At 66.0% G+C, this 57,671-nt stretch carries 48 protein-coding genes (1 of these 48 running past the window's edge); 28 read left to right on the top strand and 20 right to left on the bottom strand.

Going from position 1 to position 57,671, the window contains the following annotated elements:
* Window positions 1-1,776, bottom strand: partial view of a caspase family protein gene (locus GA0061099_RS33380; RefSeq protein WP_036030273.1) — the 5' portion only. 48 nt of this gene lie to the left of the window's left edge; 1,776 of the gene's 1,824 nt are visible here — the first part of the coding sequence; it begins with the start codon at window positions 1,774-1,776; its stop codon lies beyond the left edge, outside the window.
* 165 nt (window positions 1,777-1,941) lie between these two features.
* Here GA0061099_RS33380 and GA0061099_RS33375 point away from each other — a divergent pair, with 165 nt between their 5' ends.
* The 3 genes from GA0061099_RS33375 to GA0061099_RS33365 all read left to right on the top strand — a co-directional run bounded on the left by GA0061099_RS33375 (window position 1,942) and on the right by GA0061099_RS33365 (window position 3,353).
* Entirely contained in the window at window positions 1,942-2,385 is a 444-nt protein-coding gene (locus GA0061099_RS33375) for an RbsD/FucU family protein (protein WP_036030270.1), read from the top strand.
* Window positions 2,386-2,416: 31 nt separating this feature from the next.
* On the top strand, window positions 2,417-2,908 hold the full coding sequence (locus GA0061099_RS33370) for a P-loop nucleotide/nucleoside kinase family protein (RefSeq protein WP_244621004.1): 492 nt from the start codon (window positions 2,417-2,419) through the stop codon (window positions 2,906-2,908).
* An 85-nt stretch (window positions 2,909-2,993) separates the two neighbouring features.
* Window positions 2,994-3,353, top strand: a complete 360-nt coding sequence (locus GA0061099_RS33365; RefSeq protein ID WP_036015565.1) for a hypothetical protein — start codon at window positions 2,994-2,996, stop codon at window positions 3,351-3,353.
* A 120-nt stretch (window positions 3,354-3,473) separates the two neighbouring features.
* Here GA0061099_RS33365 and GA0061099_RS33360 read toward each other — a convergent pair whose 3' ends face one another.
* Complete coding sequence (locus GA0061099_RS33360) at window positions 3,474-4,910, bottom strand: hypothetical protein (protein ID WP_074448261.1); 1,437 nt, start codon at window positions 4,908-4,910, stop codon at window positions 3,474-3,476.
* 75 nt (window positions 4,911-4,985) lie between these two features.
* Between GA0061099_RS33360 and GA0061099_RS33355 the strand changes: the two genes are divergently transcribed.
* Entirely contained in the window at window positions 4,986-6,182 is a 1,197-nt protein-coding gene (locus GA0061099_RS33355; protein WP_074448256.1) for an MFS transporter, read from the top strand.
* On the opposite strand, the gene dgcA is transcribed toward GA0061099_RS33355, so the two are convergent.
* Entirely contained in the window at window positions 6,152-7,147 is a 996-nt protein-coding gene (dgcA, locus tag GA0061099_RS33350; protein WP_074448255.1) for an N-acetyl-D-Glu racemase DgcA, read from the bottom strand. The genes GA0061099_RS33355 and dgcA overlap by 31 nt on opposite strands.
* Window positions 7,148-7,278: 131 nt before the next feature.
* Here dgcA and GA0061099_RS33345 point away from each other — a divergent pair, with 131 nt between their 5' ends.
* From GA0061099_RS33345 to GA0061099_RS33335, 3 genes are read left to right on the top strand one after another with little or no spacing between them, the layout of a single operon-like run.
* A complete protein-coding gene (locus GA0061099_RS33345; RefSeq protein ID WP_036030239.1) occupies window positions 7,279-8,412 on the top strand; it encodes an MlaE family ABC transporter permease in 1,134 nt (377 codons plus the stop codon).
* A 2-nt stretch (window positions 8,413-8,414) separates the two neighbouring features.
* On the top strand, window positions 8,415-9,197 hold the full coding sequence (locus tag GA0061099_RS33340; RefSeq protein WP_036030235.1) for an ABC transporter ATP-binding protein: 783 nt from the start codon (window positions 8,415-8,417) through the stop codon (window positions 9,195-9,197).
* Between the two features lie 28 nt (window positions 9,198-9,225).
* Window positions 9,226-10,092, top strand: coding sequence for an MlaD family protein (locus GA0061099_RS33335; RefSeq protein ID WP_036015558.1), 867 nt, complete (start codon window positions 9,226-9,228; stop codon window positions 10,090-10,092).
* 143 nt (window positions 10,093-10,235) lie between these two features.
* On the opposite strand, the gene GA0061099_RS33330 is transcribed toward GA0061099_RS33335, so the two are convergent.
* A complete protein-coding gene (locus GA0061099_RS33330) occupies window positions 10,236-16,004 on the bottom strand; it encodes an apolipoprotein A-IV repeat region-like domain-containing protein (RefSeq protein WP_036030232.1) in 5,769 nt (1,922 codons plus the stop codon).
* Between the two features lie 396 nt (window positions 16,005-16,400).
* Here GA0061099_RS33330 and GA0061099_RS33325 point away from each other — a divergent pair, with 396 nt between their 5' ends.
* Complete coding sequence (locus GA0061099_RS33325) at window positions 16,401-16,775, top strand: Hpt domain-containing protein (RefSeq protein ID WP_085969292.1); 375 nt, start codon at window positions 16,401-16,403, stop codon at window positions 16,773-16,775.
* Between the two features lie 165 nt (window positions 16,776-16,940).
* Window positions 16,941-17,261 carry a 2Fe-2S iron-sulfur cluster-binding protein gene (locus GA0061099_RS33320; RefSeq protein WP_008143731.1) on the top strand — a complete coding sequence of 107 codons (321 nt, stop codon included), beginning with the start codon at window positions 16,941-16,943 and terminating at the stop codon, window positions 17,259-17,261.
* Window positions 17,262-17,391: 130 nt separating this feature from the next.
* On the opposite strand, the gene GA0061099_RS33315 is transcribed toward GA0061099_RS33320, so the two are convergent.
* Entirely contained in the window at window positions 17,392-17,859 is a 468-nt protein-coding gene (locus GA0061099_RS33315; protein WP_036030229.1) for an acyl-CoA thioesterase, read from the bottom strand.
* Window positions 17,860-18,041: 182 nt separating this feature from the next.
* Between GA0061099_RS33315 and GA0061099_RS33310 the strand changes: the two genes are divergently transcribed.
* The 3 genes from GA0061099_RS33310 (at window position 18,042) to GA0061099_RS33295 (ending at window position 20,448) form a co-directional block, all read left to right on the top strand.
* Window positions 18,042-19,070 (top strand): NAD(P)/FAD-dependent oxidoreductase, encoded by a 1,029-nt coding sequence (locus GA0061099_RS33310; protein WP_036030226.1) that lies wholly within the window; start codon window positions 18,042-18,044, stop codon window positions 19,068-19,070.
* Between the two features lie 173 nt (window positions 19,071-19,243).
* Window positions 19,244-19,837: a DUF2147 domain-containing protein gene (locus tag GA0061099_RS33305; protein ID WP_036030223.1), complete on the top strand. Its 594-nt coding sequence runs from the start codon at window positions 19,244-19,246 to the stop codon at window positions 19,835-19,837.
* 257 nt (window positions 19,838-20,094) lie between these two features.
* On the top strand, window positions 20,095-20,448 hold the full coding sequence (locus GA0061099_RS33295) for a hypothetical protein (RefSeq protein ID WP_036015590.1): 354 nt from the start codon (window positions 20,095-20,097) through the stop codon (window positions 20,446-20,448).
* A gap of 57 nt (window positions 20,449-20,505) precedes the next feature.
* On the opposite strand, the gene GA0061099_RS33290 is transcribed toward GA0061099_RS33295, so the two are convergent.
* The 3 genes from GA0061099_RS33290 to GA0061099_RS33280 all read right to left on the bottom strand — a co-directional run bounded on the left by GA0061099_RS33290 (window position 20,506) and on the right by GA0061099_RS33280 (window position 23,010).
* Window positions 20,506-20,775, bottom strand: coding sequence for a hypothetical protein (locus GA0061099_RS33290; protein WP_036030219.1), 270 nt, complete (start codon window positions 20,773-20,775; stop codon window positions 20,506-20,508).
* 193 nt (window positions 20,776-20,968) lie between these two features.
* Window positions 20,969-22,333 carry a sensor histidine kinase gene (locus GA0061099_RS33285; RefSeq protein ID WP_036030218.1) on the bottom strand — a complete coding sequence of 455 codons (1,365 nt, stop codon included), beginning with the start codon at window positions 22,331-22,333 and terminating at the stop codon, window positions 20,969-20,971.
* Window positions 22,330-23,010 (bottom strand): response regulator transcription factor, encoded by a 681-nt coding sequence (locus tag GA0061099_RS33280; protein WP_036015597.1) that lies wholly within the window; start codon window positions 23,008-23,010, stop codon window positions 22,330-22,332. Before GA0061099_RS33280 ends, GA0061099_RS33285 begins: the two co-directional genes overlap by 4 nt.
* A 355-nt stretch (window positions 23,011-23,365) precedes the next feature.
* On the opposite strand from GA0061099_RS33280, the gene GA0061099_RS33275 reads away from it, so the two are divergent.
* On the top strand, window positions 23,366-24,253 hold the full coding sequence (locus GA0061099_RS33275; RefSeq protein ID WP_036030215.1) for a MipA/OmpV family protein: 888 nt from the start codon (window positions 23,366-23,368) through the stop codon (window positions 24,251-24,253).
* A 3-nt stretch (window positions 24,254-24,256) separates the two neighbouring features.
* Complete coding sequence (locus GA0061099_RS33270; RefSeq protein ID WP_036030212.1) at window positions 24,257-24,997, top strand: hypothetical protein; 741 nt, start codon at window positions 24,257-24,259, stop codon at window positions 24,995-24,997.
* Between the two features lie 60 nt (window positions 24,998-25,057).
* Here GA0061099_RS33270 and garD read toward each other — a convergent pair whose 3' ends face one another.
* From garD to GA0061099_RS33235, 7 genes are all read right to left on the bottom strand, one after another.
* Window positions 25,058-26,599: a galactarate dehydratase gene (gene garD / locus GA0061099_RS33265; RefSeq protein WP_036030208.1), complete on the bottom strand. Its 1,542-nt coding sequence runs from the start codon at window positions 26,597-26,599 to the stop codon at window positions 25,058-25,060.
* Between the two features lie 161 nt (window positions 26,600-26,760).
* Window positions 26,761-28,209, bottom strand: coding sequence for an aldehyde dehydrogenase family protein (locus GA0061099_RS33260; protein WP_036030203.1), 1,449 nt, complete (start codon window positions 28,207-28,209; stop codon window positions 26,761-26,763).
* Between the two features lie 23 nt (window positions 28,210-28,232).
* Complete coding sequence (gene gudD / locus GA0061099_RS33255) at window positions 28,233-29,576, bottom strand: glucarate dehydratase (protein WP_036030201.1); 1,344 nt, start codon at window positions 29,574-29,576, stop codon at window positions 28,233-28,235.
* 24 nt (window positions 29,577-29,600) lie between these two features.
* Window positions 29,601-30,545 (bottom strand): 5-dehydro-4-deoxyglucarate dehydratase, encoded by a 945-nt coding sequence (kdgD, locus tag GA0061099_RS33250; protein WP_036030198.1) that lies wholly within the window; start codon window positions 30,543-30,545, stop codon window positions 29,601-29,603.
* A gap of 123 nt (window positions 30,546-30,668) precedes the next feature.
* Window positions 30,669-31,574 (bottom strand): LysR family transcriptional regulator, encoded by a 906-nt coding sequence (locus tag GA0061099_RS33245; RefSeq protein WP_036015611.1) that lies wholly within the window; start codon window positions 31,572-31,574, stop codon window positions 30,669-30,671.
* Window positions 31,575-32,048: 474 nt separating this feature from the next.
* Window positions 32,049-33,995, bottom strand: coding sequence for an SGNH/GDSL hydrolase family protein (locus GA0061099_RS33240; RefSeq protein ID WP_036030196.1), 1,947 nt, complete (start codon window positions 33,993-33,995; stop codon window positions 32,049-32,051).
* A gap of 134 nt (window positions 33,996-34,129) precedes the next feature.
* Window positions 34,130-35,212 (bottom strand): lysylphosphatidylglycerol synthase transmembrane domain-containing protein, encoded by a 1,083-nt coding sequence (locus tag GA0061099_RS33235; RefSeq protein ID WP_036030193.1) that lies wholly within the window; start codon window positions 35,210-35,212, stop codon window positions 34,130-34,132.
* A gap of 429 nt (window positions 35,213-35,641) precedes the next feature.
* Between GA0061099_RS33235 and GA0061099_RS33230 the strand changes: the two genes are divergently transcribed.
* Window positions 35,642-36,148: a YciE/YciF ferroxidase family protein gene (locus GA0061099_RS33230; protein WP_036015620.1), complete on the top strand. Its 507-nt coding sequence runs from the start codon at window positions 35,642-35,644 to the stop codon at window positions 36,146-36,148.
* A 213-nt stretch (window positions 36,149-36,361) separates the two neighbouring features.
* Window positions 36,362-38,761 (top strand): bifunctional diguanylate cyclase/phosphodiesterase, encoded by a 2,400-nt coding sequence (locus GA0061099_RS33225; RefSeq protein ID WP_036030191.1) that lies wholly within the window; start codon window positions 36,362-36,364, stop codon window positions 38,759-38,761.
* 4 nt (window positions 38,762-38,765) lie between these two features.
* Here GA0061099_RS33225 and GA0061099_RS33220 read toward each other — a convergent pair whose 3' ends face one another.
* Window positions 38,766-39,200, bottom strand: a complete 435-nt coding sequence (locus tag GA0061099_RS33220; RefSeq protein ID WP_036015623.1) for a hypothetical protein — start codon at window positions 39,198-39,200, stop codon at window positions 38,766-38,768.
* A gap of 76 nt (window positions 39,201-39,276) precedes the next feature.
* On the opposite strand from GA0061099_RS33220, the gene GA0061099_RS33215 reads away from it, so the two are divergent.
* Window positions 39,277-39,858, top strand: coding sequence for a hypothetical protein (locus tag GA0061099_RS33215; RefSeq protein ID WP_036015625.1), 582 nt, complete (start codon window positions 39,277-39,279; stop codon window positions 39,856-39,858).
* Window positions 39,859-39,917: 59 nt separating this feature from the next.
* Here GA0061099_RS33215 and GA0061099_RS33210 read toward each other — a convergent pair whose 3' ends face one another.
* Complete coding sequence (locus GA0061099_RS33210) at window positions 39,918-41,261, bottom strand: aminotransferase-like domain-containing protein (RefSeq protein WP_036030188.1); 1,344 nt, start codon at window positions 41,259-41,261, stop codon at window positions 39,918-39,920.
* Window positions 41,262-41,447: 186 nt separating this feature from the next.
* Between GA0061099_RS33210 and GA0061099_RS33205 the strand changes: the two genes are divergently transcribed.
* The gene (locus GA0061099_RS33205) at window positions 41,448-41,684 is read left to right on the top strand and encodes a DUF1127 domain-containing protein (protein ID WP_036015631.1); all 237 of its coding nucleotides are present in this window, start codon (window positions 41,448-41,450) and stop codon (window positions 41,682-41,684) included.
* A gap of 258 nt (window positions 41,685-41,942) precedes the next feature.
* Here the strand turns inward: GA0061099_RS33205 and GA0061099_RS33200 are convergent, their stop codons facing one another.
* Together GA0061099_RS33200 and GA0061099_RS33195 are read right to left on the bottom strand one after the other, a co-directional pair.
* A complete protein-coding gene (locus GA0061099_RS33200; RefSeq protein WP_036030185.1) occupies window positions 41,943-42,368 on the bottom strand; it encodes a universal stress protein in 426 nt (141 codons plus the stop codon).
* Between the two features lie 55 nt (window positions 42,369-42,423).
* Window positions 42,424-42,960 (bottom strand): SixA phosphatase family protein, encoded by a 537-nt coding sequence (locus GA0061099_RS33195; RefSeq protein ID WP_036015636.1) that lies wholly within the window; start codon window positions 42,958-42,960, stop codon window positions 42,424-42,426.
* A 93-nt stretch (window positions 42,961-43,053) separates the two neighbouring features.
* Here GA0061099_RS33195 and GA0061099_RS33190 point away from each other — a divergent pair, with 93 nt between their 5' ends.
* From GA0061099_RS33190 to GA0061099_RS33150, 9 genes are all read left to right on the top strand, one after another.
* Entirely contained in the window at window positions 43,054-44,511 is a 1,458-nt protein-coding gene (locus tag GA0061099_RS33190; protein WP_036030182.1) for an NAD(P)/FAD-dependent oxidoreductase, read from the top strand.
* Window positions 44,512-44,598: 87 nt separating this feature from the next.
* Window positions 44,599-45,111 (top strand): peptide-methionine (R)-S-oxide reductase MsrB, encoded by a 513-nt coding sequence (msrB, locus tag GA0061099_RS33185; protein WP_036015643.1) that lies wholly within the window; start codon window positions 44,599-44,601, stop codon window positions 45,109-45,111.
* 223 nt (window positions 45,112-45,334) lie between these two features.
* Entirely contained in the window at window positions 45,335-47,587 is a 2,253-nt protein-coding gene (locus tag GA0061099_RS33180; protein WP_036030178.1) for a flagellar hook-basal body complex protein, read from the top strand.
* 34 nt (window positions 47,588-47,621) lie between these two features.
* Window positions 47,622-49,505, top strand: a complete 1,884-nt coding sequence (gene flgK / locus GA0061099_RS33175; protein ID WP_036030176.1) for a flagellar hook-associated protein FlgK — start codon at window positions 47,622-47,624, stop codon at window positions 49,503-49,505.
* Window positions 49,506-49,526: 21 nt separating this feature from the next.
* Entirely contained in the window at window positions 49,527-51,410 is a 1,884-nt protein-coding gene (locus GA0061099_RS33170) for a flagellar protein (protein WP_036030173.1), read from the top strand.
* Window positions 51,411-51,483: 73 nt separating this feature from the next.
* Window positions 51,484-52,266: a hypothetical protein gene (locus tag GA0061099_RS33165; protein ID WP_074448254.1), complete on the top strand. Its 783-nt coding sequence runs from the start codon at window positions 51,484-51,486 to the stop codon at window positions 52,264-52,266.
* A gap of 10 nt (window positions 52,267-52,276) precedes the next feature.
* Complete coding sequence (locus tag GA0061099_RS33160; RefSeq protein WP_036030165.1) at window positions 52,277-53,905, top strand: hypothetical protein; 1,629 nt, start codon at window positions 52,277-52,279, stop codon at window positions 53,903-53,905.
* A gap of 1 nt (window position 53,906) precedes the next feature.
* Window positions 53,907-55,160, top strand: a complete 1,254-nt coding sequence (locus GA0061099_RS33155) for an ATP-grasp domain-containing protein (RefSeq protein WP_036030163.1) — start codon at window positions 53,907-53,909, stop codon at window positions 55,158-55,160.
* A complete protein-coding gene (locus tag GA0061099_RS33150; RefSeq protein WP_036030161.1) occupies window positions 55,157-56,653 on the top strand; it encodes a pyridoxal phosphate-dependent decarboxylase family protein in 1,497 nt (498 codons plus the stop codon). The genes GA0061099_RS33155 and GA0061099_RS33150 overlap by 4 nt, the downstream gene beginning before the upstream one ends.
* Before the next feature lie 72 nt (window positions 56,654-56,725).
* On the opposite strand, the gene flbT is transcribed toward GA0061099_RS33150, so the two are convergent.
* Window positions 56,726-57,166 carry a flagellar biosynthesis repressor FlbT gene (gene flbT / locus GA0061099_RS33145; RefSeq protein ID WP_036015664.1) on the bottom strand — a complete coding sequence of 147 codons (441 nt, stop codon included), beginning with the start codon at window positions 57,164-57,166 and terminating at the stop codon, window positions 56,726-56,728.
* Between the two features lie 320 nt (window positions 57,167-57,486).
* Here flbT and GA0061099_RS33140 point away from each other — a divergent pair.
* On the top strand, window positions 57,487-57,671 hold a 185-nt coding region (locus GA0061099_RS33140), incomplete at its 3' end, for a flagellin N-terminal helical domain-containing protein (RefSeq protein ID WP_478209844.1).

Below are 57,671 nucleotides of genomic sequence, written 5' to 3'. Positions count from 1 at the left end.
CGCTTGGTTCATCGACTGCCGGAAGTTGTTGTTGCTGCTGACCATGCGGTTCGGCACCGTGTTGAGCTGCGGACGGCTCGTCTGCACGTTGGTCTGCACCTGCACCTTGTTGACCGGGCTAATGTTGGGCCTCACGATGCCGGTGTTGCCGTTGTTGACGCGGATCGGCTGGTTCTGCGTCTGAACGTTGGCCGGCTTCACGTCGATCTTGGTGCTGCCTTTGCCGACATTCACCGGCATGCTCACGATCTTGGGCGGAGAGCCGTTGCCGGCATTGTTGCCGCCGTTCTGCGGCTTGCTGGTCGCAGGCAGGGTCACGATCTTGCCGATGCCGACCTTGCCGTTGACCGTGTTGGTCGGCGCAGGCAGCGTGACGATCTTGCTCGGGGTCTGCGGCGGCGTGCCGTTCTGCGGGTTCGGCTGGTTGTTGCCCGCAGGCAGGGTGACGATCTGTCCGCCATTGCCGAGCTTGCCGACGACATTGCCGTCGAGCGGCTTCTGCACGACCGGCAGATTGCCGTTCACCTGCGCGCCATTGCCCTGCTGCATCAGCGGCATGTATTTGGGCTGGCCGAGATTGCCGATCTTGATCGTCGGAGCAATGGTCTGCGGCGCCAGGAACTTGGTCGCCTGCATCAGGGGGATCTGCTTCGGCTGCACCTGCAGCTTCAGCGCGACCTGCGCATAGGGACTGTTGCCGTAGCTGTCATAGAAGCTCTTGTAGGCGAGCGGCGAGTTGGCGAGCACCGCCTTGTGCCAGGCCTGCGAGATCAGGATGTTGTTGAGCAGCCAGCGGATGTGGTCGCACAGCGGGTCGTGCGGGTACATCCGGATGAACTCCTGATAGTACTCCGGACGGCCCTCGGACACGACGTAGTCATAGGCCTGGCGGGTGGAGCGGCTCGGCAAATTGGAGGCCATCTGCACGACCGGCGCTTTCACCGGCGCGCGGTTGGCGGCAACGGCGGTGTCACCGAAGAAGGTGAAGTCGCTCGTCAATGACGAGCTCTCCCACGGAATCTGCGCGCCGCTGGTGGTCTGGTTGACCTGCAGGCGCACGCGCTTGAACAGCTGCTCGATCGGCACGTTGGGCTCGCGCGCGACGTTCAGGAACGCCTGTGTGTACGGGCTGTGGCCATTGGTGCCGTCGAGCGCCTCGGCACCTGGCGCGGTCGAGTAGCCGACGATCGAGCCGTTCGGCGCATCGACGATTGCCAAGCCTCGGCCGGCGTCGTTGATTTCAGGGAAAGGGTTGTTGCGGCAGGCATCGAGGATGACGATGCGCATGCGGCTCGGGATCGTCTCCAGCGTCGACATGACGTCGACGAGGCGCAGCGAATTGTTGACCAGCTCGGTCGGGCTGGAAACCTTGGCGTCGACCGGAACGAGATAGTTCTCGCCGGCGAGCTGCACGCCGTGACCGGCGTAATAGACCATCGCCACCGTGTTCGGACCGCGCGAGGCGACCTTGGCGGAGAAGTCCTGGACGACGCGGAGCATGTCGTTCTGGGTCAAGTCGGTCGCGGCGACCACTTCGAACCCGGCGGAGTTCAGGAACTGCGCCATCGACTGGGCGTCATCGTCGGGATTCGCAAGCTGCGGCGCGTTCTGGTAGTTCGCATTGCCGATCACCAGCGCCACCCGCTGCTCCGGGCCTTGCAGGGCGGTGGGGGCAGGCTGAACCGGGGCGACTTGCGCGGAAACGGGCCCGCAGGCGAAGCCGAACAGGCTTCCCAGCAGGCTCGCCGTCATGAAAAAGGGCTTTAGGCGGAACATGGCGTGCTCCTTTGGCACTCATCTCGATGCGAGATTGGTTGCGCGCAAGCTTGGCCGCGTTCGAGCCTTGCGGTCCGTGATCCCTGTCACCATGCTGGCCTCCGTGATCTGAATCACGCTCGGAACCTGCTATGGTTAGCGATCGATTGGGAGGACGTCCGCCACATGCTGAAATCGATCGATCCGATCCTCACCCCCGATTTGCTCTGGCTGCTCGCCGCGATGGGCCATGGCGACGACCTCGTGTTCGTCGACGCCAATCACCCCGCCACCCGGATCGCGCAGAGCACCTCATCGCAGCGCCTGATCCAATTGCCGGGCATGACGATGGAAACTGCCATCCGGGCCATCATGTCGGTCTATCCGCTCGACGATTTCGATCCCGATCCGGTGCGTGTGATGATGCCGGTCGACGATCCCGACCGCGTGCCCGAGGTGCAGCGCGCCGTGCTCGCGGAGATCGCACGTGCGGCTGGCCGGCCGGTCACGCCCGGCAAGCTCGCGCGTCCCGATTTCTATCGCGCGGCAGCGGCAGGCTTTGGCGTCGTGCAGGTCGGTGACAGCAGGGGCTATGGCTGCTTCCTGATCAGGAAGGGCGTGATCAGTTAGGAATATCATGAAGCATCCATCCTCACTGATCGTGTTCGGCGGCCTTCCAGGTACCGGCAAGACGACGATCGCTCGCGAACTCACCGCCAGGCTGGCGGCGACCTATCTTCGTATCGATGCGATCGAGCAGCCATTGCGGGACGCAGGTTTCATCGTCGGCGCAGCAGGCTATGCCGTTGCCAACACGCTTGCCGCCGAAAACCTCAAGCTCGGGCGCATCGTCATCGCGGACTGCGTCAATCCCGTGCTGGCAAGCCGCGCCGGATGGCGGCAGACTGCCTTGCGAACCGGCGCAGGCATCGTCGAGATTGAAGTGATTTGCAGCGAACCGGCGTTACACCGGCAGCGCGTGGAAAACCGGCTGCCCGACATTGACGGTCACAAGGTTCCAACCTGGGATGACGTCGTGAGCCTGACTTACGAGCCGTGGGATCGGGAGCACTTGGTGCTCGATACGGCCGAGAGTTCGCTCGACCATGTCCTGGACCGCGTTGAAGCGCATGTGCGCGACAAGATCGGCTAGTCGTCTTACTGGCGTTTGGTGGGACGAAACGCCTCGCACTCGAATTTGAGTGGCCTTCTCGCATCCGCCTGTCTATCGTCGATTCATGTCTCGCCTTCTGTGTCTCTTCGTTGCTGTCGTTCTGTCGCTGCTGCCCGCCGTCGCGCCCGCCGAGCCCGTGCAAAAGCGCCCCAAGCCGGTCTGGAAGGGCTACGGCTTTCTGCCGGGCTATCGGCAGCCGCTCAGCAACAGCATCCCGCTCTACAAGCAGAAAGACGCCATGCGCCGCCTGTCGCGCGCCGACCGTCGCCATTGGTACATCGACCCGGTTCCGCAATATTATCGCTGGGACGGCGAGTGGCACTATTTCGGCCGCCCCGGATTCAACGGCGGCCGCTACAACGGCGGCAGCTATGGCCCGTGCTGGACGCGCACGCCGATCGGTCCGATCTGGAATTGCGGGTGAGGCGCTGACGTCGCCTACGCGTCATTGCGAGCGCAGCGAAGCAATCCAGAATCCTCCGCGGAGACAGCCTGGATCGCTTCGCTGCGCTCGCAATGACGGTGTGGGGGGAGTGCGCGCCCCTTACGAAAAGAACGCGATCTTCTCGGCCTGGGTCATGCGGCGGATCGGGGCGAGCGGGTCGTTGGCCGGTGCGCGGGGTTTTTGCAAGATGCCGCTGGCGAGGATGGTGGCGCCGAGCGAGGCGTCGGACATGGACGCGGACATGGACGCGGGCAGGGGCGAGGGCATCGGCAGCGTCGCGGTCGGGGCTGCCGCCAATGATGCTGCGGCCGCCACGGCGGGCGCCTGCTGCTCCATCACTTCGGCGGCGGCTTCCGCGATGGCGTCGGTGAGGCGCGCGAGCGAGTCCAGCGCGATCGGCGCGTCCGCGGCGGGCTCTTCGGCGATGGCTGCGAGGACAGGCTCGGCTGCGACCGGCTCCGGCTGTTCGGTAGCAATGGACGCCACGACATCCGAGGGCGCGGGCTCCGGCGTCGCGGCTGCCATCTCCACCGGCTCGATGATCTCGTCAAACTCGGGATCGGGCGCGGCCATCTCCATCGCGATGGCCTCGAGGATGGCTTCGTCCTCGGCCTCGGCTGCGGCGTCGAGCGAGAACTCCTCGCTTGCTTCCGTCAAGGCCTCCGGCTGAGCGGCCGGCTCTTCAAACGCGACGGCTTCGAGCTCGGCATCATCAGGCGCGAGGTTTTCGAGCGCCGCGCTTTCGGCAGGGATTTGGCTTTCGGCCGCGATCCCCTGTGCGGCAGCCGCGTCCATGGCCTGCTCGGCGATGGCGGAGGTTTCAGCGACGGCCGCTGCTTCGACGGCCGCATCGAGTTCCGGAGCTGCCGCGATCTCTTCGCGCGTCTCCGTAAAAGCCACGGATGCATCGCCCGCCATCGCCGCCATCTCGACGGGCGAGGCTTCTGCGACTGATGACGGCGCCTCCTGTGCCGGAGCAGGCGCGGCCTGCGGCGTTGCGTCGCCGTCGAGCTGCTCGACTCGATCCTTCAGCAGATCGAACGCGGCTTTGAGCTCGATGCGGGGATCGAGGGTCGAGATCTGCCCGCAGGCGGCCTCGATCGAGGCGAGCTGCGAATCAATGAGGTCGCAGATTCGCCCGTCGGCGCCGATCTCGCGCCAGCGCCAGGAGATCTCCTTGATGATGCGTACCCCGCGCGGGATCGGCGCGAGACTCGCCTCGATCGCGCCGGCATCGACCGCGGCGAGCGCGATCGTCTCGGCCTCGCGGATGGCGCGGCGGATCTCGACCAGCGCCTCGGGCAAGCGGTCCTCGACGACCGGTTGCCGCTGTGCCGCAAGGGTTTCCTCGATTTTGGCGACCGCATCCAGCACCATGCTTGTGTCGGCATTGCGGTTGCGCTTGGCATATTCGCCGAGGAACCAGCGGCCGCGCGCGGTCTCCATGAAGGCTTCGCGGATCGCGTCGTAATCCTGCTCGTTCGGCGCGGCCGCGCGGGCAGACATGGGCGAGAGGGCGAATGCTTCGTTGGCCATGACAATCTCGTCGCGCAAATCAGTGCGCGTTACTGTAACGATCACCACGATATCGACCGAATCGCAATTGGTTTGATGCAGTCCGAATCACAAATCCCCATCGCGGCAGCGACGAAGCGGCGATTCGCCGTGAGCCTCGCCGTGTTCTATTCGGCCTTTTTTGCGGTCCTGGGCACGCATGTGCCGTTCTTCCCGGTCTGGCTGAAGGCGATCGGCATCGACGCTGTCTGGATCGGCATCATCGCCGCGCTGCCGGCGATCACGCGCTTCACCACGCTGCCGCAAGTGACCGCTTTTGCCGAAAAGCGGCAGGCCGTTCGCGCCGCCATCATGGTGTCGGCGCTGGCCACCGCGATCGGATTTACGATGGTCGGCCTGCAGCAGCAGCCGCTGGCGCTGTTCCTGATCTATGCGCTGACCTGCATGGTGTGGACGCCGACGATGCCGCTGACTGATGCCTATGCGTTGCGCGGTGTCGCTCGCTACGGGCTCGATTACGGACCCCTGCGGCTGTGGGGGTCGGCGGCGTTTGCCGCCGGCTCGCTCGCCTGCGGCTATCTCGTCGACGTCATCGCTCCGCGCGACCTGATCTGGGTCATCGTGGCCTGGGCCGTCGTCGCGGTCGCAGCCAGCCTGCTGCTGCAGCCGCTCGACGATCTCAGGCGGAGGACGCCGGAGCGGCATGCCGGCAAGCCGCTGCTGCGCGATGCAGACTTCTGGGCCGTGATCGCGTCGGCGGCGCTGATCCAGAGCAGCCACATCGCCTTCTACACCTTCTCGGCCATCAACTGGCAGCTGCAAGGCATCAGCGGGCTGACCATCGCGGTGCTGTGGACGCTCGGCATTATGGCAGAGATCGTCGTGTTCGCGCTGTCGCCGCGCTTCTCGCTGCAGCCGTCCACGCTGATGGCGATCGGCGGCGTGGTCGCCGTGCTGCGCTGGATCGTCACCGCGAGCGAGCCGCCGCTCGTGCTGCTCGCGATCGCCCAGCTCGGCCACGGCTTCAGCTTCGGCCTGACCATCGTCGGCACCATGAACCTTTTGGTGCAGCGCGTGCCTTCGCATCAGATCGCGCGCGGGCAGGGCTATTACGCCGCCTGCAACGGGCTCCTGGGGGCGGCGACGTCGATCGCATCAGGCGCGATCTACGCCCGCATCGGCGACAATGTCTATTACGTCATGGCCGCGATGGCCGCTGCCGGCGCCATTCTGATCTGGTCGGCGCGGCATCGCCTCACGGCTCAGCCCCAGAGCGAAACATCCGGCGGGTAGACCAGGCTGCCGTCATAACGCAGGCCGTGGTCGCGGTCGCGCGCCAGCAGCAAGGGGCCGTCGAGATCGACGAAGCGCGCCTGCGGCGTCACCAGCATCGCCGGCGCCATCGACAGCGAGCTCGCGACCATGCAGCCGATCATGATCTCGAAGCCGAGCGCCCGGGCAGCATCGGCCATGGCCAGCGCCTCGGTGAGGCCGCCCGTCTTGTCGAGCTTGATGTTCACGGCGTCGTAGCGTTCGCGCAAGGGCGCAAGCGAAGAGCGGTCATGCACGCTCTCGTCGGCGCAGACGGCGAGGGGGCGCTTGATGCGCGCCAGCGCTTCGTCGGGGCCTGCCGGCAGCGGCTGCTCCACCAGGGTGACGCCCGAAGCGGCGCAGGCGGCGAGATTGGCCTCCAGATCGGCCTCGGTCCATGCCTCGTTGGCATCGACGATCAGCTCGGCCTCAGGGGCGGCCTTGCGCACGGCCGCGATGCGCTCCGGATCGCCGTCGCCGCCGAGCTTGATCTTGAGCAGCGGACGGTGCGCCGCTTTGGCGGTCGCGGCGGCCATGACCTCGGGGGTCGCTAACGAGATCGTGTAAGCCGTGGTGCGCTCTTCCGGGGCCGGGCGGCCCAGCAGGTTCCAGGCGCGCAAGCCCGCCGCCTTGGCCTCGAGGTCGATCAGGGCGCAATCCAAGGCGTTGCGGGCCGCACCTGATGGCATTGCGGCCTGCAGGGTCTCTCGCGTCAGCCCGCCCGCGACGGCCTCCTGCATGGCCTGGATCGCGGCCAGCGTCGCCTCCGGCGTCTCGCCGTAGCGGGGATAGGGCACGCATTCGCCGCGGCCGGTCAGGCCGCCCCGGCTGACCTCCGCCACGACCGTGACGGCCTCGGTTTTGGCGCCCCGACTGATGGTAAAACTGCCGGCGATCGGGAAGCGCTCGATTCGCGCCGCCAAAGCTGCAAATTTCATGGAAGTCATTTTGAACTCTGGCGAAATCTGAACCTGCTAGTTACCTCTAGCAACTAACATTAACCCCTTGGGGATACCTTCTCTGGGTAAGGGCGCGTGCGCAACCATCTGATTTTCTCCGCCCCGGCGCGGGAGCGGACATGAGTGGCGATCCGAAGCTGGAACGGATTGCCAAGGGCAACGCGCTGGCACTGTGCGCCACCGGCACCTGGACCGCGAGCTTTGCGCCGGTCCTGGAGCGCATGGTGGCGGACGCCGAGAAGCTCGCAGGCACCCCGCAAAGCATCTTCATCGACGTCTCCGAGGTCGCCAAGCTCGACACGTTCGGTGCCTGGCTGATCGAGCGGCTGCGCCGCAGCCTGACCCAGGGGGCCGTCGAGGCGCAGATCGCGGGGCTCTCCGCCAATTATTCCAGCCTCGTGGACGAGGTGCGGCGGGTCAGGGGGGCGGCCGTGGTCGACAGCGACCCGATCACCATCTCCGGGATGCTGGAGCAGATCGGCCGGACCGTGGCCGGCGTCGCCGGCACGGTGGCAGGCCTCGTCGACATGCTGGGGGCCGTGCTCGCGGCGTGGTTTCGCGTCCTGATTCATCCGCGCTCGTTCCGCCTGACCTCGACCGTGCATCACATGGAGCAGGTCTGCTGGCGCGCGGTGCCGATCATCGTGCTGATCACCTTCCTGATCGGCTGCATCATCGCGCAGCAGGGCATCTTCCATTTCCGCCGCTTCGGCGCCGACATCTTCGTCGTCGACATGCTCGGCGTGCTGGTGCTGCGCGAGATCGGCGTGCTCCTGGTCGCGATCATGGTCGCGGGCCGTTCGGGCAGCGCCTACACCGCCGAGCTCGGCTCGATGAAGATGCGCGAGGAGATCGACGCGCTGCGCACCATGGGGTTCGATCCGATCGAGGTCCTGGTGCTGCCGCGCATGATGGCGCTGGTGCTGGCGCTGCCGATCCTCGCATTCCTCGGCGCCATGGCCGCGCTCTATGGCGGCGGTCTGGTGGCCTGGCTCTATGGCGGCGTCCAGCCCGAGGCCTTCCTGCTGCGCCTGCGCGACGCCATCTCGATCGACCATTTCATCGTCGGCATCGTCAAGGCGCCGGTGATGGCCGCCGTGATCGGCATCGTCGCCTGCGTCGAAGGGCTCGCCGTGCAGGGCAGCGCGGAATCGCTGGGTCAGCACACCACCGCGTCGGTGGTGAAGGGCATCTTCTTCGTCATCGTCATGGACGGCATCTTCGCCATCTTCTTCGCCTCGATCGGGATGTGACGATGGCAAGAGAAACTCAAAGCGAGATACAGGACCCGATCATCCGCGTCCGCGACATCACCGTGCAGTTTGGCTCAACGCGCGTGCTGGACGGGCTCAACCTCGACGTCAAGCGCGGCGAGATTTTGGGATTTGTCGGCCCCTCGGGCGCGGGCAAGTCGGTGCTGACGCGCACCATCATCGGCCTCGTGCCGAAGGTCGCGGGCTCCATCGAAGTGTTCGGCGTTGACCTCGATTCATCGAGCGCGTCGCAGCGGCGCAATGTCGAGCGGCGCTGGGGCGTCCTGTTCCAGCAGGGCGCGCTGTTCTCCTCGCTGACCGTGCGGCAGAACATCCAGTTTCCGATGCGCGAATATTTGCGCGTCTCGCAGCGGCTGATGGACGAGATCACCATGGCCAAGCTCACGATGGTCGGCCTCAAGCCCGAGGTCGCCGAGCGTTTCCCGTCCGAACTCTCCGGCGGCATGATCAAGCGCGTGGCGCTGGCGCGTGCGTTGTCGCTCGATCCCGACCTCGTCTTCCTGGACGAGCCGACCTCCGGCCTCGATCCGATCGGCGCGGGCGACTTCGACGAGCTGGTTCGGACCCTGCAGCGCACTTTGGGGCTGACGGTTTTCATGGTAACCCACGACCTCGACAGCCTATACACAGCATGTGACCGCATCGCCGTTTTAGGGAACGGTAAGATCATTGCGGCAGGGTCGATCGCCGACATGCAGGCCTCGCAGCATCCCTGGCTGAGGCAGTATTTTCATGGCAAGCGCGCCCGCGCGGTCATGGGTTGAGAGCTGGGTTGAGTAGCCGGAGCACCTGATGGAAACGCGGGCGAACTACATTTTGATCGGCTCGTTCACGCTGGCGGTGATCGCCGCCGCGATCGGCTTCGTGCTGTGGTTTCAGTCGCTGCACACGACCAAGCAGCGCAGCCCCCTGCGCGTCGTGTTCGAGGGCCCGGCGGCGGGCCTGCGCAACGGCGGCAGCGTCAATTTCAACGGTATCAGGGTGGGCGAGGTGGTCTCGGTGAAGCTGGACAACCCGCGGCGGGTTGTCGCACTCGCCATGATCGAGAATAACGCCCCGATCCGCAAGGACACCCTGGTCGGCCTCGAATTCCAGGGTCTCACCGGCGTTGCGGCGATCTCGCTGAAGGGCGGCGAGGAGGCCGCGCCGGCTCCGCCGCTCGACCAGGACGGCATCCCGACGCTCACGGCCGACCCCAACAAGCTCCAGGATGTCACCGAGGCGATCCGCGCCACGCTGCAGAACGTCAACAAGATCGTCGCCGACAATCAGGAATCGGTGAAGAACTCGCTGAAGAACCTCGAGACCTTTACCAACTCGCTGGCGCGCAATTCCGAAAAGATCGACGCCGTGATGGCCAAGGTCGACGGCGTCATGCTCAAGGCCGACAATCTCATGCTCGGCCTCAACACGCTGGCCGGCGGCAAGGACGGCGGCGAGCTGTTCCAGGCGGTGAAGTCGATCCGCGAGCTAGCCGAAGATTTCGACAAGCGCTCGGGCGCTCTGATGGCCGACGGCCGCCGCACCCTCGGCGACATTAGCCGCGCCGTGAACAATTTCGACCGCAACCCGACCCGCGTCCTGTTCGGCGCCAGCAACTCGTCGCAGCCCGCCCCGCCGCCCGAGCCGCCGAAGCCTGCGGCAGCGCCGAGGCGGTAGGCGGTAGGAAAGCGCGAATGGGGAGTGGCGAATAGCGAGTAGCGTATACAGCCTTCCTCACGGATCGATCCCAAACAAAAACGGAGCCCGCGAGGGCTCCGTTTTCATTCGCTATTCGCAATTCGCCATTGGCGAGCTTCCGCTCACCCCAGCCGGCCCGCCGCGTGCGCGAGCAGGGTGTAGACCAGGCCCGTTTCCGAGATCAGGTGGCTGCGCAGCTCCTGCGGGCCGCGGCCGTCGCGGGCGACTTCGTCGAGCAGGCGCTCGAACTCGGCGACGTAGCGGTCGACCGTGCCCTTGAAGTTGCGGTCGGCGCGGTACTTGCGGGCGACCTCGTCGAAGGCCTTCTGGCCGGCGGGCGTGTACAGGCGCTTGGTGAAGGCCTTGTTCTCGCCGCGCTGGTAGCGGTCCCACATCTCGGCGGCGAGGTTGCGGTCCATCAGCCGGCCGATGTCGAGCGACAGCGATTCCAGCGGATTGCTGCTTGCCTGCGGCGCCTGCGGCTGCGGCGCGGGCGCCGCGCGGCCACGCGGAGCCTGACCGGCCGGTGCGCCCTGATTGGCGTCGGTGCGGTTGAGCAGGTCCGACAGCCAGCCGTCACGGCCCTGGTCGTTGCCACCGGGCGCGACCGGCGGCGCTTCGGTGCGGCGCCCGGCCGGCATGCCGAGGTCCGGCGGCGGCAGCGTCGAGGCGCTGCCGATGTCGCGCATGCGGGTCTCGGGAGCCCGGCCGCCGACGGCGGCCAGCACCGGCTCTTCCTGGCGTTGCACGCTGGCGCGGCCCGCCGTGGTGACGTCGAGCCCGCGGCCGTGCTGGGCCACGATGCGGTTGAGCTCGGCGAGCGCCTCGATCTGGTCGACGATCACCTTGCGCATCTGCGCCGTGCTCTCGGCGGCCTCCTGCGGCATCTCGAGTACGCCGCGGCGCAGCTCGTTGCGGGTGGCTTCGAGCTCGTTGTGCATCTCCAAAGCCATCTGCTTCATGCTGGCGACGAGGTTGGTGAACTTCTCGGTCGACTGCTTGAACATCGTATCCGCCTCGTCCGTGGTCTGGCGGTAGATGTCGTGCATGGCCTCGATGGTCTGCCGGTGCTCCTCTTCAGACGCCGCGCGCACCGCCTCGAACTGACGGGTGATCGCGGCCGAGCCGGCGCCGGCGGTCTCGGCGACGACGCGGGCGATGTCGCGGGCGCGCTCTTCGGCCGCGGCAAGCGATTCATCGAGCAGGCCGGTGAAGCGCGACAGCCGCTGGTCGAGATCGGCCGTGCGCAGGTCGATCGTGGTGACGAGCGATTCCAGTGCCTGCTTGCGTTCGGCGAGCGAGGCAGTGGTGTTCTTGTTGCTCTGCTCGACGACCTGCGCGGCCTCGACCAGCGCCTGGCCATGCTTGTCGAACTGGGTCGACAGCTCGCCGAGATCCTGCAGCGCCTTCGTGGTCTTGCTGTTGAAGACGTTGAGCTGCTCTTCCAGGTTCTGCGTCGCCGCGCCGTTGCGCGAGGTGACGTCGTTCATCGCCGAGACGAAGTCGGCGACGCGGGTCACCAGCGCCCGCTCGAGCGAGTTGAGGTTGTCGTGCGCACCGGTCAGCACCTCCTGGAGCAGGATGTTGCCTTCGCGCAGGCGCTCGAACAGGGCGACCGTGTCGGTGCGCAGGATCTTGCTGGTCTCCTGCATCTCCGTCACGGCCGCGATCGAGACCTGGCGCGACTGGTCGATCGCGGAACGCGAGGCCTGCTCGAGGTCCTTGAGCGACTTGCCGACGGCGCTGGTGGCGACCTCGCTCGCCGCGTTGATGGTGCGGGCGACTTCCGAGCCGTTGCCCATCATGGTCTGCGAGAAGGCCTGGCCGCGCGTCTCGATCGACTTCAGCGCGTCGGAGGTGACGCGGTCGATGTCGAGCGTGAGCTGGCTGGTCTTCGAGCCGATCGCGTCGACCAGTGCGCCGCGCTTGGCGTCGATCATGTTCGACAGGCGGTCGGCCTGCTGCTGCACGTAGGTGACGATCTCGTCGGTCTTGCCGGTCATGGCTTGACCGAAGCTGGAGCTGGCGGCGAGCACCGAGCGCTCGACGTCGGCCGAGCTCGACTTGACGCGCGAGCTCGCCTCGTTGGAGGCGGAGATCAGCGCGTTCTGGGCGTTGAGCGCGCTGGTCTGGATATCGTTGGTCGCGTTGGCGGCGGCCGCGCTCAGCGTACGCTCGATCTCGGTCGAGATCGTGCGGATCTGGCTCGCGGCGTCGGCCGAGGTAGAGGTCAGCGAGATCTGGGCTTCACGCGCGCTGTTGAGGATGGTCGAGGCGGTGTCGGCGCCGACCGCGGTCAGCGTGCGCTCGATGTCCGTCGTCAGCGACTTGATCTGGCCCGCCGCATCGGTCGAGGCGGAGATCAGCGTGCCCTGGGCCTCGCGCACGCCGCTGGTGAGCGCCTCGATGGTGGCGCCGCCGGCTGTCGCCAGCGCGCGCTGCATCTCGGCCGCGAGCGAACGGACCTGGCTGGTTTGTTCTGCGGAGACAGCAAGAAGGGTGCTCTGGGCGTCGCGGGCGCTGGTGGTGATCGTCTCGGCGGTGGTCTGGCCGACCTGAGAGAGCGAGCGATGCACTTCGGCCGCGAGCGACTTGACCTGGCTCGCCGCGTCCGAGGACGCCGTCACCAGCGTGCTCTGGGCCTCGCGGGCGCCGCTCATGATGGTCTCGGCCGTCGAGGTGCCCGCCATCGTCAGCGAGCGCTGCACGTCCGAGGACAGCGCCTTGATCTGGTTTGCGGTCTCGGTCGAGGCCGCGATCAGCGTGCTCTGCGCATCGCGGGCGCCGGCGGTGATCGACTCCGCCGTGGCGGTGCCGGCCATCGACAGCGAGCGCTGCACGTCGGCGGTGAGGGTCTTGACCTGGCTCGCCGCATCCGAGGACGCGGTGACAAGGGTGGTCTGCACCTCGCGGGCGCCGGCCAGGATCGAGGCCGCGGTGGCGGAGCCCGCCGCCGACAGCGTGCGCTCGACATCGGCCGCGAGCCCCTTGATCTGGGTGGAGGCTTCGCCCGAGGCCGCAACCAGCGTCGACTGCGCTTCGCGCGCGCTGGTCAGGATCGAGTTCGCCGCACCGGTGCCGACTGCGGTCAGCGCCTGCTCGACCTCGGCGGAGGTCATCTTGAGCTGGGCGTTGACATCGGAGGAGACCGTCAGCAGCGACTGCTGGGCGGTGCGCGCGCCGGTCTGGATGGTCTCGCTGGTGTTGACGACGAGGTTGGTGAGCGAGCGCTCGGCGTCCTCGACATGCGAGCGGATCGCGGTCGAGATCATCTCGGCGCGGGACATCATGTCCTCGCTGGCCTGGCGTCCGCTGCTTTCGATGCGGCCGGCCACGGCCTCGACGCGCGAGCCGAGCAGATCCTCGAACTGAGCCACGCGCACGTCGATGTCGCTGGCGACCGAGCCGACCTTGGTCTCGATGGCCTGCTGGATCTCCTGGAAGCGTGCCGTGACCGTGTCGGTCAGATGCGTGCTGCGGCCGTCGATGATCTCGGTGACGCCGGTGATGCGGCGGTCGACCGCCTCGATCGCCTGCGCGGTGCCGTCGGTGAGCGTCGAGGTCAGCAGCGTCAGGCGCGTGTCGATCGACTGCACGGCCTGCGATGCGCCGTTGGTCACGGCGGTGGTCAGGTAGGTGAGGCGGGAGTCGATGGATTCGAGCGCCTGCGTCGCGCCACCCGTGAGCGTGGTCGTGAGGTGGGTCAGGCGGGTGTCGATCGACTGGATGGTCTGCGATGCGCCGTCGGTCAGCGAGCTCGTGAGGTGGTTGAGGCGCGCATCGATGGTTTCAATGGCCTGCGAGGCACCGTCGGTGAGCGAGCTCGTGAGGTGATTGAGCCGTGCATCGATTGTTTCGATGGCCTGCGACGCCCCGCCGGTCAGCGACGTCGTGAGGTAGGTGAGGCGGGAGTCGATAGACTGGATCGCCTGCGCGGCACCGTCGCTCAGCGACGTCGCCAGCGTGTTGATGCGTCCGTCGATGGTCTCGGTCATCGACTTCGCGCGGCTGTCGAACGACAGCTCGAGCGCGGCGACGCGGCCGACGAGCTGCTCGTCGAAGGTCCTGATGTGGCCTTGGATGGTGCCGTCGAGGCTGGCGATCTTGCCGTTCAGCGAGGCGTCGATATTGCCGACGCGTTCGCCGATCGTGGTCTCGAACTGCACGAGGCGCTGGTCGAGCACCGCCGTGATCTGGCCGCCGTTCGACGTGAAGCGGGTGTCGAAATCGTCGACATAGGTCTTCAGTGTCTCGGCGATGTCCTGCGTGCGCTGGCCCATGCGCTCGACGATCTCGCCGCCGAAGGTCTTAACGGTGCGGTCGAATTCGGAGATGTGGCGGGTGATCAGCGCGCCCAGCGTGCCGGAGTCGCGGGCGAACTTCTCGACCAGCTCGGTGCCCTGGTTCCTCACCAGCTCGTCGAACGCGCTCATCTGCAGCGACAGCGAATCGTGCGCGGTCTCGGTCTGGCTGACGACCTTGGCGACCAGGGCGTTGACGGTGGCGTCGAGCGCCTCGCTGGCCTTGTCACCGCTCGTCATGATCTGGCCGGCGAGGCGGTTGCCGGCGTCGTCGATCTTGGCGGAGATGTCGTTGGACCGCAGCTCGAGCTCGAGCAGCAGCGAGTCCGACGAGTTCTTCAAGGAATCGTGCACCTGCTCGGTGCGCTCGGAGATGCCGTCGACGATCGCGGCGGAACGCTGCTCGAACTCGCCGGTGATGCGGTCGATGCGCTCGTTCAGCATCTCGTGGACGCGGTCGGCGAGGTCGACGAACTCGTCGTGGACGTGGCCGGTCTTGAAGTTGAGGCTGGTGGTCAGCCGCTCGCTGGCGTCGAGCACGGCGCGCGTGGTCTCGTTGCTGGCCTCCTCGAGACGGTCGAGCAGGTCGCCGCCGCGCTCGCCGAGCGCCAGGATCATGTTGTCGCCGGCATTGCTCAGCGCCTGGGTGATGTGGGCGCCGCGCTCTTCCAGAGCGCCGGTGATCGACTTGGCCACCTCGTCGACGCGGGAGGCGATCGCGTCCGAGATCAGCGCGATGTCGTGGCGCAGGTCGATCTGCACGCCGGAAATGGCGCTGCGAACCTGCTCGGCCTGGCCGACCAGGTTGTCGCGCTGATGCGCGATGTCCTGGAGCAAAGCGCGGATGCGCACCTCGTTGTCGGAATAGGCGCGTTCGAGCGCGGCGACCTCATTGGCGACCAGCGTCTCGAGCTCACCGGCGCGCGCGATCGCACGCTCGATGCCGTCGCCCATCGCCGCGACCTCGCGGCGGATGGCCTGGCCGACGGTGACCATGGAATCGGAGGCCGAGCCTTCCGGCTCGGAGAAGCGGATCGCGACCTGCGCCATCGCCTGCGCGATCATGCGCATTTCCTGGCCGCGCCAGACGAGGCTCGCGAGGAAGTAGAACAGCATGACCGGTGCGAAGAACATCGCGACGAGGCCGGCGATCACGAGCACGCCGCCGCTCTGGCCCATGGCGGCCTGGATCGAGGGCAGGAAGCCGAAGGTCAGCGCAGCGCATGCGGCGAGCCAGATGCCGGCGAAGATGGTGGCGAAGGTGTAGACGCTGCGGGCAGGGCGGCCCTTCTGCAGCGCCTGGAGCAGCTGGCCGATGGTCTCGCGATCGTCGTTGGCGGCGCGGCGCGCGGTGCGCGGCTCCTCGACCGGGTCGAACACGGTCGAGCGCTCGTTGGCGGCGGGGCGCGGCTCGAAGCTCGGCTCGTCGAAGACCGGAGGCGCGGCCGGCGGCACCGGGGGCGCCGTTTCGTTGCGCATTGCGGCGTTGCGGCTGGTATCGGCCGCGGTGTCGCTGATGTTCAGAGCTTCCTGGATTGCAGAAAGCGCAACTTCTGTAGGGTCTTTGACCTTTTTCGGAGTGTTCGCCATGTTCAGTCCGAGCCCTCGTTACTTGTACGCGTCCCCCCGCGAGCCCTGCGCGCGACGCAAGCCCACAGACCGGATCATGCCGCTTGCGCGGATCTCCGAGCCGTCCCCACCCGGACGGCTTGTCCGCCAATTTCTGCAACATCCTATTGGCAGAGCGTCGCGAATGAAATGCCCGCGATTAAGACATTCTTAATCATCGTTAACAGGATCGCGCCGTAACGCCTTAGCAATCAACGCAATTCTCAACCGGACTCGGCCAATTGCGGCAACTTTTCGTCAATAAACCGGCGGATCTGCGTCAAATCCCCCAAACATTTCGTTAACCATTTCCATGCTTGGGTGAGGGGAATCTGACCGCCGGACCGGCGGCCGTCGCGCGAAGCCGGGGCCTGCGCCATGACGCCTGAACTGCAAGGGATGGACTGGATGCCTTCGCCCCCGCTTGCGCCCATCGACAGCCCGCTCGACCTCGATCACCTCTCTCGAATGACGCTCGGCGACGCTGAGCTGGAGCAGGAAGTGCTGGCCATGTTCGCAGAGCAGGCGGCCCGTCTGCTCGCGGCGATGACCGCATTGCCGGCCGAGACCGGCACGCTTGCGCACAAGCTCAAGGGTTCGGCGCGCGGGATCGGCGCCTTTGCGGTCGCTGATGCCGCTGCCAGCCTGGAGACTGCGATCCGGACCGGCCATGGCCGGCCCCACGCCTTCGCCGCGCTGAAAGAGGCGGTGGCCGAGGCCCGCGCTGCCATCGCGGCGATGCTGAAGCGTTGAGCCGATACGTCCGGAGCCGGGCTCTAGTCGCTTGTTTTGACGCGTTTTCTTCCCGCAAAGCGGGAATCATTTGACTTCAAAACGCTATGGCGCCGGGCTGACCGACCCGTTATAGGACAGCCGGGACCCTCCTTCATTCAAAGCACCGCGGCAGCACGAGCACACATGGCCAAGATTCACTTTGTCGACCACAAGGGCGAAACCCGCACGGTGGAAATCGAGAACGGCGCAACCGTGATGGAAGCTGCGATCCGCAACAGCATTCCCGGCATCGAGGCCGAATGCGGCGGCGCCTGCGCCTGCGCAACCTGCCATGTCTATGTCGACGAAGCCTGGCGCGAGAAGGTCGGCAGCCCGACGCCGATGGAAGAGGACATGCTCGACTTCGGCTTCGACGTGCGCCCGAATTCGCGCCTGTCTTGCCAGATCAAGGTCTCCGACGAGCTCGACGGCCTCGTCGTGGCGACGCCCGAGCGCCAGGCCTGATCCGTCTCCAAGCAGACTGTCCAAGTCGACTAAAGCGCGATGCGATTAGGATGAATCGTCATCGCGCTTTAGGTTATTGTTTGAGCATGATCTTTTCGGAAAACCGCTACACACATTTCCGGATCATGCTCTAAATGCTCGGCGGCGCGACCTCGATGCCGCGCTTGTGCCAGGGTCTGAGCTTCTCGATCACCTCTGCGGTCAGCGGCGCCGGTCGGCGCGTCGCCTCGTCGAGCAGAACGCCGACCGACGTCGCCGACGCAATGCACGTGCCGTTCGAGAACACGACCTGCTCGAATGTCACCGACGTTCGCCCGAGCTTGACCACGCCGAGGCCGAGCTCGATCGAGCCGGGCCAGTGCAGCTCGGCGCGAAAATGCATGTCGAGCCGCACCATGATCCAGGCGAGCCCCGGCGGGGTCAGCCCGTATTCGGGAAGCTTCATCAGCGTGACACGGCCGGTCTCGAAATATGTGGCATAGACCGCGTTGTTGACGTGCTGGTTCGGGTCTAGGTCGCCGAACCGGACGTTGTCGCTGAGGCGAAACGGAAAGTCCTCAAGGCGCGGGGTCGTGTCGAGGCGGGCTGGTGCGTTCACCGATTGATCTCCGTCATATCCATCCTCGTTACAGCCCAGTTATTTTGGCCCGGCAAGTGGGCGCGGCTGCGGGGCGATCCCGCTTTTATGCCTTTCCTGTTCCATCCCCGTTGGCTAGACAGGCAGGGTCACCTCTGCCCAACGGGCGCCGTCCAACCGATAACGATCGATAAAGAGACGACATGAGCGACGTGATCAAAACCGATGTGCTGATTATTGGGGCCGGGCCGTGTGGTCTGTTCGCCGCCTTCGAGCTCGGCCTTCTCGACATGAAGGCGCATTTCGTCGACATCCTCGACAAGGTCGGCGGCCAGTGTGCCGAGCTCTATCCGGAAAAGCCGATTTACGACATTCCCGGCATTCCCCAGGTTTCGGGGCAGGGGCTGACCGACGCGCTGATGGAGCAGATCAAGCCGTTTCATCCGACCTTCCATCTCGGCGAGATGGTCGAGACCGTGGAGAAGATCGGCGATCCCTTGTTTCGCTGCACCACGGATGCCGGCAAGGTGTTCGAATGCAAGGTGGTGGTGATCGCGGCCGGCGGCGGCTCGTTCCAGCCCAAGCGCCCGCCGGTACCGGGTATCGAGGCCTATGAAGGCACCTCGGTGCATTACGCCGTGCGCAAGATGGAGACGTTCCGCGGCAAGAGCGTGCTAATCGTCGGCGGCGGCGATTCCGCGCTCGACTGGACGCTCAATCTGCATCCGATTGCGAAGCGCATCACGCTGCTGCATCGGCGCGACGAGTTTCGCGCCGCGCCCCATAGTGTCGAGCAGATGCGCGCGCTGGTTGCCGGCGGCAAGATGGATCTGCGGCTCGGCCAGGTCACCGCGCTCTCCGGCGCTGACGGAAAGCTCACCGGCGCGACCGTCAAGGGCAACGACAACAGCGTCACCGAAATCGCCTGCGACACCATGCTGCCGTTCTTCGGGCTGACCATGAAGCTCGGCCCGGTCGCGAATTGGGGCATCGCGCTGGAGAACAATCTGGTGCCTGTCGAGACGTCCGCGTTCGAGACCAATGTGCCGGGCATCTTCGCGATCGGCGACATCAACACCTATCCCGGCAAGATCAAGTTGATCCTGTGCGGCTTCCACGAGGGCGCGCTGATGTCGCAAAAAGCCCATCGCTATGTCTATCCGGAGAAGCGGCTCGTGTTCCAATACACGACCTCGTCCTCCAGCCTGCAAAAGAAGCTCGGTGTCAACTGACGGAAGCGTTCGGGGCGGCGATGCCCCATGTTTCTGGTGCTGGAACCGTTCGTGAAATCGCCGTAGTCTGCGGCCATTCCGGTCATAGGCTTGGCCAGGTTTTTGGCTTAGCACAGTTTGGCTCTGCGAAGTCTTGGCTCAGCAAAGGTGATTGGCTCAGCAAGGTGATCATAATGCGGACTCTCGTTTCCAGCTTTCGGCTGCCCTCCTTCCTGGCGCTCGCATTGTCGCTCGCGATCGTGACGCCGTGCGCGGCGCAGACCGCCGAGCCCACTGCGGCGGGCCTTTGGCAGAAGGTCGAAGACGGCAGGACGGTCGGATGGTTCCTCTTCGTAGATCGCAACGGCGTCTTCGAAGGCGTAATCGCAAAGACCTTCCCGCGGCCAACCGACGACCCGAACGAGGTCTGCTCCAAGTGCACCGACGATCGCAAGAACGCTCGGGTGCTCGGCATCTCCTTCGTCCGCGACATGAAGCGCGAAGGATTGAAGTACGAGGGCGGCAACGTGCTCAATCCGCGCGACGGCCAGATCTGGAAGGCCAACATGCGGGTCAGCCCCGACGGTCAGACCCTGACGTTGCGCGGCTATCTCGGCATCGCGCTGCTCGGCAAGGACGAGACCTGGACGCGCCTGCCCGATGCCAACATCGCGCAGGTCGATCCTGCCATCGTCGCAAAATACTTGCCCGCGCAGGCTGCTGCCGCCAAGCAACCGACGCCCGCGGCGAAGAAGGGCGGCGCGATGATGGCGCCGGCAAAGCAGTAAGGGCGCAAGCCGCGCGCTGCGCGGTCTCAATGGTCCTAGCGCAGCGTCTCCAGCCTGTGCGGCCACCTTCGCCGAAGGGCGAACGTGCCTCGGGCGCCCTCCAGTAGTTCCCCGGAATGCGCGCTGGCGCTGGATTTGCATAGCTGTCGGCAAAGCTGCTGGGGGAGCGAGTCGCCGTCTCCACGCCTGCCGCGCACCATGCGGAAGGCGGACGGCAGCGTTTGCCCCGCGGTGATCACTTCGACCGCGGAGACCACATGAAACGTGCAAGACAGTGTGCCGCCGTGCTGCTGGGGCTGGCGGTTCTGACGCATGCGGCGCTGGCGCGCGACGACGGCCGCTTCGCCAACTCGCCCCTGAAACCCTGGTTCGAGAGTCTGCGTAGCGAGTTCGGGCTATGCTGCTCGGATGCCGACGGCTACGTCATCGCCGACGTCGATTGGGAGTCCGATCGCGGTCGCTACCGCGTGCGCATCGACGACGAGTGGGTCGTGGTGCCTGACGGCGCCGTGATCACCGTCCCGAACAAGATCGGCCGCACCATGGTGTGGAAGCACTATATCGACGGTCATCCGCGCGTGCGCTGCTTCATGCCGGGCAGCATGACGTAGAGGCGCGTGGCCATTCCGGCCGGCGCGGAGCGCCGAGCCGGAACGACAACGCCAAGCTTAGCGCGCCTGGTTGTTCGAACCCGCGCTCGCGAGCTGCTTGATCCGCGGCGACAGCACGGCGACCTGCACGGGCGAGGCCGGCATGCCGGCGACGATCATCGCGGGGCTCGCAGACTGCTCCTGGACGCCGGCGCCGCCGAGCACTTGCACTTGCGTTGTCGTGATCGGAAACGACGTCACTTCGTAGGAGGGAAGCTCGCTGGCGAACGCGGCGGCCGAGCTCGCAATCATGGCGCCGGCAACGGCAATCATCGAGAGAACACGCATTGGAAAATCTCCGTGGAAGATGTCAATCGGAGGTTTGGTCGCCGCGATGGCAGAACAGGTTCGCCCGCGCGCGAACATTCCCGTTGTCTTCGGCGCAGATATTGATTGCGTGATGCGAAGGGACGAAACGCGGAAGACGTTTTCCGCGCCAATGTTTCCGGACGGTTTCGCGAAAAGCGCGCGATGCGCCCGCTCAATGCTCTTGCAGATCGAACTGCGCAGATCTCGCCGGCGCGGCGGCCGCGGCAAAGCGCAGGCGCATCGTCGTGCCGTAGCCGGGCGCGGAAGCGACGACCAGCTCCCCGCCATGCGCCGCCATGATCTCGCGGACGATCGACAGGCCGAGACCGGCGCCTGCACCTGCGGCGTTGCCGGTCTGAAACGGCTCGGTCAGCCTGTGTTCGGCGCCGTCGGGCAGGCCCGCGCCATCATCGTGAATAGCCACGCCATCGCAGCCGATCGTGGCGACGATGCGCCGCGCGCCATGGGCGTGGATGAGCGCGTTGCCGACGAGATTGGCAAGTGCACTTCGGATCGCAGCGTCTACGCCCTGCACCACGAAGGGACCTCTTCCCTCGTGCTCGAGCGCAAGCTCGATGCCGGCGTCCAGCGCCGACGGGCTGAAATCGGCCAGCACGTCCAGCGTGATCTGGGCAAGATCGATCGGCCGCTTCTCGATCGCATGATTTTGCAATCGCGCCAGGTCCAGCATCGCGGAGACCAGCGAGGTCAGCCGGCGGACGTCGCGCACCAGCTCGGCCTTCAGGGCCGGCTCGGGCACGTCCTCGATCTTGGCGCGCAGCAGCGTCAGCGGCGTGCGAAGCTGATGGGCGGCATTGCCGAGGAAGCGGCGCTGCATCCTGATATAGGCGTCGATCTCGCCGAAAGCGCGGTTCAGCGCCTCGACCAGCGGCTTCAACTCGCGAGGGACCTCGGACAGCGATATCAAACCTTGCGGCGCCGAGGGGTCGATCGCGAGCGCGCGACGCGCCACCCGCTCGATGCTGCGAGAGACGAAACGTGCGGCAAGCGCTGAACCGATGGCGACGGTCGCGGCAAAGGCCAGCGCCACCAGGGCGATCGAAAAGACCCTGCGGAGGAGAAAAGTCCTTGCAATCCGGCCAAAGCGAACCTGAGGCTCGCCGACCATCATCGCGAGCCGCAACGGGCCCCGTTGCACGGCGGAAAGACAGAAGGTGCTCTTCTGGTCGAGCGTGCTGAAAACGGACGAGCCGATGGGCCCGTGGTAGGGCAGCACGAAGGGAAGGGGAGGCCGGTGTTCGCTGCCGTACTCGCTGAGCAGGTCGCCCGCGGACACCACGTACCAGAGGTTTGGGCTGTCCAGCTTCAATTCCTCGAGCGCAGGAGTCGAGCGTATTATCAGTCTTTGCCCTTCGATCACCGTCGCGCGATCGAGAACGGCCGCCACGACCTGGCAGGCCCTGAACTCGCGCTCCTCCGTCGGGTAACGCCATATGAAGAGGCCAAGCATGATCAGGAAGATCGTGGTGGCGGCGATACCGAGCGAGAACGCAAAGGTTCGGGCGATTGACTTCATCGCGGCGTTGCCAGCCGCAGGATGTAGCCGATGCCCCGCATGCTGCGGATCTCGACGTCGCCGCCAAGTTCGGCCAGTTTCTTGCGCAAGCGCGAGACCTGCGCCTCAAGCGTGTTGGACTCGATCTCGTCGTCGAAGCCGTAGATCTCCTCGATCAGGGCGGCGCGGGTGATGACGCGGTCGCGCCGCATCAGCAGCGCCCCCAGGATCAGCGCCTCGCGCCGGCGCAGCAGGATCCTGGTGTCGGCGACTACCGCCTCGTTGCTGCCGAGGTGCAACTCGACGTTGCCGAGCGACAGCACCGATGGGGCCAGCAGCCGAGGCCGGCGCAGCACCGCGCGCACGCGCGCAAGCAGCTCCTGCGGCTCGAACGGCTTGCCGAGATAATCGTCGGCCCCGCCATTGAGCCCTTCGACGACATCCTCCTTGGCGTCCTTGGACGTCAGCATGATGATTGCGGGCCGCTCCGCCGATTGGCTCAGCGCCGTGACCACCTGGAGCGCATCTCCGTCGGGTAGCATCCGGTCGACGATCGCCAGATCATACTTGAAATTGTTCAGTGCCTGGCGGGCATCGGCGATCGAGCCGACGAGGTCGACGATGCCGTGCAATTGCCCGAGCAGCCGGCTGACATAGGCGCCGATCTGTGGTTCGTCTTCGATCACGAGGGAGCGCACGCGGGTCGTCCTTGACTCTGCTGGGGCAACAAAACCCTGACCGTGACGCTCCCTGGCCGAATTCTGGCGCTTCGGCTCGTGCGCGAGGGTTCCCTTAAAGGCAGCGAGCTTGGCGAATAAAAGGCAGGACCGGGTGAGCGCGCGGGCACGGCCCGTCACGTTTTTGAGGGCGTGATCGCGGCGGTGCAATGTTGGGGCAATGTTGATCCGGCGGGCGTGCCTGCCAGCGCCGGACATGGCCCTGGGGAGCATCCGATCGCACCTTGCAATCTTCGGGCAATTTAGCCGGACCAGATGCTGTGGCTCCTAACCACAACAATCGACTCGGCCTGCAAGGCCGGTCCGGGGCCCCGCAATGAATGATTTCGAAGAAGCCGCTCTCCGCCTCGCGGCGATTGTGCGGCGGACGACCGCCTGTCTCGCCGCACTCGGTGCGATCATGGCGACTGCGCCATCAGTCTCGGCGCAGACCGCCTTCACGCTGCCAGCGCCGCCATTGGAGCTGCCGATGCTGCCCTCGCCGTCGGGAAACTGGACCGTCATGGTCGGAATCGGCGGCGAATACAGGCCCGAGTTCGTGGGATCGAACAACGGGAAGTTTCTTCCGATCCCGATCTTCTCCATCCGCCGCGCCGGATCGATCGACCAGTTTCGCGGACCGCGCGACAGCGCCAGCATCGCGCTGCTCGACATCGGCCATTTTCGCGCCGGCCCCGCGTTCAAATACGTCGCCTCAAGGAAGGCCGACAAATATGCCGAGCTGACCGGCCTTGGCAATGTCGACGCCGCCTATGAGCTCGGCGGCTTCGTGGAGTATTATCCGGTCGACTGGCTGCGCCTGCGCAGCGAGTTGCGCCAGGGCATGGGCGGCCATACCGGCACCGTCGCGGATGTATCTGCCGACGTCATCGTGCCGCTGATTCAAAGGCTGACGATCTCGGCCGGCCCGCGCTTCACCTGGAAGAGCACCAATGCCACTGCGCCGTATTTCGGCGTCGATGCCGTGCAGGCGCTGGCATCGGGGCTTCCGAGATACGATGCCAGAGGCGGTGCGCACTCGGTCGGTTTCGGCAGCCAGATCTCCTACCGCATCAACCCGCAGTGGGAGGTCCACGCCTATGTCGAGTACCAGAAGCTGCTCGGCGATGTCGCGGACAGCCCGCTGGTGAAGCTGCGGGGATCCTCTAACCAGACCACCGTCGGTCTCGGTGCGTCCTATTCGTTCGATTTCAGGATCCGATAGACCATGCGCGGCAAGATCATCCTAACTCTCGCCTGCGCGATCGCCAGCGTCGCGCTCGGTGCCGCCGCGGCGTTCGAGACGCGTGCGAGCCGGCTCCAGGCGATCAAGACCGTCGGCATCATCTCGGCGATCGGCGAGGAGATCAGCCTGACGCGAGCCGGCCTGACCGGGCTCGACAACGCCGCGCGGACCGCCTCGATCGGCGCATGGGGGCTGGACGAGCTGATCGTCCAGCAGGCGACGAAGCTGCTGAGCGGACGGTTTCATGTGCAGCCGGTGAGCTACCGGCGCGCGGCCTTCGCCGCAATCAGGGATTCGGCGGTCGCGCCGGTCAATCTGCTGCGGAGCGACCCGTTCAAGGAGCTGGTTCGCAGCGATGTCACGCCGCAGGGACTGGACGCATATATCGTCATCACCCGGGCGAGATCGAAGCTTGGAAACGGCCGCAATGTCGAGGGCGTCGGGTTCGCCGAATATCGGACGCTGCTTGCGGATTACGGACTGATCCACGCCTTGTACGAGGTTCGCATCATCGAGGGCAAGTCGTTCGACGTGATCGAGAAGAGGGCGGCCGCGCCGCTCGACAACACTGGAACGGTACGGATCGCCGGCCCGAGCGGACCGATCGAAGCGACGTTCGAGGACGCGGGTTCGAGCGAACGGCTGCGTGCGGCGATCGCGAACCTCATCGTCCGAAGCCTGCCGCTCACGCTGGGCGACATGCACTTGATCGAGGGACAGTGACGGTTCTGTTTTGACGCGTTTTCTTGACGCGAACCGGGACCCACTTCGCTCGGAAACGCTTTAGGTCACCGGCGCGGGATTGAACAGCGTGAGGTCGTTGTGGATGCCCCAGCGGTCCGACCAGGGTTTGGTTCGGCCGCTGGCGACATCGAGGATCAGGCGGAACAGGTCCCAGCCGGTCTCCTCGATGGACTTCTCGCCGGTTGCGATCTTGCCGGCGTCGAGGTCGATCAGGTCTTTCCAGCGCCGCGCGAGCTCGCTGCGCGTCGCGACCTTGATCACCGGTGCTGCCGCGAGGCCATAGGGCGTGCCACGGCCGGTGGTGAAAACTTGCAACGTCATGCCCGAGGCGAGCTGCAGCGTGCCGCAGATGAAGTCGGAGGCGGGTGTCGCGGCGAACAGCATGCCCTTCTGCGTCGCCTTCTCGCCGGGCGAGAGCACGCCGGCAATTGCGCTCGAGCCGGACTTGACGATCGAGCCCAGCGATTTCTCCACGATGTTGGCAAGGCCGCCCTTCTTGTTGCCGGGCGTGGTGTTGGCGCTGCGGTCGGCGCCACCGCGGGCGAGATAGGAATCGTACCAAGCCATCTCGCGCACCAGCGCGCGGCCGACGTCCTCGTTGATGGCGCGGCGGGTGAGCAGCTGGATCGCGTCGCGCACTTCAGTCACTTCCGAGAACATCACGGTGGCGCCGGCGCGCACCAGGAGGTCCGCGGCGAAGCCGACGGCGGGATTGGCAGTGACGCCGGAGAAGGCATCGCTGCCGCCGCATTGCAGGCCGATCACAAGGTCGGACGCCGGGCAGGTCTCGCGCTTGCGGGCGTTGAGCACCTTCAGCCGCGCCTCGGCCTGGGTCATGATCGCCTCGACGATCGCGCCAAAGCCGTCGAAAGCCTCGTCCTGCATTCGCACGATGGCGTCACCGACGCCTTCCGGCACCAGGCGTTCGGGCGCGAGCTTCTCGCAGCCGAGGCCGACAACGAGGATCTCCCCGCCGAAATTCGGGTTGAGCGCGAGGTTCTGCAGGGTGCGGATCGGCACCACCGCGTCGGGCGCGGTGATGGCGACGCCGCAGCCATAGGCGTGCGTCAGCGGCACGACGTCATCCACGTTCGGATATTTCGGCAGCAGCTCGGCGCGGATGCGCTTCACCGCATATTCCATCGTGCCCTTGACGCATTGCACGGAGGAGGAGATGCCGAGGATGTTCTTGGTGCCGACCGAACCATCCGGATTGCGGTAGCCCTCGAAGGTGAAGCCTTCGAGCGGCGGCAGCGGTGCGGGGACGGCGGTCGAGATTTCGAGCTTGTCGAGGGCAGGGGCCTCCGGCATGCGGATGCGCGCCTCGTCCACCCATTCGCCGGCCAGGATCGGCGACAGCGCGTAGCCGATGATCTCGCCATAGCGGACGATCGGTTCGCCTTCCGCGATGTCGACCAGCGCGGTCTTGTGTCCCTGCGGCACGAAGGCGCGCAACGTCAGGCCGCTGGCAAAGCGCGCGCCGGCGGGGAGCCCGAAATCATTGACCACGATCGCGACATTGTCGCGCTCGTTGAGCTTGATGTAGCGGGGCTGCTCTTTCGCTGCGACGTCCTGGTCCATCGAGGACTCCGAAGTGTAGGGTGGGTTAGCCCCGTGATTGCGCGGAAGCGCAATCACTCGGCGTAACCCACCAATGTCTGTATCTGCGGAAAGCAGAAGAGGTGGGTTACGCCAGCGGACTGCGCTACGCGCAGCCGCGGGCTAACCCACCCTACGATATCTCAGCCCGGGAACGTGTAAGCCGTCTTCACCGTGGTGTAGAACTCGCGCGCGTAGGAGCCCTGCTCACGGGCGCCGTAGCTCGAGCCCTTCCGGCCACCGAACGGCACGTGATAGTCGACGCCGGCAGTCGGCAGATTGACCATCACCATGCCGGACTCGCTATTGCGCTTGTAATGCGATGCGTATTTCAGGCTGGTGGTGCAGATGCCGGAGGCGAGGCCGAACTCGGTGTCGTTGGAGATGGCGAGCGCCTCTTCGTAATTCTTCGTACGAATGACGGCGGCGACCGGGCCAAAAATCTCCTCACGCGCGATGCGCATGTTGTTGTTGGCTTCGGTGAACAGCGCCGGCTGGAGATAGTGGCCGGGATTCTCGCGCTTTAGCAGCTCGCCGCCGAAGGCGAGCTTGGCGCCTTCGTCCTGGCCGATCTTGATGTAGCGGAGGTCCTGGTCGAGCTGGTTCTGGTCGACCACCGGGCCGATATGCACGCCGGCCTTGAGCGCATCGTCGACCGACAGGCTGTTCAGGCGCTCGGCCATGGCGGCGACGAAGCGGTCGTGGATGCCCTCGGTGACGATCAGGCGGGACGAGGCGGTGCAGCGCTGGCCGGTCGAGAAATAAGCGCCGTTGACGGCGACCTCGACGGCAGTCTTGAGGTCGGCGTCGTCGAGCACGACCAGCGGGTTCTTGCCGCCCATCTCGAGCTGGAACTTCTTCATGGGGTTCGAGAGCACGCAGGCCTGCGCGATCTTGCGTCCCGTCTGCACCGAGCCGGTGAAGGAGATCGCGGCGACGTCCGGATGCTCGAGCAGGGTCTGGCCGACCACCGAGCCGGAGCCGACGACGAGGTTGAACACGCCAGCGGGAATGCCGGAGCGGGTGATGATCTCAGACAGCGCATGCGCCGAGCCGGGCACCAGCTCGGCCGGCTTGAACACCACGGTGTTGCCGTAGCAGAGCGCCGGCGCGATCTTCCAGGCGGGGATCGCGATCGGGAAATTCCAGGGCGTGATCATGCCGACGACGCCGACCGGCTCACGGGTGAGCTCGACGTCGAGGCCGGGACGCACCGAGGCGCCCTTCTCGCCGATCAGGCGCAGCGCTTCGCCGGCGAAGAACGCGAAGATCTGGCCGGCGCGGGCGACCTCGCCGATGCCTTCGGGGAGGGTCTTGCCTTCCTCGCGCGCGAGCAGGCGGCCGAGCTCTTCCTTACGGGCGAGGATTTCAGTCGAGATCTTGTTGAGCGCGTCGTAGCGCGCCTGCGGGGTCGACTGCGCCCAGGCGGGGAAGGCGGCCTTCGCGGCGGCGATCGCCTTCTCGGTCTGCGCCTTGTCGGCCTTGGCATATTCGCCGACGAGATCATTGGTGTTGGAGGGATTGATGTTCCTGGTGACGCCGGAGCCGTCGACCCATTCGCCGCCGATGAAGTTCTTCAGGATCGCTGTCATCTTTTTCCTCCAGGGGAACGTTTCTAACGCACGAGGCAGGGACGCTTGTCGTCAAACGTCCAGCCGGGGATCAAGTCCTGCATGGCCATAGCGTCATCCCGCCCCCCAAGTCCATGCTTCTTGTAGAGCTCGTGCGCGGCCTCGATGGCGGGGCGGTCGATCTCGATGCCGAGGCCCGGGCGGTCCGGGACGGCGATCTTGCCACCCTTGATCTGGAGCGGCTCCTTCGTCAGCGCTTGACCGTCCTGCCAGATCCAGTGGGTGTCGATCGCGGTGACCTTGCCGGGGGCGGCGGCGCCGACATGGGTGAACATGGCAAGCGAAATGTCGAAATGGTTGTTGGAGTGCGAGCCCCAGGTCAGGCCGTTGTCACGGCAGGTCTGGGCCACGCGCACCGAGCCTTGCATGGTCCAGAAATGGGGATCGGCCAAAGGGATGTCCACGGCCCCGAGCCGCAGCGCATGGGAGAGCTGCCGCCAGTCCGTGGCGATCATGTTGGTGGCGGTCGGCAGGCCGGTGGCGCGGCGGAACTCGGCCATGATCTCGCGGCCGGAGAAGCCGGCCTCGGCGCCGCAGGGGTCCTCGGCATAAGCGAGGATGCCATGCATGCCCTTGCAGAGGCCGATCGCCTCATCGAGCGACCAGGCGCCGTTGGGGTCCAGCGTGACGCGCGCGCTGGGGAAGCGTTTTGCGATTGCGGTAACCGCCTCGATCTCCTGCTCGCCGCGGAGCACGCCGCCCTTGAGCTTGAAGTCGGCGAAGCCGTAATGGTCGTGGGTCGCCTCCGCAAGCCGCACCACGGCCTCTGGCGTCATCGCCTCCTGGTGGCGGAGGTTGAACCAGTCGGGCTTGCCGGTCTCGCCAGTCACGTAGTCGAGCTTCGACTTACGGCGGTCGCCAACGAAGAAGAGATAGCCGAGCGTCTCGACGCTGGTGCGCTGCTGGCCTTCGCCAAGCAGTGCTGCGACGGGCAGTCCGAGATGCTGGCCGAGCAGGTCGAGCAGCGCGGATTCGATCGCGGTGACCGCATGGATCATCACGCGAAGATCAAAGGTCTGCTTGCCGCGTCCGCCGACGTCGCGGTCGGCGAAGGCGGTACGGATATCGGCGAGGATGTTGTTCATCGCGCCGACCGTCTTTCCGATCACGAGGTCGCGCGCGTCCTGGAGCGTCTGCCAGATCTTCTGCCCGCCCGGCACCTCGCCGACGCCGGTGTGGCCGGCATTGTCGGTGAGGATGACGATGTTGCGGGTGAAGAACGGCGCATGCGCGCCGCTCAGGTTGAGGAGCATGCTGTCGCGGCCAGCGACCGGGATCACCTGCATCGCCGTGATAACAGGTGCGCCGGAAATCTCAGTCTGGGCCATCGCAGGCTCCTCCGTGTCGTCTTACTATTCTGCAGCCTGTTGTGACGATCGTGCGGCGGGCAGCTTCTGCACCAGTGCGGTCAGCTCCGCCATCTCCTGCTCGGTGAGATCAGTCAGCGGCGGACGGACCGGGCCGGAATCCCGGCCGATCACCTTCATGCCGGCCTTGATGATCGAGACCGCGTAACCCTTCTTGCGATTGCGGATCGCGATCAGCGGCAGGATGAAATCCTTCAGGCCGGCCTGGATCGTGGCGTGGTCGCGCTTGCGCACCGCGGCGTAGAAGTTGGTGGCGAATTCCGGCACGAAGTTGAACACGGCCGAGGAATAGGTCGTCACGCCCATGTCGAGATAGGGCAGCGCGAAGGTCTCGGCGGTCGGCAGGCCGCCGACATAGGTGAGACGATCGCCGAGCTTGGTGTAGACGCGGGTCATCAGCTCGATGTCGCCGATGCCGTCCTTGTAGCCGACGAGGTTGGGGCAGCGCTCGGCAAGGCGCGCGAGCGTGTCGGGCTGCAGGATCGCGTTGTCACGGTTATAGACGATGACGCCGATCTTCACGGCGGCGCAGACCGCCTCGACGTGGGCGGCAAGGCCTTCCTGCTCGGAATGGGTGAGATAGGGCGGCAGCAGCAGGAGGCCGTCGGCGCCGGCCTTTTCCGCACCGATCGCGATCTCGCGGGCGATCGCGGTGCCGTAGCCGGTGCCGGCGAGCACGGGCACGCGGCCCTTGGTCTCGTCGACGGCGACCTTCACGACCTGCGGAACTTCTGATGGCGTCAGCGAGAAGAACTCGCCGGTGCCGCCCGCGGCGAACAGGCCTGCGACGTCATAACCGCACAGCCAGTCCATGTTGGCGCGATAGGTCGCCTCGTCGAAGGAGTAGTCCGCCCTGAACGGCGTGACGGGGAAGGACAGGAGGCCCGATCCGATCTTCTGGGCCATTTCCTGCGGGGTCATCTTGCTCATGGGCGCTCCCTTCTCGTGTTGCGGAGGACGCAAGCAGAGGCCGCACGTCCATGCGCCGTGGTTTAGGAGACCGTTCGATGCGCGTCCAAGCCAAAGCCTATATCGACCGATGCGGATTGAGCATCAATCCTCCGCCACCTCCGCGGAGGACAATTCGCCGGCGATCTTGACGAGCGCCGACAGCAGCGGGTTCTCGTCCTCGCGCCGCCACACCATGAACAGCTCGACCGGAACGCGCGTGCGCAGCTTCAGCGGACGCAGGCGGACGTCGGAGATCTTCAGGCTCGCCGCTGCCGCCGGTACGATGGCGAGGCCGAGGCCGGCGCGCACCATCGCGAGGATCGAGTGGATCTGGCTGAGATGCTGGACGTAGCGCGGCAGCACGTCGGCGCGGGTGAACAGCGCCACCAGGAGATCGTGGAAGTAGCGGCTCTCATAGGGCGAGTACATCACGAAGGGCTGGTCGTCGAAATCCTTGATGGTGATGCCGTCGGCATTCGCCAGCGGATGCTTCTTCGGGATCGCCGCGAGCAGCGGCTCGGCGACGACGCGGCGGCTGGCAAGCTCGGGCCGCGCGATCGGCGGCCGCAGCAGGCCGGCATCGATCTGGCCAGAAGTCAGAGCCTCGAACTGATCGCCCGATACCATCTCCTTCAGAGAGAAATCGACCTCCGGCAGCTTGGCGCGGCAGGCGGCGATGAGTTCGGGCAGGAAGCCATAGGCCGCGGCCGCGGTGAAGCCGACCTTCAGCGAGCCGGTCTTGCCGAGCGCGATGCGGCGGGCCACCTGCGAAGCGCTTTCGGCAAGCTTGAGGATGCGTCGCGCCTCCGGCAGGAAGCTGCGCCCGGCCGGGGTGAGGCGCACCGAGCGGCTGGTGCGCTCCAAGAGCGGCGCGTCGATGATGTGCTCGAGCACCTGGATCTGCCGGGACAGCGGCGGCTGCGTCATGTTGAGCCGCACGGCGGCGCGGCCGAAGTGCAATTCCTCCGCCACCGTGACGAAACAGCGGAGCTGGTTGAGGTCGAACATCGATACATGCCTTAGATGAATAAGGCGTTTCCCCGGCACTTCTAGCATCGATCACCCCCAAAACAAAGACGGCGGCCTTGTGGGCCGCCGTTGAGTTGCCTGGTCAAGCTCCCATGGGAGCCCTCAGGAGGAACAGGCTGACGCGAGACAGCCTCACGTCCGCTGCGGACGCCACTGCGCTCATCACGCGCCACTCTTAGGCCTCGGCCGTTTGCCCGACACGAGTCCTAGAGGTGCGCGCGGCGAAGTGTCCAAGTTCAAGGCAGTATCGATCGATGCTGTTTTTGGATCGATGGAACGGCGAAGTGGGGGATGATCGGTGTTGGGAAACCCTATCAAACCACCGCTGTCATTCCCCGCGAAGGCGGGGAATCCAGTACGCAGCGGCGTCTCGATTCAATCACTGCTGTCACGGAGTACTGGATCGCCCGGTCAAGCCTGGCGATGACGGTGAGTGTGTGGAGACAGCGCGCGCTATTGCTGCGCGCTGGGCAGCAACTGCGGCAGCAGTCCGCGCGTCACGTTCGGCGGCACGGCGTCGAGGCCGAGCACGGCGCTCGCCGCCGGCAGCGCCGCATCGGCCATCGCGGCATGGCCCTCGGCGCTCGGATGCACCGCGCCGCCATAGACGGCGGAGAGCACGCCCCAGGTCGCATCGTGGATGTCGGTCGGCTGGCTCGCCGCCGGCAGGCCCTGCGGATAGGTCATCGCGGCGAAATAGCTGTCATTGGCGTCGCGGACCCAGCGCGCGCGGGGCAGGTAGGCGCGGTACTCCGAGGCGCCGCGGCCGCACAGCATCGGCTGGCTCGCCGCGCTGACGATGTCGGGATCGAAGCTCTGGCCGTTCGCGGCAAAGCAGCTGCGGTCGAATTCGGGATCGTTGCCGGAACGGGCGCAGAAGCCGTGCTCGGCGAACGCGGCCTGGTGCGCATCGACGAAGGTCATGCGGTCGGCTTCGGGATCGCGGCACAGCGCACCGCGGGTGCAGGTGGCGAGCCCCTTCAGCTGCGGCAGGAATTCGCTGTCGACGAAGGCGGAGACGCGGGAAAGGCGCTGCGGATCGGCATTGAAGGACGGGTGGATGTCGAAGCCGGCCCGGCCGCCGCGGCAGGGCGCGCCGCCGTCGGCGAGCGCAGGGTTGGCATAGGAGACATAGACCACGTGCGAGAGGTCGCCGCCGACCAGCGGCTTCAGCGCCTCGCGCAGCTTGACGAAATTCTGCGGCAGCTCGCGCTGGAGCGCATCGCGGGAATCGTCGACGCTCGCCAACACGCCGGAGCGGCGGAACAGCGCGCGCTCGGTCGCGGTTTCGACGATGACGTCGGCGACGAGGCCGGAGAAATAGACGTCGTTGGCACCGACCGAGAGCAGCACGAGATCGAGCGTGCGATCGGGCTGGCGCTTCTTCGCCGCGGTGACGGCTTCCCGCAGCTCGGCGACCTGCGCATTCACGCTGGTGTTGCAGACGCCGGTCTTGCCGGGCGGGCATTCGCGGGCGCGCTGCGAGCCGAGCAGCCCGTCGCCGATGCTCGCGCCGGTGCAGGCGAGCGGCAGGAAGGTCACGGCGATGTGGGTGTAGCGCACCGCGAGCGCCAGCGCGGTGCGCGCCTGATAGCTGTAGAGCGATCGATGGCACGGCGCATTGAACCAGAGCGCGCTGTAGCGCTGCCAGTTGGCGAGCGTATCCGGCGCCTCGCAGGCGCGGCCGCCCTTGAAGCCGTGGCGGCTCGGCCGGTAGTACTGCGCGCCGGCGGTGCCGAGATAGGAGCGGAAGCAGAAGCCTTCGTCCGACAGCGCCAGCGGCCGGTCCGGATTGCCTTCGCCGGAGGCGATGCTGTCACCGAGACCTGCGATGAAGATGTCGCGGACCTGGATCTCGGTCTGGATCCGCTGGGTCGGATCGGAGCCGGCCGAGACATCGACGGTCGTAACCGTCGGCTTGCCGTAGCGGACACGCAAATTGATCGGCTCGGCGCAGTCGAAGGTCGAGCTCTGCGGGCCATCGCCGTCATCGAACGACCAGGCGCAGGTGGCGCCGACCGGCACCGCGCCGGTCAGGCGCACCGTCACGGGATGGTCGATCGGCGTGATGTAGTTCTCTTTGACGTTGTCGCGGGTGCAGGGCTGGTTGACCCGGCCCTGCAGGTCGATGCAGAGCCGGTTGACCATGTTGCGGGCCCAGCCGCGGCCCTCGCTCTGGAGCTCGAGGGACTGTTCGGCGGCTAGAATGCTGCGGTTACGCGCGTTCTCGACATGGAGCAGGAAGTCGCGCTCCTCGCGGAAGAGCCGGAAGCGGTTACGCACCTCCCAGCTGATCTGCATGGTGCCGGCGTCCTGCGCGGCGGCGCGCTCGGGCAAAGCAAGGATGCCGGCAAGCAGCACGGCGCCGGCCGAGAGGGTGCGAAGGAATACGGAAATCATGGCCCGCGTCTTCAACGGCAAAGTTGAGGCGGAAATAAGAGAGGATTGTGCGCCTGCCCGCAACCTTTGCCTGATGATTCCGAGGGGCCTTGATTGCCGGCGGCGGCTTGATTGCCGGCGGCGCCTTGGGCGGCTCAGCGCTTGCCGGCCTGCCGCAGCAGCCGTTCGCGCTCCATCGGCGTCACCTCCTTGGGCAGGTTGGCCTGCGCGCAGGCTTCCGCCAGCCGCCGCCGCTCCTGCCACGGCGCGACCACATTCGTCCAAAGCTCGCGCGTGCCCATGATGGAGATGGCAAGGCCGAACGGGATCACGAAATAGAGAATACGGAACACCAGCAGCGTGGCCAGAAGCTCCTCGCGGCCGAACTGGGGCAGCGCCACGAGCATGGCGGCATCGAACACGCCGATCGAGCCCGGCGCGTGGCTGGCAAAGCCGATCAGGGTCGCCAGGATGAACACGACCGCGAGCGACATGAAGTCGATCGGCGGGTTGGCCGGCATCAAGAGGTACATTGCCGTGGCGCAGAAGCCGAGATCGACGACGCCGATCAGGATCTGCACCAAGGTCAGCGGCGCCGATGGCAGCACCACCTTCCAGCCCTTCTGGCCGAGCTCACGGCGCTTCTCGCCCATGCAGAGCCAGACCAGATACGCGCCGATCGATGCGAGACCGCCTAGGGCGATCAACCGGTTGAGCGAGGAGGGCAGCTGATCCATCGAGGAGGCCGCGTCCGGATGGATGGCCATGCCGATCGAGAGCACGAAGATGTTACCGAGCCAGAAGGTCAGGCCGGACAGGAAGCAGATCTTCGCGACGTCGATCGCGTTCAGGCCGTAGTCCGAATAGATCCGGAAACGGATCGCGCCGCCGGTGAAGACCGTGGCGCCGATGTTGTGCCCGATCGAATAGGACGTGAAGCTGGACAGCGCCGCGATGCGATAGGGCACGTGCTTCTTGCCGATCGTTCGCAGCGCAAAATAGTCGTAGAAGGTCAGCGTACAGAACGCGAAGAAGACGCAGATCGCCGCCAGCCCGATGTTGCCGCGGGGAATCTCCGTCAACGCGGTCAGGATGACCCCGGTATCGATGCCCTTGAGCGTCCGCACCAGCGTCGTGATCGCAAACGCGATGATGAAGATGCTCGCGGCGACGCCGAGCCGTCGCCAGCCGATCCATCTATTGAAGCCGCGTTTCAACGCGGGCAGCAGTCCGTGCATTCATCCTCCCGGCGGGGGGCAAGACCGACCGGGCCAGACATTGGCCGGTCGGGTGCGATCACGGCCAAAGGCAGGCATCGATCGCTAGGCATGATCCAGCTCATTTAAGGCAAAATCAGCGGCTTGTGCAGCCCTTGACAACAATAGGTTCTGCGTTCGGCGGGCAACTTTGTCATACGCGGTTCATATCGGCGGCGCGTTAAGCATATGAGTCGCGAAACCAGGCTCCATCCGCGCGCTCACCGTGCCGATACGATCTCAGATCCCGGCGCCGTCCGCATTGTTCCAACGCAGAGCCGTATCGGCGTTTTTGGAACGTCGATGCCGCGTGGTCGTTAGCCTCCATCAGCAATCGAACATGGCGGAATACGCGGCTTTTTCGTGCAAGCCGGCGCCTCCGTGTTCCCAAGACCCGAGAGGATCGGAACGATGGGACTGTTCACAAAAGACATCAAGACCATGAACGACCTGTTCGTACATCAGCTCCAGGACATCTATTACGCCGAGCAGCAGCTCACCAAGGCGCTGCCGAAGATGGCGACCAAGGCCACTGATCCGCAGCTGAAACAGGGCTTTTTGACGCACCTCGAGGAAACCAAGCAGCACGTTGCGCGGCTCGAGGAGGTCTTCAAGATGCACGGCGTCCCCGTGAAGGCGGTCGACTGCCCGGCGATCGATGGCATCATCGAGGAAGCCGACGAGACCGCCGGCGAAGTCGCCGACAAGGCGGTGCTCGACGCGGCCCTGATCAATGCGGCGCAGGCCGCGGAGCATTACGAGATCGTCCGCTACGGCAGCCTGATCGCCTGGGCCAAGCAGCTCGGCCGCAACGATTGTGCGGCGGTGCTCGCCAAGACGCTCGAGGAGGAGAAGGCGACCGACCAGAAGCTGACGACACTCGCCGAGAGCAAGGTGAATCTGCGCGCGGCGAGCTGAGTAGAGGAAACTACGAGCGCCGCGCGACGGTCCGCGCGGCGCTTGTGCTTGTTCGCTTCCCGCTGCCGTGGTGCTGCTTCGGTGCGCCGTCGCCAGGATCAGCAATGTCAGCGAACTCGCTCATCTTCCATTCACCACGTCCGGAGCAGGTTTGTAGCCGGTTACCGATCGTCCACCACTGTCGGCTCAAGTGCGGGTCGATAGGGGCCGGCAATGTATCAAGTTCTCTACTGTCTCACCGACGAGCATGACTGGCGACTGGTGGCCCTTGGGGGCGCGGTGTGCCTGCTCGCCAGCGCCGCGGCGATCAGCCTGTTTCAGCGCGCACGCGCGACGCACGGAGCCGGGCGCCTGGCCTGGATCGCCCTGGATGCGGCCGTGAGCGGATGCGGCATCTGGGCGACGCATTTCATCGCGATGCTGGCCTATGGCCCCGGGAGCGCCGGCGCCTACAACATCCCGGTGACAATTCTGTCGCTGATGCTTGCGATCTCCTTGACCTTCGTGGGCCTGAGCATCGCCGTGGCGTCCTCGCGCCCGGTGTGGATCGTCGTCGGCGGCGCCATCGTCGGCCTTGGTGTCGCGGCGATGCATTACACCGGCATGGCGGCGCTGGAGATGCCGGCACGGCTGGATTGGATCGGGAGCACGGTTGCCGCCTCGGTGCTGTTCGGAATCGTCTTCGCAGCGCTCGCGCTGTTCGTCGCCGCGCGAGGTGACGGCATTCGGCATGCGCTGAGCGCGACTGCTCTGTTGACGCTCGCGATCGTTGCCCATCATTTCACCGCGATGGGCGCGGTGCTGCTGACGCCGGACCCGACGATCGCGATCAGCGGGCTCTCGGTCCCGCCGGCCTCGCTGTCGTTCCTGACTGCCGGCGCCGCCGTCGCGATCATCGCGATTGCGCTCGTGGCCGCGCTGCTCGACCGCCGCGCCAAGGGCGAACTGGGCCGCCAGCAGATCGTGCTCGACAGCGCGCTGGAGAACATGTCGCAGGGGCTGTGCATGTTCGACGCGGAAGGCAAGATCATCCTGTTCAACGAGCGCTATGCCGCGATGCTCCGTCGAACCGACGTGCCGCTCGCCGGCCGCTTGCTGGTCGACGTGCTCAGGGAAGAGCAGGCGAAGGGCCAATGGCAGGGCGACGCCGATGAATTCTTCGCCCGCCTCGTCGCCGACGCGCGCGAGGGCCGCACCACGACCGACGTCGTCAACCGGTTCGGCCGCTCCATCCGGGTCGTCAACCAGCCGATGCAGGGCGGCGGCTGGGTCGCGACCTTCGAGGACATCACCGAATGGCTGGAGGCGCAGGCCAAGATCTCGCACATGGCGCGACATGACGCGCTGACCAGCCTGCCGAACCGCGTGCTGTTCCACGAACAGCTCGAGCAGGGACTGCGCCAGACCAAGTCGGGCGACCAGCTCGCGGTGCTTTGCCTCGATCTCGATCACTTCAAGGACATCAACGACTCCCTCGGCCATCCCATTGGCGATGCGCTGCTCAAGGAGGTCGGCCGCAGGCTCGAGGCCACCGTCGGCGAACAGGACACCGTGGCGCGGCTCGGCGGCGACGAGTTCGCGGTGGTCCAGATCGGACGCTCCGAGGAGATCGCCGCGCGATCGCTTGCCGGACGCCTCGTCGAGGTGATCTCGGCGCCTTACCAGATCGACGACCATCAGATCGTGATCGGCGTCTCGATCGGCATCTCGCTGTCGCCGCAGGACGGCAGCAATCCGGACGAGCTGCTCAAGAACGCGGATCTTGCGCTCTATCGCGCCAAGGCGGATGGCCGCGGCACCTACCGCTTCTTCGAGACCGGCATGGATGCGCGTGCGCAGGCGCGGCGCCTTCTGGAAATGGATCTGCGCGCGGCGCTGCAACGCGACGAGTTTGAGGTCTATTACCAGCCGATCCGCGAGGTCGCCAGCGGTCGCGTCGTCGCCTTCGAGGCGCTGCTGCGCTGGAACCATCCGCAACGCGGGCTGATCGCGCCGATCAGCTTCATCCCGCTGGCCGAGGAGACCGGGCTCATCGTTCAGCTTGGTGAGTTCGTGCTGCGCTCCGCCTGTGCCGACGCGTCCACCTGGCCCGACGATGTCGACGTCGCCGTCAATTTGTCGCCGGTGCAGTTCAAGAGCCCGAACCTGATCGCGGCGGTGACAGAGGCGTTGGCCATATCGGGACTCGGTGCGCGCCGTCTCGAGCTCGAGATCACCGAATCCGTCCTGCTCCAGAACAGCGAGGCGACGCTGACGACCTTGCACGAGCTGCGTGCCATGGGCGTGCGGATCTCGCTCGACGATTTCGGCACCGGCTATTCGTCGCTGAGTTATCTGCGCAGCTTCCCGTTCGACAAGATCAAGATCGACCGCTCCTTCGTGTCGGAGCTGGCGACGCGCGAGGATTCCATGGCGATCATTCGCGCCGTGACCGGCCTCGGCCGCAGCCTCGGCATCGTCACCACGGCAGAGGGCGTCGAGAACGACGCGCAGCTCGAGCTGCTCCGGCGCGAGGGCTGCACCCAGGCGCAAGGCTATCTGTTCAGCAAGCCGCGGCCCGCCTCGGATGTCGCGATCATGTTGGAACGGCCGCGGCTGCGCGCGTCGGCTTGAGAGGTCAGCTTCGGCGCAGCGCGAAATGCGCGCCGCAGAACGCCATCACGGCGCCGAGACACAGGGCGGCAAGCCCGGCGAGCACGCCCGAGACGGTCGGGATCGGGCTCGGCGCCGACGCCGCCTGACCCGCTCCCGCAAGCAGCAGCACGCCGACCGCGATCAGGAATTGCCGCATCCGCTGCGGGATCTGTCCGGAGACGGCGCTCTGCATCAGGCTCGCCGTGAAATAGCCGCCGGAGAAGCCGACGGTGGCGATCAGCCACCAGGCGATGGCGGCGCCCGCCGGAATGAACTCATGCGTGTCGGAGCGCCAGAGGCGGCCGAGATCGAGACCGTAGCGCGCGCCCAGCATGTGCACCGCGAGCGCCAGCAACACACCGGAGATCATCGCGGCGCCGAGAATCAGGCGGCGCGGAAAAAAGGTCGTCTCAGCCATGTCTCGCTTGTAGGATGGCCGGGGGCGATCGCGCAAGCCGATCGCCCAAGCGATCGCCCATGGGTTCGTTGACGACATGCCGGGAGCGGAAGCGGGTTCGACCACGAGCTATGCCTACAAGGCCTCGTTGATCGGCTCGGCGCATCGCTTCGAGCTGACGGAGCAGGGGCTGTCCTGGCACATCGCCGGCCGCTCCGGCCTGTGGCGCTATGACGAGATTTCGGCGATCCGGCTGTCGTTCCGCCCGGTGTCGATGCAGCAGCACCGCTTCCGCGCCGATATCAGCCGCACCGGCGGCGGCCGCATCGCGATCCTGTCGACGAGCTGGCAGACCGCGGCGCTGATGGCGCCGCAGGACAACGGTTTTCGCGATTTCCTGATCGAGCTGCATGCGCGGATGGCCAAAGCCGGCAGCCGCGCCGAATTGACCGCGGGCCTCGGCCGCAAAACCTATGCGGCGGTGCTGGCGTTCCTGGCCGTGCTCGCTGTGGCAATGGCGGGGCTGTTGATCCGCGCGCTTCTGACCGGCGAGCTCGCGGGCGTGCTGTTCATCCTCGGCTTCGCCGCGCTGTTCGCCTGGCAGGTCGGCGGCTTCGTGCGGCGCAACCGGCCGCAGAGCTACAGTTTCGATCGCGTGCCGAAGGCCCTGCTGCCCTAAAGCGTTTGCGAGCGAAGTGGGGTCCGGTTCGCGTGAAGAAAACGCGTCAGATGAGAGCTCTACTCGGTCGAGTCGAAATCGTCCTCCTTGGTGCCGAGCAGCGAGACGATGGTGCGCAGGCCGGAATCGAGCTGCTCGGGCGAGGGCGGGGCGAGCGCGAGCCGCACCGCGTTCGGCGCATGACCGTGCGCGATCGCGAAGGTCGAGGACGGCGTCAGCGCGATGCCGCGCCTTGCTGCTGCGGCGACGAAGGTCTGCGAGCGCCAGTGCGGTGGCAGCGTCAGCCAGAGATGATACGAGCGCGGATCGGCGGCGAGCTGGTAGCCGGAAAGCAGCCGTGCGGCGGTCTGCTGTCGGCGCGCGGCATCGATGCGTTTCAGCCGGGTCAGCTCGGCGACGGTGCCGTCGGCCATCAGCCGCTGCCCGGCCGCGAGCGCATGGCCGGAGGCGATCCAGCCGCCGGTCCGCACCGCGCTCATTACATTCTCGCGCAGATGCGGCGGCGCGACGAGGATGCCGAGCGCGAGCCCCGGTGCGACCTTCTTGGACAGGCTGTCGAGCACGATGCAGCGGTGGGGCCCGAGCGCCGCCAGTGGCGTGTCGTCGGCGAGGAAGCCGTAGACGGCGTCCTCGATGATGGTGAGATCGAGCTTCTCGGCGACGCGCATGATGTCGGCGCGCCGCGTCGCGTTCATGGTGACGCCGAGCGGGTTCTGGATGATGGGCTGCAGATACAGCGCCGACAGATGCGCCTCGCGATGGGCCTTCTGGATGGCGTCGGGCCGCGCGCCGAACTCGTCCATGGGGATCGGGACCAGCGTCACACCGAGCCGCGCGGCGATGCTCTTGACGTAGGGATAGGTCAGCGCCTCGACGCCGCAGCGGCCGCCGGTGGGCACCAGCGCGGCAAGCGCGGCCGCGAGCGATTGCTTGCCGTTGGCGGTGAAGAAGATCTGCTCGGGCTGCGGCGAAAAATCCTTGCGTGCGAGATAGGCAGCGGCGGCAACGCGGGCGCTCTTGGTGCCGGTGCTGGTCGAAACGCGCAGCGCGGATTCCAGCGCGTCGATGCGCTCGAGCCCCGCGAGGCTCTTGGCGATCATCGCCCATTGCTGCGGCAATAGCGGGTAATTGACCTCGAGATTGATGCGCGCGTCGGCCGGCTCGCGCATGGTCTCGACTTCACGCCTGACGTCGCCGGAGATGAACGTGCCGCGCCCGACCTCGCCGACCACGAGGCCGCGGCGGAGCAATTCCGTATAAACCCGGCTCGCGGTCGAGACCGCGATGCCGCGGTCATAGGCAAAATTGCGCTGCGGCGGCAGCCGGTCGCCGGGCCTTAACGTGCCGTTAGTGATATCGGCCGCAATGGCATCGGCGAGCTTCACGTACTCGAACTTGGACATATTGCACCGAGAGCAATGTTTTGCTTGCTCCGAGGAGTGTACTGGAGCATTTAAGTTCCATCAAGTTCCGCGATTGCGCCGAGGAGAGCGAGAGCAATCCGACGGCAAATGAGGTGCAGGCGCCCGCAAGCGTCCGCGCCAACGGCACCTGCTTCGCCGCGCGGGACGATAGGCCGGAGAAGAAGAATGACCACGATCTCGCAAACTGCCGGGCGGACCTTACGCCCATCCTCATCGGGCGGATTTTTCAGTGCCCTAGCCCTGCGCCTCACCGCGCTGTTCGACCGCCTGGAGCGCCGCTCCGCCGTCAAGACCCTGAACGAGCTCGACGACCGCGCCCTGCGCGACATCGGCATCACGCGCAGCCAGATCGAGGATGCCGTGTACGGACAGTTCAAGACCGAGCTGTCGCGGTATCTGTGATACTCGCGTGTCCCGGGCCGCGCTGCAGCGGGAAACGCTGCTGCGCAGAGCCGGGACCCAGCGGATCGCACTCGCTGACGCATGGGCCCGGCTCTGCAGCGCATCACTTCGTGCTGCGCAGCGTCCGGGGCACGGAAGCGCGAGTGTGGCACGCAGCTGCCTCTCCGTCATTGCGAGCGCAGCGAAGCAATCCAGGCTGTCGCCGCGGAAAGATGCTGGATGCTTCGCTGCGCTCGCAATGACGAAGTCTGCTGCCCTTCAATGCCTCACCACCAGCACCGAGCACTTGGCGTAGCGCACGACGTGGCCGGCGTTGGAGCCGAGGAAATAGGTGCGCATCGCCGGCCGGTGCGAGGTCATCACGATCAAGTCGGCCTTTATGTGCGCGGCTTCCTCCAGGATCTCGTGATAGATGCCGCCCTGGCGCACCACGCTGGAGATGCGGGAGGGCTCGATGCCGGATTCGCGGGCGACGATGGCGAGGGCCTCTTCCGAGGTCTGGCGCTGCTGCTCGTCGAAATCGGCCGGGACGTACTCGGCCAGCATCACCGGCGTCATCGGCAGCACGTTGAGCAGGCGCACGGTGCCGCTCCAGGTCTGCGACAAAGTCGCCGCGGTCGCGATCGCCGGCTTGGCGAGATCGGTGTCGGCGAGATCGATGGGCACGAGGATGGACTTGAACATCTGCGCCTCCCTGTGAACCAGGCTGAACCAACCGGTCGAGACGGCGCCCGCGCGTCTAGCCCGATCGAAGCAGCTTGGGGCTGACGAACAGCACCAGCTTGCCGCGGCGGTAGGCCACGTCATCCCAATCCTTGACGTCAAAGTCGAAGATCGCAAGCCCCGCTGTGGGCAGGTTGTCGCCGAGGGTCTTGGCGCCATCGGGATCGCCGCCGCCGATCAGCATGAGCGCGACCTCGTGCATGCCGGGATTGTGGCCGATCAGCAGCAGCCGCTTCGGATCGGCCGGGGCGGTTGCGGTGCGAATGGTGTCCAGGATCTGCGCGGGATCGGCGCCATAGAGTTCCGGCAGGACCTCGACCTGCGGCGCCGGGACGCGGTCCTTCATCGCCTCCCAGGCGATGTCCCAGGTCTGACGGGCCCGCACGGCGTGGGAGACCAATACGGTATCGGGGAAGGGCGGATGGGCCGCGATCCAGTCTCCCATCCGCGCGGCATCCTTGTGGCCGCGGTCGTCGAGCCGGCGGTCCTGGTCACGGCCGCTCGGTGCGTCGGTCTCGGTCTTGGCGTGACGCAGCAGCATCAAACGGCGCATGGCATTCTCGAATCGTTCCACGTCCAGGATAATCTACAGGCGCCGGTTGAGGACAAGGTGACAAGGGCCCGCACAGTCCTCTAAGAAAACTGCATGAGCGAGACTTTCACAAGCGTGTCCCAGGAAGAAGCCGGCTTTCGCGACCGCGTGCGGCTGTCGTTCGATCTCGATGCCGACATTTGTGTGATCGGGGCGGGCTTGGCCGGGCTTACCGTGGCGCTGGAGGCGGCCCGGCTCGGGGCCAGTGTCGCGGTGCTCGAGGGCCGGCATATTGGCTGGAACGCCTCCGGAAACCAGCTCGGCACCGTGATGCCGGGCTTTGCGCTGCCGCTCACGGACCTGATCGAGCGCATCGGCTTGGAGGACGCCCGCGAATTGTGGACCCTGTCGAAGCAGGGCGCCGAGTTCGTCCGGGCCAACGCCAGCGAAGAGAGCATGCCGGGGATCGGCCTCAGCGACGGCGTGCTGGAGGTCTCCAATGTCGATGCCGGCGACCGGCTGATCAGCCGGCTGCAGATGCTGAACGAGGATTTCGATACCGAGGTCGAAGGCTGGCAGGTCGACCGCGTGCGCGAGGCGCTCAAGTCCGATCATTACTTCCACGGCGTGTATTATCCGAAAGCGTTCCAGGTCGACGGCCGGAAATACGTGCACGGCCTTGCGGCGCTGGCACGGCGGGCAGGCGCCCGCATCTTCGAGGACACGCCGGTCGTCAGCATCGATCATTCCGGCATCCGCAAGCGCATCGTCACGCCCTCGGCGCGGCTGCGGGCGAGCCACATCGTGCTCGCCGGCAACATTCATCTCGGCGCCCCCTCCAAGCGCCTGTCGGAGACGTTGCTGCCGGTCTGGCGCTATGCCGGCGTGACCGCGCCGCTCGGCGAGCGCCTGCACGAGATCATCGCCTTCAAGGGATCGGTGATGGATTCCGACGGTGTCGATCATTTCCGGCTTGTCGACGGCGACCGGCTGATGTGGGAGAGCCCGGAGACCACCTGGGCCGCGCGTCCGCAGCGCTTCGCCGGCGACATCAAGCGGCGGATCCGGACGATCTTTCCCGAGCTCGGCAATGTCGAGATCACCGACATCTTCGGCGGCGCCACCGGCCAGACCGTGCACGGCATGCCGCAGATCGGCCAGCTGCGCAAAGGCTTGTGGGTGGCGAGCGGGTTCGGTCGCCAGGGCATGAACACCTCCGCCATGGCCGGACAGATGATCGCGCGCAGCATTTTGCGGGGCGATGAGCGCTGGAAGCTGTTCTCGCCGTTCGAACTGGTCTGGGCGGGCGGCGCCACGGGGCGCGTCGCCGGCCAGCTGGTCGGGATCTGGGGCAGGGCGAGCTCCGCCGCCGCAGGTGCGCTCGCCCGCTATCGCGAGCGCGCGAGGGTCAAGGACAGGCAACGCGAGGCCCGCCTCGCCGAAGCCAACCGCGCCGCCGGCACCGGTCCGCGCCGAGCGCCGCCCGGCGTGCGACCCCGACCGGCGCCACCGCCGAAAGCCGCGGTCGGCGCTGCGGAACCGGTCGTGCACGAGGACCGCGTCTCGCAATAAGTTGAGCGAAATTCCGCTCCGACGTGTAACTTCGGCCGGCAGAAGCCCGTATCTCAGGGCGTGGACTTCCCGCGCACGGAGAATGACATGCTTGACCGCCGCATCCTGCTCACGACTGTCGCCGGCCTGTTCGGCCTTTCCGCCTTGCGCTGGCTGAGAGGAACACCTGCCGAGGCCGGCGAGAAGGCCGCGCAAAAGTTCGAGATCACGAAGACGGAAGCCGAATGGCGCGCCCAGCTCACGCCGCAGCAATATGAGATCCTGCGCAATCACGGCACCGAGCGGCCCGGCTCCAGCCCGCTGCTGAAGGAGAAGCGCAAGGGCATCTTCGCCTGCGCCGGCTGCGACCTGCCGCTGTTTACGTCGGAGACCAAGTTCGAGAGCGGCACGGGCTGGCCGAGCTTCTATGCGCCGATCGAAGGCAATGTCGGCAAGACCGAGGACCGCAGCTACGGCATGGTCCGCACCGAGGTGCATTGCCGGCGCTGCGGCGGCCATCTCGGCCATGTCTTCGACGACGGCCCGAAGCCAACCGGATTGCGCTATTGCATCGACGGTTTCGGCTTGGTCTTCCACCCCGCGGCGGCGTCGGCGACGTAGGTTTCGCGGGAGTCATTCCGGTCCTGCGGACCGCTCCGGAACGACAGGATGCCCCGGCAATTGTTGCCGGTCCCGGCAAATGTGCCCCGGTCGTCAGACCGGGGCTTTTTCATTAAGTCATTGATTTCCTGAAGATACCCGCATTGGCATAGGCCTTGCGACGTCTCTTTCCGATTGCGGCCATGGTCGACCGGCCGCCGAGATCGGATTTGGAGACAAAGTTATGGGTATCTTCGATGCAATGAACACCTCGGTGGGTGGCCTGCAGGCGCAGTCCTTCGCGCTGCAGAACATTTCCGGCAACATCGCGAACTCATCCACCACCGGTTACAAGGGCATCGGCACCAGCTTCGTCGACCTCATCCCGGACTCCTCGGTCCCGAGCAAGCAGGTGGCAGGCGGCGTGCAGGCCAACGCCAAGGCCACCATCACGACGCAGGGCACGATCTCGTCCTCCAGCGTCGCCACCAACATGGCGATCACCGGCGACGGCTTCTTCTCGATCCAGAAGGCGAGTGGCGTCGTCGACAACGTGCCTGTCTTCACCGGGGTGACCTACTACACGCGGCGCGGCGACTTCCAACTCAATGCCAACGGCAACCTGGTCAACGGCGCCGGCTATTACTTGATGGGCGTCACCGTCGACCCGAAGACCGGCAACCCGACCGGCAGCGTGGCAAACGTCCTGCAATTCCAGAACAACTTCATTCCGGCGCAGGCGACCACCTCAATCCAGTACGCGGCGAACCTGCCGACCCAGCCGAACACAGTGGCGAAAACCACGGCCTCGACCGGCACATTGCTCGCGGCCGGCGGTCTCAACCCGTCCGATTTCGCCGCCAACCCGCTGCCGGTCGGCACGCCGCCGGCGCCCTATGCCAACGCGACCGTCTCGGGCGCGGCCGCTACCGGCAACATCCGCTCGGCTTATTCGTCAACGACGGCCACCGGCACGGTTGCGCTCCAGAACAATTCCTCTGCGGTCGCCTCGACGACCACGTCGCTCGACAATACCGCCGGCACGCATCTGGCCTCCAGCATCCTCACCGCGCTGAGCGGCCAGACGCTGACAATCAACGGCAACACCATCACCTTCAACGGCGGCACCACGGTCTCGACCGTCGGCAACAACACCACGATCGGTCTCGGTGCGGGTACGACGGCGACTGTGGCCGACATCCTGAACGCGATCCAGACGGCCGGCGGCGCCGGCGTCACCGCTTCGCTCTCGGTCAGCGGCAATATCCAGATCGCGACCGGCACCGGCACCGACGTCGCGATCGGCAGCGGCACGGCCGCCACCGCGCTCGGCATCAGCAGCGTGACGCGTGGCGGCAACGTGCTGTCCTCGCCTGCAATCTCCGGCGCGACGGTGCTGAGCGGCTCGGCCACCGCCGGCGGTGCCCAGGTGCTCACGTCGGGCTTTTCCCCCGGCGACACCATCACCGTCAACGGTCAGACACTGACCTTCATGGCCTCGGGCGCCTCGGGTGCGAACCAGATCAACGTCACCGACAACGTCACGACCCTGCTCGGCAAGATCGATGCGCTCTCCGGCGCCTCGGGATCGTCGGTCAGCAGCGGCGGCGTGATCACGCTGAACACCGGCACCGTCTCCAACCTGACGGTCTCCAGCTCCAACAGCGCGGCCTTCTCCGCGCTCGGCTTCACCTCGACCATCACCAGGAATCGCGAGGGTGGCGGCACGGCCGGCACCGGCGGCGTGATCGGCAACGACATCGCCACCTTCACCAAGGAATCGATCAGCGGCGGCGCGGTGACCGCCTACAACGCCGCCGGTACGCCGGTGAACCTGCAATTGCGCTGGGCCAAGACCGACAGTGCCTCGCTGGGCGCGGGTCATTCCGACAGCTGGAACCTGTTCTACCAGACCGACCCGAACGCGACCGGCACGACGGTCGGATGGGTCAATACCGGCCAGACCTTCACCTTTGCCGCCGACGGCTCGCTGACCTCGCCGAGCGGCTCGGGCATCACCATCAACAATGTCACCGTCAGCGGCCAGTCGCTCGGCTCCGTCGCCTTCAACATCTCCTCCGGAGGGCTGACGCAATATGCCAGCACCAGCGGCGCGGTGACGATCAACACCATCACCCAGAACGGCTACGCCGCCGGTCAGCTCCGATCGGTCGCCGTCAACAACAACGGCGTGGTGGTCGGCACCTTCTCCAACGGCCAGAACCTCAACCTCGCGCAGGTGCAGCTGTCGCATTTCAACGGCACCAATTATCTGAAGGCGATGGACGGCGGCGCCTATGCCGCGACCGAACAATCGGGTGACGCCATCGACGGCGCTTCGGGCACCATCAGCGGCTCGTCGCTGGAGGGATCCAACACCGACATCGCCGACGAATTCACCAAGCTGATCGTGACCCAGCAGGCCTATTCGGCCAACACCAAGGTGATCACGACGGCAAACTCGATGGTGCAGGATCTCCTCAACGTGTTGCGCTGATCGGCGCGTGACGTAACAAAGGCGGGCCAGTGATATGGGTTTGAGTTCAGCCCTCGCCAGCGCGATGAGCGGTCTGCGTGCCAACCAGGCCGCGCTCTCGATCGTCTCCTCGAACGTCGCCAATGCGCAGACGCCGGGTTACGTCGTCCAGACGCCGAACCAGATCGAGGTCACCACCGGCGAGTTCGGCGCGACGGCGATGACGACCGGCGTCAGCCGCCTGCTCGACACCTATGTGCAGAACCAGCTACGGACCGAGACCGGCGGCGGCGGCTACGCCGACCAGATGGCCAACATCCTGAAGCAGCTTCAGAATGTCTACGGCACGCCCGGCAATTCCGGCACGCTCGAAAGCGCGCTGAACAAGTTCACCACGGCGCTGCAGGCGCTGTCGACCAGCTCGGGTGCGTCGTCGGCGCAGACCGTGGCGCTCGGGGCGGCCCAGGCGCTCGCGACGCAGCTCAACGTCACCACCAAGGGCATCCAGTCGCTGCGCTCCAACGTCGAGCAGGATCTCAGCAATTCGGCGCAGGCCGCCAATGCGGCCATGAAGCAGATCGCCGACATCAACACCAGGCTCCAGGGCCTATCGGCCAACGATCCCTCGGCCGCAACGCTGATGGACCAGCGCGACCAAGCCATCAACACGCTGTCGAAATATGTCGACGTCCGTGTCACCACCGACAACTCGAACCAGGCCAACATCTACACCACGACCGGCATCCAGCTGGTCGGCGCCGGGCTCGCGTCCGAATTCTCCTTTGCCTCCGCCGGCGCGCTGTCGGCGACATCGCTCTACAACATCGACCCGGCCAAGTCCGGCGTCGGCGCGTTCAACATCAAGCTGCCGAACGGCTCGCAAGTCGACGTCGTCGCCAACAACGTGGTGTCGTCCGGCCAGATCGCGGCCGACCTGAAGCTGCGCGACGACATTTTGGTGCAAGCGCAGAACCAGATCGACCAGCTCGCCGCCACGATGGCGAGCGCGCTGTCCGATAAGACCACGGCGGGCAGCACGGTCACCGGCCCGCCGGCCGGCTTCGATCTCGAGCTCGCCGGTGCGCTGCCGGGCAACACGGTCAACATCACCTATACGGACACGGCGACCAACACGCAGCGCCAGATCACGCTCGTCAACGTGACCGACCCCGCCGCGCTGCCGCTCCAGAACGCGACCAACGCCAACCCGATGCGAATCGGCGTCGACTTCGCCGGCGGCATGGGCGCGATCGCCTCTGCGCTGAACACCGCGCTGTCGGGCACGCATCTGTCGTTCTCCGCCGCCCCGTCGCCGGCGACCGCCACGACGCTGCGGGTGACCGACGACAACACCGGGCTTGCCAAGGTCGGTTCGGCCTCGACCACCAAGACGATCTCGTCGCTGACCTCGGGCAATCCGCAGCTGCCGCTGTTCACCGACGGCGGGCAGGCGCTCTACACCGGCGCAATCACGGCGTCGGGCTCGCAGATGACCGGTCTTGCCGGGCGCATCGCCGTGAACACGCAGCTCGTGACCGATCCGACCCGGATGTCGGTCTACAATACCTCGCCGGTGACGCCCGCAGGCGATACCACGCGTTCGGACTATCTCTACTCGCAGCTCACCAGTGCAGTGTTCTCCTATTCGCCGCAGAGCGGCCTCGGCTCGGCGAGCCAGCCCTTCACCGGCAGCGTCTCGAACTTCCTCCAGCAGTTCCTGAGCGTGCAGGCCAACGCCGCGACCCAGGCCACCCAGCTCCAGCAAGGCCAGAGCGTCGTGGTCTCGACGCTCCAGGCCAAGTTCGACTCGACCTCCAAGGTCAACCTGGACTCGGAGATGTCGAACCTGATCCAGCTTCAGAATGCCTATGCCGCCAACGCCCATGTCATGTCGGTGGTGCAGACCATGATGAACACGTTGATCCAGGCTCAATTGTAAACAGTAACAGGGCTCAGAAAGATGGCGATCAGCAGCATCAACTATTCTTCGTCGATCCTCGGCGCGCAGATCCGCAACATCAATCAGCAGCTCACCGACCTCTCGACGCAGCTCTCGACCGGCAAGTTGTCGCAGAACTATGCCGGCATGGGGACGAACGAGGGCTTTGCGATCGCCGGGCGCGCGCAGCTCTCCAACATCGCCGGCTATACCGACACGATCACCAACGTCAACGTCAGCATCAACCTCGCCAACACCGCGCTGCAATCGCTGACCAAGATCCGCAGCACGGTGCAGACCGGCTCGGCCTCTACCGCGCAGGACCTCAACGTCAACGGCCAGACGATTGCCCAGAACACCGCCGCCGCCCAGTTCGGCTCGATGGTCGGTGTCCTCAACACGCAGACCGGCAGCCGCTATCTGTTCTCCGGAACGGCAGTCAATACCCAGTCGGTCGCCGATGCCGGCGACATCATTAACGGCACCACGACACAGGCCGGCTTCAAGACCGTCATGGCCGAGCGCCAGGCCGCGGACCTAGGGACCAGCGGCATGGGCCGCCTGGTGCAGACGCAGCCGACGGCAAGCTCCGTGCAGGTGTCGGAGGACGTCGCCGGATCGCCATTCGGCCTCAAGATCAAGGCGGTGTCCTCGACGCTGACAGGCGCGACCGTCACCGGCCCGAGCGGCTCGCCGGTGTCGTTCTCGGTCGATCTCAACGGCGTCAATCCGAACAACGGCGACAAGCTCAGCATTCAGTTCACCCTGCCGGACGGCACGACCGAGCAGATCGACCTGACGGCGTCCTCGGCAACGCCGACGCCGCTCGGCAGCTTCGCGATCGATGCGAGCACGCCCGTCAACCCGAACAATACTGCTGCGAATCTCAACACGGCGCTCAACACCGCGATTCAGAAGCTCGCCAACACCTCGCTGGTGGCGGCATCGGCGATCGTTGCGGGCGACAACTTCTTCAACACCGCGAGCTCTGCGATCGGCACCCCCGTCAACAACCAGACGGCGCCGGCGGCCCCGGTCACCGGCGCGACGGCGCTATCGGGCGCGAGCCCCTCGGACTCGATCTCGCCGGGCTTCGTCGCAGGCGATACCATCACCGTCAACGGGACCACGCTGACCTTCGTGGCCTCGGGCGCGACCGGCAACCAGCTCAATGTCACCGACAGCATCCAGACCCTGCTGAGCAAGGTCGACGCGATCACCGGGACCTCGAAGCCTTCGACGGTCCATGGCGGCTCGATCACGATCAACACCGACGATGCGGCGAGCCTCAACATCACGACGTCGAACACCGGCGCGCTGAGCGCGCTCGGGTTCAGCTCGACGCCGGTGACCGCCACGCAGCCGCCGCTGCGCGTCGGCTCCTCGCCTGCGAGCTCGGCGACCACGCTGGTGAACGGCTCGGCCAATACGGTGAAATGGTATTTGGGCAATGACGGGCCCGGCTCGGCGCGCTCGACCGCGATGGCGCGGGTCGACGATGCCGTGACGGTGCAGTACGGCGCCCAGGCGAATGAGGATGCGATCCGCCGGCAATTGCAGGCGATCGCGGTGTTCGGCACCTTCTCGACCTCGCCGACCGGGCAATATTCGGGCGGGCAGGTCTCGGCGCTCAGCCTGCGCACGACCCAGGCGCTGACCCAGCAGCCCGGACAGCAGCGCATCGAGGACATCCAGACCGACATCGCGATGGCCCAGAACACGATGAAGGACGCGAGCACGCGCCAGACCCAGGCCAAGGCGCAGCTCCAGACCATCATTGACCAGGCGGAATCGGCTTCGCCCGACCAGGTCGCGAGCGAGATCCTGGCGCTGCAGAACGCCTTGCAGGCGTCCTACCAGGTGACCTCGAACCTGGCGCAGCTCTCGCTCGTCAAGTTCCTGTAAGGAGGCGTTAAGACGCCGTTAACCATGCCTGTTTACCTCTTGGTGAGGATTGCAAGCGGGGGCGGAGCGGTCGATGTCGGACAAGTTGCAGCTGGTGGTGGCGACGCCTTGCTTCGGCAGGCAGGTGTCGAGCATCTATGCGAGCTCGATCTTCGCGCTGCAGCGGGCCGTGCACGGCATGTCCAATCTTGAGCTCAAGGTGCTCCTGCGCGACGGCGACGCGCTGATCACCCGTGCGCGGGCCAACCTTGCCGCGATGTTCCTGGACGATCCGAAGGCGACGCATTTCCTGTTCATCGATGCCGATATCGGCTTCAAGCCGGAGCAGGTGTTCCGCCTGATCGAATGCGGCGCGGACGTCGTCGCCGGCTGCTATCCGATCAAGCGGGTCAACTGGGACAAGGCCGCGCGGGCGATCCAGTCGGGTCGGGCCGACGTGCCGGCCGCCTCGCTCGACTACGTGCTCGAGATCGAGGATCCCGACCGCATCGTGGTGGTCAACGGATTCACCCGGGTGCGCTATGCCGGCACCGGCTTCCTGATGATCCGGCGTCACGTGCTGGAGGCGATGTGCCGCCACCCCAACTACGCGAACCTCCAGTTCTTCCGCGAACATTCCCATGATGCGCTGGCGGCGAGCCGGAACCGGTTCGCGCTGTTCGAATGCATGATCGATCCGGCGACCGGCACCTATCTGTCCGAGGACTTCGCCTTCTGCAAGCGCTGGACCGATATCGGCGGCGAGATCTGGGCCGACATCCAGAGCCCGCTCGACCACGTCGGGCCGTCGGTGTTCCATGGCGACATCGCCTCGCAATTCGCAGCTGCGCCTGCGGCGGCCGATGCCGCGGCGTGAGCCTTTCGGGATGAGCGGCGGCCCATCCCCTCGGCCCGAGATGCAACGCGCCGCCGACGGCGGCTCGCGTTATCGCCTGCGCGACCTCTTCACGCCGCTCGACACGCTGCTCGTTTCCGGCGGAGATCCGCGCCTGGCGCTCGATCCCACCGGCCGCGCCAACGCCTATGGCTGCCCGGCTTCGCCGGAGCCGGAGGTGTGGAATTTCGCCTCCTCGACCGCGTCGACGATCTCGCAGGCGGCCTATGACCGCGCCGCGCTGGCGCGTGAAGAGCTGATGCACAAATGCCTGCTCGACGAGGTCGAGCTCGCTTTCGATGCACGCTGCGAGGACATGCGCCACGAGCTGCGCGGTCATCTCCAGCTCTCGCCGCGCGTCGACGTGGTGTTCTCGCCGTCCGGCACGGACTCCCAGCTCCATGCCCTATTCCTGGCGCGCACGATGCTCGGCGCGCGGCCGGTGACAATCGTGGTCGGCGCCGACCAGACCGGCAGCGGCACGGCCCATACTGCGCGTGGACATCATTTCAGCACCCTGACGGCGAGCGGCTTTGCGGTTCGCAAGGACGGCGAGGTCGCGGGGCTGGCCGGCGCCAGCATCTCGCTGCCGTTGCGCGCGCCGGGGGCCGGGATCGCGATGCGCACGGATGCCGATGAAGCGGTGCTGCATGCGGTCGAGGCCACGATCGCGCAAGGCGCGCCCGTGCTGCTCCAGATCATGGATTCCTCGAAGCTCGGATGGCGTGCGCCGAGCACGGCCTGCCTCGACGAGATCGCGCGGCGCTGGCCGCGTAAGGTCCAGATCGTCGTCGACGCCTGCCAGGCCCGGCTCGGCCGCCGGCGGCTGCGCTCCTATCTCGACCGCGGCTATATGGTGCTGATCACCGGCTCCAAATTCTTCGGTGGACCTGCCTTCAGCGGTGCACTGCTGGTGCCGAAGGGCCTGTCGCGGTCGCTCGACCGCGTCGAGGGGATCGCATCTGGAATCCGTGATTACGCCGGCCGCTGCGATTGGCCGATGGCCTGGACGGCGCTGCGTTCGCGCTTCGAGCGCCGTCCGAATTTCGGTCAATGGCTGCGCTGGGAGGCGGCGCTGACCGAGATCGGCAGCTACTACGGCGTGCCCGGGGCCTTCCGCGCCGGGATGCTCGCCGAGCTCGCTGCCGGCATCGACAGCATGATCGCATTGTCGCCGTCGTTGCACGCTGTTTCGGCCGCGACCCATGTGGCCGGCATCGACGACGAGGAATTCGCGCAACCGACCATCTTTCCGTTCACGCTGCTGCGCGACGGCAAGCCAGTTTGTGTTGCCGAGACCGCTTCTGTTCATCGCGCGTTGGCGCGTGATGTCAGCGAAGAGATCAACGGCAGCACGGAGGACCGTCAGGTCGCCGCGCAGCGCTGCCTGATCGGCCAGCCGGTGCGGCTGGAGCGGCAGGACGAGACGCCGCAGGCCGTGCTGCGCCTCTGCGTCGGCGCGCGGCTCGTGACTGAGGCCTGGTCGCCGGACAGGGCGGAGGCGCAGCGCAACGTGCAGCACCTTCTCGACCAGATCGCCCACGTCCTGGTGAAGATCGAGCTGCTGCTCGCCGGTGGCGCAGCGGCGGCCGTGTCGGTAAAGCCCGCGTTCGAGGTGTGAGATGCAGCATCCGGTTTCCGCGCCGATCGGCTTGACCGCGGCGAACTATGCCGACCGCATCGGCTTTGCGCAGCTGACGCGCCGGGCCTTCGAAGGCGTCGATCTGCATCCGTTGCGCGATCAGCTCGTCGCGCGCATCGCGGCGGGGACCGCGCTGGCGGGCGAGGGGCTGGACCTGTCGTTGATCACCCAGCTGCTGGGTGACAAGGATCGGGGGCTTGCGATCCAGTCCGAGGTGCTGGCCTTCCATCAATTGTTCCGAACGCCCAGCGCAGGCCCGAAGCCGGGCTTGCGCCTGCTCGCGCTTGCAGCCGACATCGACATGGGCGGTAACACGCCGATTGATTTCCTGCTCGAGGGCTCCGATGTCGAGCTGTTGACTCTCTACGTGATCAAGGGCGTCGGGTTGCCCGAGACCTTGCCGGAGCACGACGTGGCCATCGTGGTCGCATCCGATTCCGAGGAATGCCGTGAGGCGCTCGCGCTGATCGAAGCGGCCGCGCCGCACTGGCCGCGGCCGCTGCTCAATCGCCCCGATCGCATCGGCAATCTCGATCGCGACAAGCTGTATCGGCTGCTGATCGACGTGCCCGGCCTCGACATTCCCGCGACCATCCACGCAACACGCGCGCAATTGTCGGACCTCGCGCAGGGGCGGATAGCAAGCGAAGGCATCGCAAGCGAATTGCACTTTCCAATGATCGCGCGGCCGCGCGGCTCGCATGCCGGCGTCGGGCTCGCAAAGCTCGATGATGCGGCGGCGCTCGCGGCCTATCTCGCCGACCGGAAAGAGCAGGACTTCTTCGTCGCACGCTTCGTCGATTATGTGAGCCCCGACGGGCTCTACCGCAAGTATCGCCTCGCCATGGTCGACGGCAAGCCGTACGCGTGCCACATGGCGATCGCCGACCGTTGGGACATCTGGTATCTCAACGCCTACATGGCCTTCAGCGAGGAGAAGCGGGCCGAAGAAGCCGTCTTCATGCGCGACTTCGATCATGCTTTCGGCGAGCGCCACAGAAACGCGATCGAAGAGATGAGCCGGCGCGTCGGCCTCGACTATTTCATCGTCGATTGCGCCGAGAACGCGGCCGGCGAGCTTCTGGTGTTCGAGGCCGACAACACCGCCGTCGTTCACAACATGGATTCGCCGGTCGTGTTTCCTTACAAGCCGCCGCAAATGCGCAAGATCTTTGCCGCGTTCACGGCGATGCTGTCGCGGCACGCAGAGGCGGGCAGGGAGAGCGCAGCATGAACGAGATCATCCGCCATACGCAAAGCTCCATCGCGAATACCCCGCTCGATCCGCAGGACTGGAGCGAGTTTCGCGCGCTGGCCCACCGCATGCTTGACGAGACGATCGACGGTATCGCCAACGTTCGGGCGCGCCCCGTCTGGCAGCCGATTCCCGATGACGTCCGCGCGGCATTCAGGTCGGACGTGCCGCGCGAGGCGAGCGACCTTGCCGAAGTCTATCGCGAATTCTCGGAGCATGTCGCGCCCTATGCGACCGGCAACGTCCATCCCGGCTTCATGGGCTGGGTGCATGGCGGCGGCACCGCCGTCGGCATGCTCGCGGAGATGCTCGCCGCCGGCCTCAACGCCAATCTCGGCGGACGCGACCACATGCCGATCGAGGTGGAGCGCCAGATCGTCGACTGGATGCGCCGCCTGTTCCTCTTTCCCGAGAACGCGAGCGGCATCTTCGTCACGGGCACGTCGATGGCCAATCTGATGGCCGTGCTGGTGGCGCGCACCACCGCGCTCGGCACGCTCGCGCGGCAGCACGGCATCGGCAATGACGGTGCACTGCTCACGGCCTATACGTCGCAGGCAGCGCATGGCTGCATATCGAAGGCGATGGACATTGCCGGGTTCGGCACCGATGCGCTGCGCAAGATCGCAGTCGATGCCGATCATCGCATCGACGTTGCCGCATTGCGCGCACAGATCGCCGTCGATCGCGAGGTCGGCTTCAAGCCTTTTCTGGTGGTCGCATCCGCGGGCACGGTCGATATCGGGTCGATCGACGACCTCAGGGCGATCGCTGCGTTGTGCCGCGAGGAAGGAATCTGGTTTCACGTCGACGGCGCTTTCGGTGCGCTCGCAATCCTGTCGCCGGAGCTTGCGCCGCTGCTCGGCGGCATCGAGCTTGCGGATTCAATCGCACTCGACTTCCACAAATGGGGGCAGGTGCCGTATGACGCTGGCTTCCTGCTTGTGCGCGACGGCGAGCAGCATCGGCAGGCCTTCGCGCAGCCGGCGGCCTATCTGAGCCGCGAGGCGAGGGGGCTTGCGGCGGGCGCGGTCTGGCCCTGCGATCTCGGCCCTGATCTGTCGCGCGGCTTTCGTGCGCTGAAGACGTGGTTCACGCTGAAGACGTTCGGCACCGACCGGCTGGGCCGGGCAATCGCACGAAGCTGCGCGCTCGCCAAATACCTGGAGGCGCGTGTGCTGGCCGAACCGCGGCTGGAATTGCTGGCACCGGTCAATCTCAACATCGTCTGCTTCCGCTATCGCAGCGGCGATGCGGTCAATCGCGAGATCGTCGCCGACGTCCAGGAGTCCGGCATCGCCGCGCCATCGAGCACGACACTGGACGGAAAGTTCGCGATCCGCGCCGCGATCGTCAATCACCGCACCGAGGAGGCGGACATCGATGCGCTGGTCGCAGCCGTGCTGCAGTTCGGTGGACAGCGGAGCGGCGGAGTGATCGAAGTCGACGCGCCACCGCTCGTAGCGCAATAACTTGACGAACGTCTGAAACGACAACGGCCCCGGAGGCGATCCGGGGCCGTTGTCGGTGCTGCGAACGGTGTATCAGGCGGCGGTGCTGACGTCGTCCTTGTCGGCTGCCGCCTTGGGATGAGTGGCCTCGAACTGGTTGCGCAGCTTCTCCTCATAGGCGATCAGCTTGCGGGCTTCCTTCAGCGCTCGGTAGAGGTCGCCGTTCAAGATGTTGTTGTTGATGCCTTCGATGATCGGCCAGGAGCTCGGCACCGCGGTGACGATGTCCCGCACCAGGTTGAAATAGGTGCCGTGCTGGGTCTGCGGATCCGGGGAGATGTACATGAGCTGGACCGCCAGATAGACGAGCTTGGCGGGTGTGTCGGCGGTCTCCGGCGTGAGGATGTCGCGCTCGCGCAGGATCGGCACGTTCTCGCCATCGATCAGGAGGCGGGCCCGCTGGTCCGTGTTGGTGATCACGGAATTGCCGACGATGATGCGTTCGTGCGGTTTGAGCTCGACCTTGAGGGCCATTCCTGTTCTCCATCAACGCTTTCGTAACCGAGCGTTCGTTGCGGCCTATCAGGACGTGATTCTCGCTCGCAACTAGTTAACGAGCTGTAAATTTGAGCCATGCCCGCCAAAAAGCTCAATGCTTTCAAGGACAGGATTGGCGCGGTGGTGCTGCTAGGCGCGTCGCTTCCGAGGCCGAATCACGTGTGACCGGGCAAAAGCGCGGGTTTCATTTCATGTTTCGTTAGAGGTCTCGGCGGCACGGTCCGCCGTCGCTGGGTCCATCGCGATCCAAGCAGACGTGTAACAGTAGCGTCGTTTACCAGAAAGGTAACAGAGTCATGTCAGGCATCGTCCTCTCCGCATCGGTTCGTCAGAACCTGCTCTCCCTCCAGTCCACCGCTGATCTTCTCGCCACCACGCAGAACCGTCTGTCGACCGGCAAGAGCGTCAACTCGGCCCTGGACAATCCCACCAACTTCTTCACGGCCCAGTCGCTCGACAACCGCGCCAGCGACATCAACAA

It is taken from the genome of Bradyrhizobium yuanmingense (assembly GCF_900094575.1).
Taxonomy (GTDB): domain Bacteria; phylum Pseudomonadota; class Alphaproteobacteria; order Rhizobiales; family Xanthobacteraceae; genus Bradyrhizobium; species Bradyrhizobium yuanmingense.
This window is presented reverse-complemented; position numbering and strand designations above follow the sequence as displayed.

Coding starts and splice junctions, on each gene's coding strand:
- GA0061099_RS33375 (WP_036030270.1), top strand. CDS start 1,942: ATGCTGAAATCGATCGATCCGATCCTCACCCCCGATTTGCTCTGGCTG.
- GA0061099_RS33365 (WP_036015565.1), top strand. CDS start 2,994: ATGTCTCGCCTTCTGTGTCTCTTCGTTGCTGTCGTTCTGTCGCTGCTG.
- GA0061099_RS33360 (WP_074448261.1), bottom strand. CDS start 4,910: ATGGCCAACGAAGCATTCGCCCTCTCGCCCATGTCTGCCCGCGCGGCC.
- GA0061099_RS33355 (WP_074448256.1), top strand. CDS start 4,986: ATGCAGTCCGAATCACAAATCCCCATCGCGGCAGCGACGAAGCGGCGA.
- dgcA (WP_074448255.1), bottom strand. CDS start 7,147: ATGACTTCCATGAAATTTGCAGCTTTGGCGGCGCGAATCGAGCGCTTC.
- GA0061099_RS33345 (WP_036030239.1), top strand. CDS start 7,279: ATGAGTGGCGATCCGAAGCTGGAACGGATTGCCAAGGGCAACGCGCTG.
- GA0061099_RS33340 (WP_036030235.1), top strand. CDS start 8,415: ATGGCAAGAGAAACTCAAAGCGAGATACAGGACCCGATCATCCGCGTC.
- GA0061099_RS33335 (WP_036015558.1), top strand. CDS start 9,226: ATGGAAACGCGGGCGAACTACATTTTGATCGGCTCGTTCACGCTGGCG.
- GA0061099_RS33330 (WP_036030232.1), bottom strand. CDS start 16,004: ATGGCGAACACTCCGAAAAAGGTCAAAGACCCTACAGAAGTTGCGCTT.
- GA0061099_RS33325 (WP_085969292.1), top strand. CDS start 16,401: ATGACGCCTGAACTGCAAGGGATGGACTGGATGCCTTCGCCCCCGCTT.
- GA0061099_RS33320 (WP_008143731.1), top strand. CDS start 16,941: ATGGCCAAGATTCACTTTGTCGACCACAAGGGCGAAACCCGCACGGTG.
- GA0061099_RS33310 (WP_036030226.1), top strand. CDS start 18,042: ATGAGCGACGTGATCAAAACCGATGTGCTGATTATTGGGGCCGGGCCG.
- GA0061099_RS33305 (WP_036030223.1), top strand. CDS start 19,244: ATGCGGACTCTCGTTTCCAGCTTTCGGCTGCCCTCCTTCCTGGCGCTC.
- GA0061099_RS33295 (WP_036015590.1), top strand. CDS start 20,095: ATGAAACGTGCAAGACAGTGTGCCGCCGTGCTGCTGGGGCTGGCGGTT.
- GA0061099_RS33290 (WP_036030219.1), bottom strand. CDS start 20,775: ATGCGTGTTCTCTCGATGATTGCCGTTGCCGGCGCCATGATTGCGAGC.
- GA0061099_RS33285 (WP_036030218.1), bottom strand. CDS start 22,333: ATGAAGTCAATCGCCCGAACCTTTGCGTTCTCGCTCGGTATCGCCGCC.
- GA0061099_RS33275 (WP_036030215.1), top strand. CDS start 23,366: ATGAATGATTTCGAAGAAGCCGCTCTCCGCCTCGCGGCGATTGTGCGG.
- GA0061099_RS33270 (WP_036030212.1), top strand. CDS start 24,257: ATGCGCGGCAAGATCATCCTAACTCTCGCCTGCGCGATCGCCAGCGTC.
- garD (WP_036030208.1), bottom strand. CDS start 26,599: ATGGACCAGGACGTCGCAGCGAAAGAGCAGCCCCGCTACATCAAGCTC.
- GA0061099_RS33260 (WP_036030203.1), bottom strand. CDS start 28,209: ATGACAGCGATCCTGAAGAACTTCATCGGCGGCGAATGGGTCGACGGC.
- gudD (WP_036030201.1), bottom strand. CDS start 29,576: ATGGCCCAGACTGAGATTTCCGGCGCACCTGTTATCACGGCGATGCAG.
- kdgD (WP_036030198.1), bottom strand. CDS start 30,545: ATGAGCAAGATGACCCCGCAGGAAATGGCCCAGAAGATCGGATCGGGC.
- GA0061099_RS33245 (WP_036015611.1), bottom strand. CDS start 31,574: ATGTTCGACCTCAACCAGCTCCGCTGTTTCGTCACGGTGGCGGAGGAA.
- GA0061099_RS33240 (WP_036030196.1), bottom strand. CDS start 33,995: ATGATTTCCGTATTCCTTCGCACCCTCTCGGCCGGCGCCGTGCTGCTT.
- GA0061099_RS33235 (WP_036030193.1), bottom strand. CDS start 35,212: ATGCACGGACTGCTGCCCGCGTTGAAACGCGGCTTCAATAGATGGATC.
- GA0061099_RS33230 (WP_036015620.1), top strand. CDS start 35,642: ATGGGACTGTTCACAAAAGACATCAAGACCATGAACGACCTGTTCGTA.
- GA0061099_RS33225 (WP_036030191.1), top strand. CDS start 36,362: ATGTATCAAGTTCTCTACTGTCTCACCGACGAGCATGACTGGCGACTG.
- GA0061099_RS33220 (WP_036015623.1), bottom strand. CDS start 39,200: ATGGCTGAGACGACCTTTTTTCCGCGCCGCCTGATTCTCGGCGCCGCG.
- GA0061099_RS33215 (WP_036015625.1), top strand. CDS start 39,277: ATGCCGGGAGCGGAAGCGGGTTCGACCACGAGCTATGCCTACAAGGCC.
- GA0061099_RS33210 (WP_036030188.1), bottom strand. CDS start 41,261: ATGTCCAAGTTCGAGTACGTGAAGCTCGCCGATGCCATTGCGGCCGAT.
- GA0061099_RS33205 (WP_036015631.1), top strand. CDS start 41,448: ATGACCACGATCTCGCAAACTGCCGGGCGGACCTTACGCCCATCCTCA.
- GA0061099_RS33200 (WP_036030185.1), bottom strand. CDS start 42,368: ATGTTCAAGTCCATCCTCGTGCCCATCGATCTCGCCGACACCGATCTC.
- GA0061099_RS33195 (WP_036015636.1), bottom strand. CDS start 42,960: ATGCGCCGTTTGATGCTGCTGCGTCACGCCAAGACCGAGACCGACGCA.
- GA0061099_RS33190 (WP_036030182.1), top strand. CDS start 43,054: ATGAGCGAGACTTTCACAAGCGTGTCCCAGGAAGAAGCCGGCTTTCGC.
- msrB (WP_036015643.1), top strand. CDS start 44,599: ATGCTTGACCGCCGCATCCTGCTCACGACTGTCGCCGGCCTGTTCGGC.
- GA0061099_RS33180 (WP_036030178.1), top strand. CDS start 45,335: ATGGGTATCTTCGATGCAATGAACACCTCGGTGGGTGGCCTGCAGGCG.
- flgK (WP_036030176.1), top strand. CDS start 47,622: ATGGGTTTGAGTTCAGCCCTCGCCAGCGCGATGAGCGGTCTGCGTGCC.
- GA0061099_RS33170 (WP_036030173.1), top strand. CDS start 49,527: ATGGCGATCAGCAGCATCAACTATTCTTCGTCGATCCTCGGCGCGCAG.
- GA0061099_RS33165 (WP_074448254.1), top strand. CDS start 51,484: ATGTCGGACAAGTTGCAGCTGGTGGTGGCGACGCCTTGCTTCGGCAGG.
- GA0061099_RS33160 (WP_036030165.1), top strand. CDS start 52,277: ATGAGCGGCGGCCCATCCCCTCGGCCCGAGATGCAACGCGCCGCCGAC.
- GA0061099_RS33155 (WP_036030163.1), top strand. CDS start 53,907: ATGCAGCATCCGGTTTCCGCGCCGATCGGCTTGACCGCGGCGAACTAT.
- GA0061099_RS33150 (WP_036030161.1), top strand. CDS start 55,157: ATGAACGAGATCATCCGCCATACGCAAAGCTCCATCGCGAATACCCCG.
- flbT (WP_036015664.1), bottom strand. CDS start 57,166: ATGGCCCTCAAGGTCGAGCTCAAACCGCACGAACGCATCATCGTCGGC.